Raw genomic sequence first — 56,419 nt, 5'->3', positions numbered from 1 at the left:
GACGACACACCGGCCGGTCACCGGGTCGTACACCGCGTACAGGCAGGTGGCCCCGGTGACGGACCCGTTGCCGCCCTCGGCCTCCGTGTCCTGGTCGATCCGGGTGATCAGGTCGTCCAGGTGCGCGAGCAGCTCGTCCGGAGGCAGGTCCAGGGCGGCGAAGTTGTGCACGGCGGTCCTCAGGCGGCCCATCGTCGCGGCGGCGTGCAGACCGTGTCCGACGACGTCGCCGACCACCAGGGCGACCCGGGCACCCGGCAGCGGGATGACGTCGTACCAGTCGCCGCCCACCCCCGCCTGGGCGGGCAGGTACCGGTGCCCGACCTCCAGGGCGGACAGCTCGGGCAGCACGCCGGGGAGCAGGCTGCGCTGGAGGGTGACGGCGGTGATGTGCTCACGGGTGTAGCGGCGTGCGTTGTCGATGCACACGGCCGCCCGGGCGGCGAGCTCCTCGGCGGGGGACAGGTCGTCCGGCTCGAAGGGGTCCTGGTCCGAGCGCCAGAACTCCACGACCCCGAGCAACTGGCCGCGGGCCCGGAGCGGCACCGAGATCATGGAATGGACACCGTATTCGACGACCTGCCGCGCCCGCTCCGGGTTCTGGGACCACCATCCCTCGGCCTGGGAGAGGTCCGTCACCAGGACCGGCCGGCCGGTGGTCATGCCGGTGGCCACGGGGTTGCCGGGCGCGTAGTGCATCCGCGTGCCGACCGGGGAGAGGGGCACGTCGTCCCGGATGCCCTGAGCCGCGACACGGTGCATCTCCGTACTCGCCCCGGTCGGTTCGTCACCCCGCAGCACGGGCTCCAGCAGTTCGATGGTGGCGAAGTCGGCGAAGCGCGGGACCGCCACCTCGGTCAGCTCCTCGGCGGTGCGCCGCACGTCGAGGGTGGTGCCGATCCGCGTACTGGCCTCGTAGAGCAGCTGGAGCCGCACGGCCGCCACGTCCGCCCGGCCCGCGAGGGCGCGCAGTTCCGTGGTGTCCCTCAGGGTGGCCACGCTGCCGCCCGCGGCGACCGGGCGCACGTTGACCGCGAGCAGGATGTCCCCGGCCGGGAAGACCTTGTCCGTGGCCTCCCGGCCCGATGCCAGCAGCGCGGTCAGGGGCGGGCTCAGCCCGAGTCCGGTCACCGCGCTGCCCTCGGCCTCGGGCGGCAGGGCGAGCAGCCGGCGCGCCTCGTCGTTGGCGAGCAGCAGCCGTCCGTCGCCGTCCAGGATGATCACGCCTTCACGCACGGCGTGCAGCACTGCCTCGTGGTGTTCGTACATGCGGGTCATCTCCACCGGGCCCAGGCCCCGGGTCTGGCGTCGCAGACGCCCGCTGACCAGTGCCGACCCGCCCGCGGCGAGCAGCAGCGCGACTCCGCCGGCGGCGAAGATCATCGGCAGTTGGTCCTGGACCACGCCGGACACCTTGTCCACCGTGACGCCCACGGTGATCAGCCCGACGGCGGTGCCCTGCTCGTCGAACACGGCCACCGTCGAGTCGACCGCCTTCCCCAGGCTGCTGTCGAACGTGGTCTGGTGGGGTTCGCCTTCGAGTGCCTGGTCGTAGGAGGTGGAGACGTGCTTCCCGATCTGGTCCGGGTCCGGGTGGGTCCACCGGAAGCCGTAGGGGCTCAGCGCCACGACGTAGTCGACGCCGGTCTTCTTGCGCACCGCCTCGGCGTGGGGCTGGAGTGCGGCCGTCGGGTCCCGGCTCTTCATCGCCGAGGCGGTGCCCGGGGCGTTCGCGAACGCCTCGGCCGCCACCAGCGACCGGTCGCCGGCCTCCTGGAGCGCGCGGTTGCGGTCCTGGACGACGAGCACCACCACGGCCGTGGCGATGAGCAGCAGGACGACCGCCAGCTGGAGCAGGAAGACCTGGCCGGCGACGCTGCGCGGCTTCAGCCACGACCGCAGCCGCCGGCCGGCCGCGCGGTGACGGGCTTCCGGGCCGGCGTCCGGCGGCCCGGCCTCCGGCGGCACACGGTCGCCCCGGCGGATCGCCGCCCCGAATTGCCCAACTTTGCCCATTTTCTCAGTATCAGTGACCGGCCCGCCGGGCGCGGCTCCGGACGGTCCGGTTCCACCGGGTCCGCGCCTCGACAGGCGGGGGGCGCGCCGTTCTCCCGCCGGCAACAGGCCGACCGGCTGACCGAGGGCACCGCCGGAAACGATGAAAGCCGGCGAGTCATCGACTCACCGGCTTCTCGTGTACGTGATGGGGACGATCGCGTGAACGTCTCTGTGTGTCCGAGGGGGGACTTGAACCCCCACGCCCGATAAAGGGCACTAGCACCTCAAGCTAGCGCGTCTGCCATTCCGCCACCCGGACCAGGTGTCTGCCGCCAGGGCGGGGGTGTTCCCCGCGCGGCGACATGGACAACAATACCAAGCTTTCAGGGTGCCTTTCACCTGCGTATCCGGGCCGCCGGAGCGGTCCCGCGGGGCCCTGCCGGGGTGCGCCCACGGTCTCACCAGGGGTGATCGGACGACTACGGCGGACGGGGCGTCGAAGGTCGAGATCGCGTGCTGGGTGTTCCGCTGCCGTGTGGCGCGGGGGCCGGTGCCGCACCAGGCACCGTCCCCCGCGCCGCGTCCCCCCTCGGGACGCCGGCCGGCGTCAGCTCACGGCATCAGGTGGTACTCCGGGAAGTTCCCGGGCAGCCGCTCCCCCGCCGGGCCGTGCGTCACCGCGCGGACCAGCAGTTCGCCGCCGACGAAGGCACCGCTCCAGGACGCGCCGAAACCGCCGAACAGTTCGTCGCGGTCGCCCCGGGAGCGCGGCGTCCCGTGGCCGACCTTGAACGCGCGGATCTGCGGCGCCAGCCGGTCGTACGTGGCCCGGTCGTCCGTGGACAGCGTGGCGACCAGCGCCCCGTTGGACGCGTTCATCGCGGCGAGCAGCTCCGCCTCGGTGTCGACCAGGACGATGGTGTCGACCGGGCCGAAGGGCTCCGCGTGGTGCAGCGGCGAGGACGGCGGCGGATTCAGGATCGTGACCGGCTGGACGTACGCCGACGTGTCCTGTCCGGGCAGGAAGCGCGCGTCCGACAGCTTGCCGCGGTGCAGGGGGACGGCGCCGCGGTCGATGGCCTCGGCGACCTGGTCGTGCAGCTCCTTCGCCTTGGCCGCGTTGATGACGGGCCCGAAGTCCAGCTGCGGGTAGGGGTCGTCGGGGTGCTCGACCGCGAGGGGGTGGCCGACCCGCAGGGTGCGGACCGCCGGGAGGTACGCGGCGAGGAACTCGTCGAACAGCGTGCGCTGGACGACGAAGCGCGGATAGGCCGTGCAGCGCTGCTTGCCGTAGTCGAACAGCTTCGGGATGACGGCCGTCAGCGCGTCCCAGTCCGTGTGGTTCCAGATGCCCCAGGTGTTCAGGCCCTCCTGTTCCAGGACGTGCCGCTTGCCTAGGTCGGCGACGGCCGTGGCCACCGCGGCGCCGGTGTCGCGACCGCCGACGAAGGACACGCAGCCGATCTCGGGTGCCCGCACGAGCGCCTCGGACAGCTGTCCCCCGCTGCCGCTGACGAGGGTGACGGGGATGCCCTCGCGGGCGGCGAGCGCGCAGGCCAGGGTGAGACAGGCGACGCCGCCGTCGGTCGGGGTCTTGGCGATGACCGCGTTGCCCGCCAGCGCCTGCACCAGCACGGCGTGGACGAGCACGCTCATCGGGTAGTTCCAGCTGGCGATGTTGGACACGGGCCCTTCCAGCGGGCTCCGCCCCTCGACCATGGGCTCGATGCCGTCGACGTACCAGCGCACGCCGTCGATCGCCCGGTCGACGTCGGCCTGCGCGAGCCGCCAGGGCTTGCCGATCTCCCAGACGAGCAGCAGGGCGAGCAGCTCACGGTGCCGGGTCAGCGCGTCGAGCGTCGCCGCCACCCGGGCACGGCGCTCGGGGAGGGGGACGTGGCGCCAGGCGCGGTGCTGGTCGAGCGAGGCGCGTACGGCCTGCTGGGCGGTGGCCGCGTCCAGGCGCGGCGGGCCCGCGATGGGGCGGCCGTCGACGGGGCTGGTGGCGGGCAGCGCCCGGCCGTCGGCCCGCCACTCGGCGCCCCAGAGGTTGAGGACGCGGTCGTCGCGGAACGCCTCGGGCGCGACGGCCAGGCAGCGCTGCCAGGCGTCGGTCCAGGACGTCCCCTTCTTCAGGGTGAGGGTGGGGCGACTCTCGTCGGGGGTTGTTGCCATTCGGATGTCTCCGCTCTCGGTGCACAGTCGGGGGCGGGGCTGCGTGGCTCGGACGCCGAGCCGGGTCGCTCGGCGGTCCCTTCCGGCGCGGTGGCCGGATACGGCGATCCGTCCCGAGGGTCGTCGGGTACGGCGATCCGTCCCGAGGGTCGTCGGGTACGGCGATCCGTTCCGGCTCGGTGGCCGGTACTGCGGTCCGTCCCGACGGTGGTCGGGTACGGCGGTCGTCCGGGGACGGTGGTCGTCCGGCGGACGGTGGTGGGGTCGTGGTCGGGCAGGTCGTCCGGGCGTCGGCGTCGGGCGTCGGGCGTCGGGCGTCGCGTTCGGCGTTCGGCGGCTGTCGGGTACGGCGGGCCGTCGGCGCGTACGGCTCGGGTGGGGCGGTGGACGCGGGCGGGTGGCCCGGGGCCGCGGTGCTCACGCGGGGTGGTCGTCCGTCGGTCCGTGCGCACACGTCGTCGCGCACGTGTCCACGAAGGTAGTGCGGCGGTCCGGTCCCGCGACAGTCACCGCGGGTCAACCATGAGTGACATCACGCTCCGCCTCCAGGCGGTCCAGCACCAGCCGTGCCGTCTCGGTCGGGGTGCCGCCCACCCGTACCCCGGCCGCCTCCAGGGCGCGCTTCTTCGCCTGCGCGGTGCCCGAGGAGCCGGAGACGATCGCGCCCGCGTGGCCCATGGTCCTGCCCTCGGGCGCGGTGAAACCGGCGATGTACCCGATGACGGGCTTGGTGACGTGGTCGCGGATGTACGCGGCGGCCCGTTCCTCGGCGTCGCCGCCGATCTCGCCGATGAGCACGACGAGTTCGGTGTCGGGGTCGGCCTCGAAGGCCGCGAGGCAGTCGATGTGGCTCGTGCCGACGACCGGGTCGCCGCCGATGCCCACGCAGGTGGAGAAGCCGATGTCGCGCAGTTCGTGCATGAGCTGGTAGGTGAGCGTGCCGGACTTGGAGACCAGGCCGATCCGGCCCTGTCCGGTGATGTCGGCGGGGATGATGCCGGCGTTCGACTGGCCGGGGCTGATCAGTCCCGGGCAGTTGGGGCCGACGACGCGGGTGCCGCGCTCCGCGGCGTACGCCTGGAAGGCGACGGTGTCGTGGACGGGGACGCCCTCGGTGATGACGACGGCGAGGCCGATCCCGGCGTCGGCGGCCTCCATGACGGCCGCCTTGGTGAAGGCGGGCGGCACGAAGACCACGCTGACGTCGGCTCCGGTGGCCTCGACGCCCTCGCGGACCGAGCCGAAGACGGGCACGGTGACGGTGGCGCCGGCCAGGCCCCCGGGTCCGGCGGCCAGGTCGAACTCGACGCTGCGGCCGGCCTTGCGCGGGTTGACCCCGCCCGCCACGTCGGTGCCGGACGCGAGCATCCGCCGGGTGTGCTTCATGCCCTCGGTCCCGGTCATGCCCTGGACGAGGACCTTGGAGTCCTTGGTGAGGAAGACGGCCATGTCCCGCTCCTTCAGGTGGAGTTGGCGAGTTCGGCGGCACGTCGCGCGGCGCCGTCCATGGTGGTGGCCTGCCGCACCAGCGGGTGCGCGCGGGCGTCGAGGACGGCACGGCCGCGCGCGGCGTTGTTGCCGTCCAGGCGTACGACGAGGGGCTTGGTCGGCCGGACGGTGTCAAGGGCCCGCACGATGCCCTCGGCGACCGTGTCGCAGGCGGTGATGCCGCCGAAGACGTTGACGAGGACCGATCTGACGTCGGGGTCGGAGAGGACGACCGAGAGTCCGTCGGCCATGATCTGGGCGGAGGCGCCGCCGCCGATGTCGAGGAAGTTGGCGGGGCGGGCTCCGCAGCCGGCGACGACGTCGAGGGTCGACATGACGAGTCCCGCGCCGTTGCCGATGACGCCGACCTCGCCGTCGAGCTTGACGTAGTTGAGGCCCCTGGCCGCGGCGGCCGCCTCCAGCGGGTTGTCGTGGACGGACGCCTGCTCACCCCAACGGGCCTGCCGGAAACGGGCGTTGTCGTCCAGGGTGACCTTGCCGTCGAGGGCGACGAGCTGTCCCCGGACGGTGCGGACGAGAGGGTTCACTTCGACGAGGACGGCGTCCTCGCGGGTCAGCACCTCCCACAGCCTGACCAGGACGTCGACGGTCTGCGGGGGCAGTCCCGCCGCCTCGGCGATCTCGGCCGCCTTCGCCGAGGTGACTCCGCGGGCGGGGTCGACGGGGACGCGTGCCACGGCCTCGGGGCGGTTCGCGGCGACCTCCTCGATCTCTGTGCCGCCCTCGGCGGAGGCGATCGCCACGAAGCGCCCGGCGGCGCGGTCGAGGACGTAGCCGACGTAGAACTCGCTCTCGATCTCGACCGGTTGGGCCAGCATCACCTGGTGGACCCGGTGCCCCTTGATGTCCATGCCGAGGATCCGGCGTGCCGTCAGTTCGGCGGCGGCCGGGTCCTCGGCCAGGCGCACACCGCCCGCCTTGCCGCGTCCGCCGGTCCTCACCTGGGCCTTGACGACCACGCGTCCCCCGAGCCGGCGGGCCGACTCGCGTGCTTCCGCAGGGGAGTCGGCGAGCTCGGCCCTGGGCACGACGATGCCGTGTTCCTCGAAGAGTGCCCTCGCCTGATGTTCGTACAGGTCCATCTTCGGCTCCTGTCTTAAAAGTGGCGCACGCCCCCTGGACATCACCCATCGGATGCGGGATAACAATCTTCATACAGTATTCGTCGACTGTATGCAATGTGCCAACAGCCGCTTCCGGGCAGTACGGAAGGACCTTCCGTCCGCCCTTCCCCGAGCCCGCGGAGGCGGCGGACCGGCGCCGATCACCGTCCGGGGCGGACCGGACGCACAGGCCCCCGGAACCCCGAACCTGACGATGCACCAGTGAGGTGACCCGGCATGACCAAAGCCCTCGAAGGCATCCGCGTCCTCGACATGACGCACGTACAGTCCGGTCCTTCCGCGACGCAACTCCTCGCCTGGCTCGGCGCGGACGTCGTCAAACTGGAGGCGCCCGGCGGAGACATCACGCGCAGGCAGCTGCGCGACCTCCCGGACGTCGACTCCCTCTACTTCACGATGCTCAACTGCAACAAGCGCAGCGTCACCCTCAACACCAAGACGGAGCGCGGCAAGGAGATCCTCACCGAGCTGATCCGGCGCTCCGACGTGATGGTCGAGAACTTCGGGCCCGGAGCGGTGGACCGGATGGGCTTCACCTGGGACCGCATCCGCGAGATCAACCCCCGTGTCGTCTACGCCTCCATCAAGGGGTTCGGCGAGGGCCCGTACACCGACTTCAAGGCGTACGAGGTCGTCGCGCAGGCCATGGGCGGCTCCATGTCGACCACCGGGTTCGAGGACGGACCGCCGCTGGCCACCGGGGCGCAGATCGGCGACTCGGGCACGGGCATCCACGCCGTGGCGGGGATCCTCGCGGCGCTGTTCCAGCGGGAGAACACCGGGCGCGGGCAGCGCGTCAACGTCGCCATGCAGCACGCCGTGCTCAACCTCTGCCGGGTGAAGCTGCGCGACCAGCAGCGCCTGGCCCACGGCCCGTTGGCCGAGTACCCCAACGAGGACTTCGCGGACGAGGTCCCCCGGTCCGGGAACGCGTCCGGCGGCGGGCAGCCCGGGTGGGCGGTCAGGTGCGCGCCGGGCGGCCCGAACGACTACGTGTACGTGATCGTGCAGCCCGTCGGCTGGAAGCCCGTCGCCGAACTCATCGGCCGGCCCGAGCTGGCCGAGGACCCCGAGTGGGCCACCCCGGAGGCCCGGCTGCCGAAGCTGACCAAGATGTTCCAGCTCATCGAGGAGTGGACCGGCACCCTCCCCAAGTGGCAGGTGCTGGAGAAGCTCAACGCCCACAACATCCCGTGCGGCCCGATCCTGTCCACCCGGGAGATCATCGAGGACGCGTCACTGGCCGCCAACGAGATGGTCGTGAAGGTGCCCCATCCCGAGCGGGGCGAGTTCGTGACCGTCGGCAGTCCGCTGAAGCTCTCCGACTCCCCCGTGGACGTGACCACCTCACCGCTGCTCGGCGAGCACAACGAAGAGGTGTACGTCGGCGAACTGGGCCTCGGCGACGAGGAACTGCGCCTGCTCAGGACGAGCGGGGTGATCTGACGTGGCGGACCGGGACCCGGCGTCGGACCTGCGCGCGCTCCTCGACGCCGTGCGCGCCGAGGGGCGCACCGTGCTCACCGCGCCGGAGGGCAAGGTGGTCGCCGACGCGTACGGGATCGCCGTACCGGGCGAGGCGCTGGCCGCCGACGCCGACGAGGCGGTGGCGCACGCGGCGCGCTTCGGCGGACCCGTCGTGCTGAAGGTCGTCTCCCCCGACATCACCCACAAGACCGACGCGGGCGGCGTGATCGTCGGCGTCGAGGGCGAGGGCGAGGTGCGTACCGCGTTCGCCGAGATCGTCGCGAACGCGGGGTCGTACGATCCCGAGGCGCGCCTGCTGGGCGTCCAGGTACAGGAGTTGCTGCCCCCGGGGCAGGAGGTCATCGTCGGGGCGGTGACCGACCCGACCTTCGGGAAGGTCGTGGCCTTCGGCCTGGGCGGCGTCCTCGTCGAGGTACTCAAGGACGTCACCTTCCGGCTCGCCCCCGTCGACGGCGGCGAGGCCCTGTCGATGCTGGACTCGATCCGGGCGGCGGAGGTCCTGCGCGGAGTGCGTGGCGCACCCGCCGTGGACCGGTCGGCCCTCGCCGAGCAGATCCGCCGGGTCTCCCGACTCGTCACGGACTTCCCGGAGATCGCGGAGGTGGACCTCAACCCCGTGATCGCCACGCCGAAGGGCGCGGTCGCGGCCGACATCCGCGTGATCCTCGCCGAGAAGGCCCCCGCGGAGCGCCGCACGTACACACGCGAGGAGATCCTGACGTCGATGCGCCGGCTGATGCGGCCGTCCTCGGTGGCGGTGATCGGCGCGTCCAACGAGCAGGGCAAGATCGGCAATGCTGTCATGCGCAACCTCGTGGACGGCGGATTCGCCGGGGAGATCCACCCGGTGAACCCCAAGGGCGGTGACATCGCGGGCCGCAGGGCGTACAAGAGTGTCACGGACGTTCCCGGTGAGGTGGATGTGGCGGTCTTCGCTGTGCCCGCCAAAGCCGTCGCCTCCGTCCTGGAGGAGGTGGGACGCAAGGGGATCCCCAACGCCGTGCTCATCCCCTCCGGATTCGCCGAAACCGGTGAACACGCCCTCCAGGACGAGGTCGTGGCGATCGGCGAGCGCCACGGCGTGCGCCTGCTCGGACCGAACATCTACGGCTACTACGCGACGTGGGAGAACCTGTGCGCCACGTTCTGCACGCCGTACGACGTGAAGGGCGGGGTGGCGCTGACGTCGCAGTCCGGCGGGATCGGGATGGCCGTCCTGGGCTTCGCGCGGACCACGCGGACGGGCGTCTCGGCGATCGTCGGCCTCGGCAACAAGTGCGACCTGGACGAGGACGACCTGCTCACCTGGTTCGGTGAGGACCCCCGCACCGAGTGCGTCGCGATGCACCTGGAGGACCTCAAGGACGGCCGCGCCTTCGTGGCGGCGGCCCGCGCGACGGTGCCGAAGAAGCCGGTGGTGGTCCTGAAGGCGGGGCGCACCGCGGCCGGCGCGAGGGCGGCGGGCTCGCACACGGGCGCGCTCGCCGGGGACGACGCGGTGTACGACGACATCCTCCGGCAGGCCGGTGTCGTCCGGGCGCCGGGCCTCGGCGACATGCTGGAGTACGCGCGCGCGTTGCCGGTGCTTCCCGCTCCCCGGGGCGACAACGTCGTGATCATCACCGGTGCCGGCGGGAGCGGGGTGCTGCTGTCCGACGCGGTGACCGACAACGGCCTGTCCCTGATGGAGATCCCGCCGGATCTGGACGCGTCCTTCCGGGCGTTCATCCCGCCGTTCGGAGCCGCGGGCAACCCGGTGGACATCACCGGGGGCGAACCGCCGTCGACGTACGAGGCGACGATCCGGCTCGGCCTGACGGACCCGCGCGTCCACGCGCTCGTCCTCGGCTACTGGCACACCCTCGTGACCCCTCCCATGGTCTTCGCCGAGCTCACCGCGCGCGTGGTGGCCGAGTTCCGCGAGCGCGGGATCGAGAAGCCCGTGGTCGCGTCGCTCGCGGGTGACGTCGAGGTCGAGGAGGCCTGCCGGTACCTCTTCGAGCGGGGCGTCGTGGCGTACCCGTACACGACCGAGATGCCGGTGGCCGTGCTCGGCGCCAAGTACCGGTGGGCCCGTGCGGCAGGGCTGTTGGGGGGCGGGTCCATGACCTGAGTGCGGACGGGGGCGGCCGACGGTGCGCGTCGGCCGCCCCCGGGACCCGTGGGCGCACGAAAGGCATTTGGCAGGGGGCGCTGTCCAGATCTTTCGACGCAAGGGGTGCTTGAGCACGATGACTACCACCGATTTCCCGACGCCCGTCCCCTACAGAGAGGTGACGGACGTCAACGGCCGCCTGTACCGCATCGGTGAGACCGATCGGGACATCATGGGCCGACCACGCTGGACGATGGTGCTGTTCCCCTGGATGGGGATGCTGGGCATCAGTTCCTCGGAGTACGCGTTCACGTCGGCCGAGGACACACTGCACGAGGCCCACCTGTGGAGCAGTGGGCACATCTTCTGGCTGATGGGTGTCTGGGTGTTCTTCCAGGCCGCCGTCGCCTTCCCGGCCGGGCAGTTGCGGGAGAGCGGGAGGCTGCCCGCGCGCTACGCCATGATGCTCGGCGCGCTCGGCACCATCCTCGGCTACCTCTCCCTCGCGTTCGCGCCGCACGTGATCGTCGCGTACCTCGGGTTCGGGATGTTCAGCGGCATCGGGGCCGGACTCGTCTACGCCACCTGCGTCAACATGGTGGGCAAGTGGTACCCGGAACGCAAGGGCGGCAAGACCGGCCTGGTCAACGGCGGTTTCGCGTACGGTTCCGTGCCGTTCGTCTTCCTGTTCACGTCGTACATGGACCTGAGCAACTACGAGACCGTCCTGGTCGGCGTCGGACTGGTCTGCTGCTCCGTGGTGGCCTTCGCGGGCTGGTTCTTCAAGGACCCGCCCAAGGGCTGGTGGCCTGCGCACGCGGACCCGCTGAAGGTGTCAGACGACCCGAGGGTCCGCCGCGCGCTGGAGAAGAACCCGCCCGCGGTGAAGCAGTACACCCCGAGGGAGGCCGCCCGCACGCCCGTCCTGTGGATGATGTGGTTCTGCCTGCTGTGCACGGCGGGGATCAACATCTTCGGCATCGCCTTCCAGGTGCCGTTCGGCAAGGACATGGGGTTCGCGGGCGGGATCGTGGCGACCGCGATGTCCCTGAAGGCCATCGTCAACGGCACCGGGCGCGGCGTCATCGGCTGGATATCCGACCGTGTCGGGCGCCGTCACACGCTGATCATCGTGTGTCTGGTGCTGGGCACCGCGCAGTTCGGCGTGCTGATCTCCGGCCAGATGGGCAGCATGCCGTTCTTCCTGTTCTGCTCCATGGTCTCCGGCTTCGGCGGGGGCGCGATCTTCCCGCTGTTCGCGGCGATGACGGCGGACTACTTCGGCGAGAACCACAACGCCAGCAACTACGGCATGGTCTACAGCTCGAAGCTCATCTCCGGGCTGGTGGGCTCCGGCATGGGGGCCGTCGTGGTCGGCGCGTGGGACTACGAGGGCGCGTTCGTCATCGCCGGCTCCGTCGGGCTGGCGTCGAGCGTGCTCGCGCTCTTCCTGAAGGCGCCGGGCAGGCCGCGGGCCCGGCACATCGTGCCCAACCCGCACCCGATCGGTGAGGAGACGGCTTGACGGGCTCCACGACGGCGGCACCCGTCGTCGGTGGCGACCAGGGCACCGGCCAGTCGGGAGCCGGGGCCGGGGCACCGCGCCCGCAGCCCGCGGGCTGACGGGACGGCCGGCACTACGCGCCATCACGCATCCGATCGCAGCGCACCGCACCGGGCGGCCCTCTCCGCGACGCACGTCGGGGAGAGGGCCGCCGCGTGTTGTGGGAGGGCCGTCGATACGGCGGGCGGCGGCAAGCGGGTGCGCGTCGGCGCGCAGAGGTGCGGCGGTGGTCCGGCCGCCGCCGCACCACCGCCGCACGAGGCGGGCCGTTCAACCCGTCAGGCGGTGCTCACCGGCCGTGCCTGCGGCGCAGTGCCGCGAGGTTGTCGTAGCCGATCTTGGCGTGGCGCAGCGACTGGCCGGGATCGGTGGAGCTCGGGGCGTTGTCCTGCTCGACCATCGGGTTGTGGTGGTTCCGGGCGCCGACGCGGGAGAAGAACGTGGTGTAGTCGATGACGCCGGTGCCGAACGGCACCATGTCGTACCCCATGCCGTTGGTGGTGTTGACGACGCCGTCCTTGGCGTGGAACAGCGGGTAGCGCTTGTTGTGGCGGGCGACCAGCCCGGCCGGGTCGAAGACCTTCTCCCGTACCGAGCCGTCGTGGGCGGTGTAGGTGTGGAACTTGTACCGGGCGACGTGGGCCCAGAAGATGTCCATCTCCAGCCACACCGCCTTGGGGTCGGTGACCTGGAGGAAGTACTCCAGCTTGCGGATGCCGGAGCTGCGGGTCGGGCGGCCCGCGGCGTCGAGCGGACCACCGTCGAGCAGGAAGCCGTAGGCCGCGTCGTGGTTGTGGGTGTACAGCTTGATGCCCTCGCGGCGGGCGATGGCTCCTAGCGCGTTCCACTTGTCGGCGGCCGTGTCCCAGTCGGCCCGGTAGGCGCTGCCGGTGGGGTCGCCGCCGGTGCCCATGTGGTCCATGCCCAGGATGTTGGCGAGCTCCAGGTGCTTCTTGAAGGTGTCGAGGTCGGGTGCCGTCAACGGCCAGGAACCCGGTATGAAGCCGTGGTTGCCCTGGGCGCGCAGGCCGTGGTCGTCGAGCCAGGACCGCAGCAGCCGGGCGCCCTCGACGGACTCGAGGTTCGCGCCGCCCGGCGCGTTGGCGTGCTGTCCGTAGCCCGCGAACTCCACCTGGCGGTACCCGTGGCGCGAGAGCTGCTTGAAGACCTCCAGGAAACCGGAGGGCAGGTCGGTGGAGAGCGGGTCGCGCCCCACGGCGTCACGGACGGTGTAGAGGATGATGCCCCGCCGGTCCGCGGGGACCAGGACGCCGCCGCCGTGTCCGTGGCCGCTCCCCCGGTCCTGGGCCAGCGCCGGCGAGGCGCCGAGGACGGGCGCGGCGATCGCCGCGGTCGCGGCGGCGGTGCAGGTGCTCAGGAAACGGCGGCGGTTGACGCCGAGGGTGCGGCGCAGGGCGTCGTCGGTTCCGGTTTCGTCGTTGAACGCGGTCACGATGTCTCTCTTTCGGATCGGTGTACGGCTCTGACGGGTGCGGACGTGGCCGGGGCGCGGCCCGCGCGCGTGCCGGACGGAGCCGTGGCGGCCGGTGTGCGTGCCGGTCGGGCTGCTGCCGGGGTACGTGCGGGGCGCGTTGTCAGTGGCGCGTGTTTCACTTTCCGTAGTCGCTCGTCACGCCGTGTCAGGAAGGCCGGCGAGGGCGAGCAGGAGCGATTTCACTTCGGTGGCCGCGACGCGGCCGGGGAACGCGTGGGGGGTGGAGCAGATGATGAGCGGACCTTCGTCGTCGCTCGGGGGCAGGCGGCCGTGGCTGCCGCTGACGGGTGAGGGATCGAGCGGCACGACCGCCATCCGGTACCGCATGCCGAGTTTCTTGCGGGCGAGGGCGCCGGCCGCCTTGACCTTGACGTAGGGGTCGAGGGGGTCCATGAACAGTTCGGCCGGGTCGTAGCCGGGTTTGCGGTGGATCTCGACGAGTTGCGCGAAGTCGGGAGCGCGCGCGTCGTCGAGCCAGTAGTAGTACGTGAACCAGGCGTCGGGCTCCGCGACGGCCACGAGCTCGCCGGAGCGCGGGTGGTCGAGGTGGTGGGCCTTCTTGCCCTCGTCGTCGAGGAGTTGCTCGACGCCGGGCAGCTCGGCGAGGACCGCCCGCACCGCCGCCAGGTCCTCGGGGCGGCGCACGTAGACATGGGCGATCTGGTGGTCGGCGACGGCGAAGGCGCGCGAGGCCATCGTGTCGAGGTACTCCATGCCGTCCTGCGTGTGGACGTCGAGGAAGCCCGCGCGGCGCAGCGCGCGGTTGATGTCGACGGGGCGGTCCGCGCGGGTGATGCCGTACTCGGAGAGCGCGACGACGGTGCGGCCCTCGGCTCTGGCGTCGTCGAGGAGGGGGGCCAGGGCCGCGTCGAGGTCCGCGGCGGCCCGGTGGGAGCGGGGGTCGTCGGGGCCGAAGCGCTGCAGGTCGTAGTCGAGGTGAGGGAGGTAGCAGAGCGTCAGGTCGGGTCCGCGGGTGCGGTTGACGTGCCGGGTCGCGTCGATGATCCACTGGCTGGAGACCAGGTCGGCGCCGGGTCCCCAGAAGTGGAAGAGGGGGAAGGTGCCGAGTGCGTCGGTGAGTTCGTCGTGCAGGGCCGGGGGCCGGGTGTAGCAGTCGGGTTCCTTGCGGCCGTCGGCGTAGTAGACCGGACGGGGGGTGACGGTGATGTCGGTGTCGGCGCCCATGGCGTACCACCAGCAGATGTTGGCGACCGTGTAGCCGGGGTGCGCGCGCCGGGCCGCGTCCCACAGTTTGTCGCCGGCCACCAGACCGTTGTGCTGGCGCCACAGGAGTACGTCGCCCAGCTCGCGGAAGTACCAGCCGTTGCCGACGATGCCGTGCTCGCCGGGGTGGGTGCCGGTGAGGAAGGTGGACTGGGCGGCGCAGGTGACGGCGGGCAGCACGGTGCCGAGCGGGGCGCGGGAGCCGGCCTGGCCGAGCGTCTTGAGGTGGGGCATGTGGTCGAGGAGGCGGGGCGTGAGGCCGACGACGTCCAGGACGAGGAGAGGGATGGGCCGGGGGTGTCCGGGCGGGGCCTGGGTCACGGCAGCTCCTTGAGGCCGAGGTCCGTCAGCAGGTCTCGGGCGAGGGTGAGTTCGGCGGCGATGCCGTCCGCGAGCTGGGCGCGGGCGCGGGGGCGCAGTCGGGGCGGGAGTGCCTGCCAGGTGTAGGTCTCGACTTCCAGGTGGCGGGTGAGGGGGCGGGGGCCGCCGACGAGCCGGGCCAGTGCGGCCTTGAGCACGGGAAGGGTGGAGGTGAGGGGCGCGGCGGGGGCCGCGTGCAGCGGGACGTGGAAGTGGGCGCGCCAGGGTGAGCCGTCGGGCAGGACGTCGCCGCCGAGGGCCTCCCCCAGGTCGTCGGTTCCGCGCAGGCCGGCGGAGGTGCGGGTGCGGGTCTGGTGCAGGAAGCGGGGTTCGTCGAAGGCGGCGAGGGCCGTGCGGACCTCGGGGAGGTGGGGGTGTTCGGCGTGCAGGGCGGCGGAGAGCTGGGACTTGACGACGGGGACACCGGCTCGGGCGAGTGCGTCCAGGGCGGTGTCCGGGTCCTCGAAGGAGGTGGCGAGGTGGCAGGTGTCGACGCAGACGCCGATGCGGGGGTGCCCGATCGCGGCGAGGGGGACGAGGGCGTCATGGGTGGTCTCGACGGTGCAGCCGGGTTCCGGTTCGAGGCCGATCCGGATCGAGCGGCCGGTCGTCTCCGCGAGGGCGTCGAGGCGTTCGGCGAGCGTCGTGAGCGCGGTGTGCGCCCTGGCGGCCCGGCCTTCGTCGCAGGCGGTGCGCCAGGCGAGGGGCAGGGTGGAGATGCTGCCCTCGGTGACGTCGTCGGGGAGGAGCTGGGCGAGGACGCGGGCGAGGGCGGTGGTGTGGTCCAGCCGTTCGGGGTCGGCCCAGTCCGGCCGGTACACGCGGTACTTGACCTCCTCGGCGCCGAAGCCCTCGTAGGGGAAGCCGTTGAGGGTGACGACCTCCAGGCCGCGGCGGTCGAGCTCGGTGCGCAGGCCGCGCAGGGCGGCGGGGTCGGTGACGAGGGCGCGGGCGGCGTCCCTCGCGAGCCACAGGCCGATGCCGAGGCGGTCGCGGCCCAGGCGCCGGCGGACCGGTTCGCAGTGGTCGCGGAGCTGGGCGAGGACGCCGTCGAGGGTCTCGGCCGGGTGCACGTTGGTGCAGTAGGCGAGGTGGACGGTGGAGCCGTCGGGATGGCGGAAGCGCACGGGTCACACCCCCGTCGCGGGGGTGCCGTCGGGTGCCTCCTCGGGACTCCCCGGCTTGGGAGCACCGCGCAGGACGGAGTTGCCCTCGTGGGTGGCCGCCGTGCCGGTGACGTCGAGGTTCAGGCGTCCGCTCAGTCCGTAGAAGGCGACGGGATTGTGCCACAGCACCCGCTCGACCTCGTCCTCGGTGAACCCGGCGGCGAGCATGGCGTCACCGACCTTGCGGGGCTTCAGGGGGTCGCTCCTGCCCCAGTCCGCCGCGGAGTTGACGAGCACCTTCTCCGGTCCGAACTCCTTGAGGACGGCGACCATGCGCTCCTCGTCCATCTTGGTGTCGGGGTAGACGGAGAAGCCGAGCCAGCTGCCGCTGTCCTTGGCCTCCTTGACGGTCGTCTCGTTGAGGTGGTCGAGCAGCACCCGCTCCGGTGGCAGCGCGGAGGCGCGGACGGCGTCGACGGTGCGGCGCAGCCCGGCGAGCTTGTCGCGGTGCGGGGTGTGCACGAGCGCGGGCAGGCCGTGGTCGGCGGCGAGCTGCAACTGGGCGGCGAGGGCGGCGTCCTCGGCGGGGGTCATCGAGTCGTACCCGATCTCGCCCACGGCGACGACCTGGTCCTTGAGGAGGTAGCGCGGGAGTTCGTCCAGGACGGGGAGGCAGCGGGGGTCGTTGGCCTCCTTGGGGTTGAGCGCGAGGGTGCAGTGGTGGGCGATGCCGTACTGGGCGGCGCGGAAGGGTTCCCAGCCGAGGAGGGAGTCGAAGTAGTCGAGGAAGGAGGCGGGCGAGGTGCGGGGCTGGCCCAGCCAGAAGGCCGGTTCGACGACGGCGCGGACACCGGCCGCGTACATCGCCTCGTAGTCGTCGGTGGTCCGTGACGTCATGTGGATGTGGGGGTCGAAGATGCGCATCAGGACTCCTTGCCGGTCGGGCCGCGGCGGCCGGGCGTGGGGGAGGTGCCGGAAGGGGTGCGACGGCCGGGCGTGGGGAAGGTGCCGGTCGGGGCGTCACCCGCCGGCGGGGCGGGCGGGCCGGGATCGGCGTGGCCGTCGGGGCTGCCGGACGCCCCGGCGGTGCGGGGTGTGCCGGGCGGGGCCGCCGCCGTGCCGCCGGTCTCGGTGAGCCCGAGGACGCGGTGCAGGTCCTCGGGTACGGGACGGCCCGCGGCGAGGCGTTCCTCGGCGTAGGCGCCGAGCATCCGGGCGAGTTCGCGGTCGCCGCGGGCGCGCCGGGGCAGGTCGCTCACCTCGTCGACGGGGACGCCGGTGAACAGGCACTTGAGGACGGCGTGACGCCAGTTGTGCGCGTCGAGGTGGCGGGCTGCGTACGGGCCGACGGCCGCCGCGACGAGCCGGGTGTCGTTGGTGCGCAGCGCGTCCTCGACCAGGGGCAGCGCGTCGGGGCCCGGCACGAGGTGCGGCAGGGCCTGGAGGACGGCCCGGCGTTCGGCGGCCGTGCCCTGCCGGTAGACACGGGTCAGCGCGTCGGTGTCGGCCCGTGCCGCGTGCAGGAGCAGGACGCGGACGGCGTCGGCGTGCTCCGGCCCGCACCGGCGGCCCGCCTCGGCGATCCGCAGTTCCCACACCGAGATGGGTCCGTGGGTGCCCGGATGGTCGGCGGCCTCGTCCAGGGCCTGGTCGAGCCAGGCGCGGGCGGTGCCGCCGAGGCGGGCGTCCAGGCGGGCCCGCAGGGCGGCGACGGCGGTGTCGTCCGCTCTGCTGTTCGGGGTGCGGCGCGTGTGGTTCACGGGGTTCTCCCTTCGGGGCCCTCGGGGGTCGCCCGGGCCGCGCGGTGGAGGAACGGGAGGGACCGGCCGGCGAAGTGGGGGCCCGCGTGGGAGTGGCGGGGCAGTTCGACGACGGTGAGCGCCTGGTAGCCGGTGGCGGCCAGGGCGGCGAGTACGGGCGGGAAGTCGATCTCCCCGTCCCCGAACGGGAGGTGCTCGTGGACGCCTCTGCGCATGTCCTCGATCTGGACGTGGCGCAGCCAGGGTGCGGCGGCGCGCACGCAGTCGGCGGGCGGCAGCGGTTCGAGGCACTGGCAGTGGCCGATGTCCAGGGTCAGACCGAGGGCGCCGGGGTCGCCGAGCGCCGCGCGCAGCCGGTGGAAGTCGGCGAGCGTGGCGAGCAGGTGGCCCGGTTCGGGTTCGACGGCGAGGGGGACGCCCGCCTCGGTCGCGGCCTCCACGACCGGGGCGAACGCCTCGGCCAGCCGCTTCCACGCGGTGTCCTCGTCGGTGCCGGGCGGGGTGATCCCGCTGAAGCAGTGCACGGCGTGGGCGCTCAGGTCGGCGGCCACCCGCACGGCCCGGACGAGCAGGTCCACGCGGCGCGCGCGGTCGTCGGGGTCCGGGTCGAGGAGCGACGGTCCGTGCTTGCGGCGCGGGTCGAGCACATAGCGGGCGCCGGTCTCGACGGTGACCTCCAGGCCGAGCGCGTCCAGACGCCGGGCCACCCGCCGGGCGCGGGCGGCGAGACCGGGGGCCAGCGGATCGAGGTGCATGTGGTCGAGGGTCAGGCCGACGCCGTCGTAGCCGAGGTCGGCGAGCAGGCCGAGCGCGTCGTCCAGCCGGAGGTCGGTGAGTCCGTTCGTGCCGTAGCCGAAGCGGAGCGGGTGAGGCGTCGCATCGGGGGGCGCGTACGGGGCCGGGTCGTGGCCGGTGCTCATGTGACACTCACCTTCCTCGCGAACGTGCGGGCCGCCGGGGCCAGGGCCGCCGTCACGAACGCGACGGCGGGTGCGCCCGCGCGGGCGGACAGCGCGGCCTGGAGCGGGATGAGCGCGCGGATGCCGCCGCCGACGGCCCGCTGGGTGAGCGGGGGCGACGGATTGAGCGCGGCGTGCAGGAGGGGGTGGGCGGAGGTCACGGCGTAGACGACGGTGAGGGCGGCCCGCAGCGCGTCCGCCACCGGGTACGGCGAGCGCCCGTCTCCCGGAGCCCACGCCCGGGAGGCGGCGCCCGCCGGACGGGGACCGGCGGGCTTGCCGTACCCGGTGGCGGCCGGGTGGGGGCCGGTGGGCTCGCCCGGCCGAGCGGCGCCCGCCGGGCGGAGACCCGAGATTCCTCCCCGACGACCACCACGCGCCGTGTGGGGACCCGCGCGTCGGATGTCTCCGCGAGCGACGCCCGCGTGGCGGGAACCCGGGCCTCCAGTGGCCCCGCGAGCGACGCCCGCCGTGCGCGAAGCCGGGCCTCGGACGCCGTCGCGAGCAGCGCCCGCCGCGGACGAACCGGGGCTCCGGGCGTCCCCGGGAGCACCACCCGCCGTATGCGTACCCGGGCCTCGGACGCCCCCGCGAGCGACGCCCGTCCAGGCACGCAGGCCGGCGAACCCTCCTCCCCGGCCCGCGTTCCGTCCTGCTGCCGGGCCGCTGTCCCGCGTACCGCCGCGCTCGCCGCTGCCCCGGGTACGTGCGGCGCCGTCGGTCGGTGGGGCGGCCGGGGCTGTGTGCACGCCGGTGCGGGTCCTGGTCAGTTCCCAGGTCAGCGCGGCCGTCGTGGCGAGGGCGGCCAGGGGGGCCAGGTGCGAGCCGCCTCGGGTCTCGCCGCGGGAGACGGTGGTCACCGCGACGGTGTGCGTGCCCAGGGCGAGGGCGGAGGGCAGGGCGCCCCGGATGCCGCCCGCGCCGGCCGCCGCGCCGAGCAGCAGGTCCAGGCCGCGGGCGGCGCCCATGGCCACCGGGCCGGCGGGGGTGTGCTTGAGGCCGAGGTCGTACGCCCACACCGTGGCCGCGAGGGGCACCGCGACCGCCAGGGCGGAGCGGCCCGCACGAGCGGCCAGGGCGAGCCCCGCCGCCGTGAGGACGCCGGCCGCCAGCAGGGCGGAGGCGGGACGGACGCGGCCGGAGGGCAGCGGGCGGTGCGGGCGTTCGACGGCGTCCTCGGCGCGGTCGGCCCAGTCGTTCAAGGCCATGCCGGCCTCGTACAGGCAGACCGAGGAGCCGATGGCCAGCACGGTGCGCGGGCCCGGGCGCGCCCCGGCCGCGGCGGCGCCCGCGAGCGCGTCGCCGGGGACGGTGAACAGGGCGGGCAGGCGCAGCAGTTCGGCCCAGGCCCGCGCCGTCGCCCGGGCGCGCGTACCGAGCCGGGGCCTCATCCGGCCGCCCCCGGGAGTGCGCGCAGTCGTGCGGCGAACCCCGCGAGGGCCGCGTACTGCTCCCCCAGGGCCGCGGGTCCCTCCCCCACGGGGTCCTTGAAGTAGAAGCCGAGTTCGCCGAGGGGACCGGTCAGGCCCGCCTCGTGGGCGCGGGCGACGAGCCGGGCCAGGTCGAGGACCAGGGGTGCGGCGAGCGCGGAGTCGCAGCCCTGCCAGGTGGTCTGCAGGACCATGCGGGTGCCGAGGAAGCCGTCGAAGGCGATGTGGTCCCAGGCGGTCTTCCAGTCACCGAGGGCCGGAACGTCGTCGATGTGCACCTCGCCCTGCGGCACCGTGCCCAGGGTGTCCGCGAGCACGCGTTCCTTGCCCGCGTTCTTCGCCGCCGCGGCGGCCGGGTCGGCGAGCGAGGCGCCGTCGCCGCCGCCCAGGAGGTTGGTGCCGGACCAGGCACGGACCCGCAGCGCGCGCTGCGCGAACATCGGGCCCAGCACCGACCGCAGCAGGGTCTGGCCGGTCTTGCCGTCACGGCCCGCGTAGGGCAGTGGGCAGGTCCCGGCCGCCGTGGCGAGTGCCGGATGGTGCAGGCCCGTCGACGGGGTGAAGTTCACGTACGCGGAGCCCGAGCGCAGGGCCGCCGCCGCGTAGAGCGAACTGGCGGGGAGCGGCCGTCCTGCCCCGGTGTGCTTCCCGGCCCCCGAATCGGCGGGTCCGGCCGGGCCGGGTGCCGCGCCCGGTGGTTCGGGCTCCGTCGACGCGACGTTCACCACCACCGCGCGGGCGAGCCCTCTGCGCCGTACGAAGTCGCGGATGTCGGCGGCGAAGGTGTCGATCAGTTCGTCGGGGGTCCTGGTGTCCCTCGTGACGGGACCGCCCGGCTTGATCTCCCGGTCGGCGTCGAGGAGTTCGGCCGCGACGACGGCGGGCAGCCCGGGTGGCAGCACTCCCCCGGCGGCCAGCGCCTCGGCCCGCTTGGGGAGGGGACAGTCGTCGGTGTCGTGGCCGCCGAAGACGAGGGAGGACAGGGCGGGCAGGCCGCTGCCGGAGAAGAGGTCCGTCTCCGTCACCATGCCCGTCGGTGGATGCAGACCGGCGGTCGTGGCGGCGCAGCCCGCGACGACGGTGGTGGCGACGGAGCCGCGGGCCCCGATCAGCCACACTCCCACCCGGGGGTCGGAGAGGGACGCGGACATGGGCAGCCTCCTTGTCGTGCTTGCCGACTTGCCGTACTTGCTTGCCGTACGTGGCGTGGTGACGCGGGAGTGGCGCGGATGACGCGAGGGGTGCTGGTGAACGACCTCGTGTGCCTGGCCGGTGTGTGCGGCGACCGGCCCGGTGGGGACGGCCGGTGTGGTGCGGTGACCGGCCCTGTACGGGCGGCCGGTGTGGCGTGGTGACCGGCGTGGCCGGCGCCGCCGGTGTGGTGCGCCGGCGGCGGCGGCCGGCCACGCGGGTGACGGGGCGGAGTCAGGGGTGGGACGACGGGCGGGAGTCCGGCGTCTCCCGCCCGCCGTCGTTCAGCGGCCCGGCGCGGCGGAGCGCGCGGGCAGTTCCTCGGCCCGGGTGCCGCGGAGGGACACCCGGTCGTCGGTTCCGTGGTTCCGGATGCGGACCTGGCCGTCCCCCGGGCTCGGGGTGCGGTCGGTCGCGTCGCTCCGGAACCCGTGGCGGTGGTCCCCGGCGGACCGGGGGCCGTCGGGGGCCGGGAGGCCCCCGAGGACAACGGAGTCGTCCGCGCGGACCGACGCCGTGGCGGCCGTCGTCACTGGTGCCGGTGCGCGCATGACACCCGACTCCTTTTCTCAGCTCCTCGTCGTGAACGTGAAGTCGTCCACCTCGTACAGCGCACCGGTGCCGCCGCCCTTGAAGACCAGGTACAGCGTGGTCGTGCCCGAGGGTGCCTTGGACAGTCCGGCACTGACGTCCTGGTAGGTGTCCCAGCCGCCGGTCGCCGGCACCTTCGCGCTGCCCAGCAGCCGTCCGGTCGGCGAGCCCGCGCGGACTTCGAGCGTGCCGCCCGTCCCGCCGGAGGAGACCCGGGCCGTGAGCGTCCTGGCGTTGCTCAGCACGTAGGGCGTGAAGGAGATCCAGTCGCCGTTGTTGACGTCGCCGACCGTCTTGCCGCCGTGCACGGTGTCCCTGGACTGGACCGTGACGCCGGACTGCTTGCCGTAGTGCTCGGCCTGGCGGTGCTTGGGCTGGACGACGCTCTGGTCGTGGGAGGTCAGCGCCTCCTGGCCGCCGCCACCGCCGTCGGTGTACTCGGCGTCGAAGACCCCGAAAATGTTGGCGTCGTCGTCATGACCGCCGTCGGCGCTGGTCTGGATGGTGCCGGAGCAGCCGTTGGCCGAGGTCACGGGGTGGCCGTGGCTGTCGTGCCCGAGGACGAAGGTGACCTTCACCTTGGCGCAGTCGATCGCGCTTCCGTCCTCCGGGTCGGTGACCCGGACCCTGAACGGGATGGCGTCGCCGAAGCTGAACAGCTGCCCGTCCTTGGGGAGTTCGAGGACCACCTGCGGCGCGGTGTTGCCGACGACGATCTGCACGCTCGCGCTTCCGGTGCGGCCGGTCGTGTCCTTGGCGGTCAGTGTCGCGGTGTACGTGCCGTTCGTGCGGTACCTGTGGGTGGGGTTCGCCGCCGTCGAGGTGCCGCCGTCGCCGAAGTCCCAGCTGTAGGTGAGGGCGTCACCGTCGGCGTCGCTCGTGCCGGCGGAGGAGAACCGCACCCGCAGCGGGGCCTGTCCCGAGGTCTGGTCCGCGGCGGCCTGGGCGACGGGAGAGTGCCCGTCGGTGGCGTTCTCGATGCGGTACAGGCCGGAGTGCTCGTCCCCGCCGAACCAGGCGGTGCCGTAGTCGAGGACGTACAGCGCCCCGTCCGGGCCGAACGCCATGTCCATGATCTGGGTGCCGGTCCAGGGCACGTCGTTGACGGACTGCACGGTGCCGTTGTCGTCCGACACGATCCGCTTGATCCAGCGGCGGCCGAACTCGCCCGCGAAGAAGTCGCCGTCGTAGGCCTCGGGGAACTTCACCGGGGAGTCGAGCGAGGCGTCGTAGCGGTAGACCGGGCCGCCCATCGGGGACTCCGAGCCGGTGCCGAACTCCGGTACGGAGCCGCCGTCGTACGGGATCCACGCCGCCTGCGCCGGTGGCAGGTCGGTGAGTCCGGTGTTGTGCGGGGAGTCGTTCCTCGGCGCGGCGCAGTCGAAGGCGGATCCCGACGTCCTGGTGGCGAAGTCGAAGTCGACGTAGGCATCGTTGTCGCCGGTGCAGTAGGGCCACCCGAAGTTGCCCGGCTTGGTGACGCGGGCGAACTCGACCTGGCCCGCGGGACCGCGCGCGGGGTCGGCGGCGCCGGCGTCCGGGCCGTAGTCGCCGACGTAGAGGATGCCCGTCTGCTTGTCGACGCTGAAGCGGAACGGGTTGCGGAAGCCCATGGCGTAGATCTCGGGCCGGGTCCTGTCGGTGCCCGGGGCGAAGAGGTTGCCCTCGGGTATGGAGTACGAGCCGTCCGCGTTCACCTTGACGCGCAGGATCTTGCCGCGCAGGTCGTTGGTGTTGCCAGAGGTCCGCTGGGCGTCGAACGCGGGATTGCGGTCGGAGCGCTCGTCGATGGGGGTGAAGCCGTCCGACTGGAAGGGGTTGGAGTCGTCCCCGGTCGACAGGTAGAGGTTGCCGTCCGCGTCGAAGTCGATGTCGCCGCCGACGTGGCAGCAGATGCCGCGGGAGGTCTTCACGTCGAGGATCTTCTTCTCGCTCGCCGCGTCGAGGGTGCCGTCGGTCCTCAGGACGAACCGGGAGAGCCGGTTGACGCCGTCGAAGGGGGCGAAGTCGGCGGCGGTGCCGGTCTCGGGGGCGTCTCCGGCGGGGGTGTCGAGGGGCGGCGCGTAGTAGAGGTAGATGAAGCGGTTGTCGGCGAAGTCGGGGTCGACGCCGACGCCTTGGAGCCCTTCCTCGTCGTGGGTGTACACGTCGAGCTTGCCGGCGATCCTGGTGTTGCCCGCGGCGTCCGTCAGACGGAGTTCGCCGTCGCGCGAGGTGTGCAGGACGGAGCGGTCGGGCAGGACGGCGAGCGACATGGGCTCGCCGACCTCGGGTTCGCCCTTGGCGAGGGTGACCTGCTGGAAGTCCTCGGCGGCGACGGCCGGGGCGTCTCCGGGGTCGGCGACGGCCGCGCCGGCCGCCGGTGCGGTCAGGGAGAGGGACGCGGTCGCGAGCAGCGCGCCGCTCAGCAGGGCGAGTGCTCTGCGGAGTCTCGGGCGTCGGGGGTGGCTGTCGGTGTTCCTGTTCCTGCCGTTCGGGTGCACGAAATGCCTCCATGACGGGGCTGGTCGTACGGGCGGGTGCGGTGTCGCCGGGGTGCGCCGTCACCCCGGAGGTGTGGTGGGTGGCTCGGAGGAGTCCCGCGGCCGGGCCGTGCCCTGGCCGCGGGCACTCACCGGTCGTGGCCGCCGAAGGCCGCGTCGAAGGAGACCGGCGGCGGCTCGAAGTCGAACACCTTGGCCCTCACCGGTCGTTGCCGCCGAAGGCCGCGTCGAAGGAGGCCGACGGGGGCTCGAAGTCGAACGCCTTGAGGCGGGCCAGGGCCTCGGGTGCGCCCTGGATCCGGTCCATGCCGGCGTCCTCCCATTCGACCGACACCGGACCGGCGTAGCCGATGGAGCGCAGCATCCGGAAGACGTCCTCCCAGGGGACGTCGCCGTGGCCCGCGGAGACGAAGTCCCAGCCGCGCCGCGGGTCGCCCCAGGGCAGGTGGGAGCCGAGGCGGCCGTTGCGGCCGTCGAGCCGCTTGCGGGCCTCTTTGCAGTCGACGTGGTAGACGCGGTCGCGGAAGTCGTAGAGGAACCCGACGGGGTTGAGGTCCTGCCAGACGAAATGGCTCGGGTCGAAGTTGAGGCCGAAGGCGGGACGGTGGTCGACGGCCTCCAGGGCGCGCCGGGTCGTCCAGTAGTCGTAGGCGATCTCGCTGGGGTGGACCTCGTGCGCGAACCGCACGCCCTGCGCGTCGAAGACGTCGAGGATCGGGTGCCAGCGGGTGGCGAAGTCCTCGTAGCCGCGTTCGATCATCGCCTCGGGGACGGGCGGGAACATGGCCACCAGGTGCCAGATCGCGGAGCCGGTGAAGCCGATGACGGTGTCGACGCCGAGGGCGTTCGCGGCACGCGCGGTGTCGGCGATCTCGGCGGCGGCCCGGCGGCGTACGCCCTCGGGTTCGCCGTCGCCCCAGATGCGGGCGGGCAGGATGGCCTGGTGGCGTTCGTCGATGATCGCGTCGCAGACGGCCTGTCCGACCAGGTGGTTGGAGATCGCCCAGCACTTGAGGCCGTACTTGTCGAGGAGTTCGTGGCGGGACGCGACGTACGCGGGGTCGGCGAGGGCCTTGTCGACCTCGAAGTGGTCGCCCCAGCAGGCGAGTTCGAGTCCGTCGTAGCCGAAGTCGCGGGCGAGCCGGCAGACCTCCTCGAGCGGCAGGTCGGCCCACTGGCCGGTGAAGAGGGTGAAGGTGCGGGGCATGCTCGGGTGCCTCCTCGGGGCGCCGGGACGGTCAGGCCGGGACGGTCGTGTAGACGGAGTTCTTCGCGGCGCTCTCCTCGACGGCGGCCAGCACGCGCTGCACCTGGAGTCCGTCGGCGAAGGACGGCACGGGCGGCCGGTCCGCTGCGATCGCCCGCACCAGGTCGCGGGCCTGGTGGGTGAAGGTGTGCTCGTAGCCGAGGCCGTGGCCCGGCGGCCACCAGGCGTCGAGGTAGGGGTGGTCGGGCTCGGTGACGAGGATGCGGCGGAAGCCCGCGTAGGCGCCCGGCTCGGTGTGGTCGTGGAAGGACAGCTCGTTGAGCCGCTCCAGGTCGAACGCGAGCGAGCCGAGTTCGCCGTTGAGTTCGATGCGCAGGGCGTTCTTGCGGCCGGTCGCGAAGCGGGTGGCCTCGAAGGAGGCGAGGGCGCCGGAGGCGAAGCGGCCGGTGAACAGGGCCGCGTCGTCGACGGTGACCGCGCCGAGAGCGGTCGCCGGGCCGTCGGCGCCGGCCTGCGCCCCGGCCGCCGACAGGCCGCTGGAGGCGCCCGCGGGCAACGGCCGCTCGCGCACGAACGTCTCGGTGAGCGCCGACACCCCGACGACCGGCTCCCCCGCCAGGTACTGCGCCAGGTCGACGATGTGCGCGCCGAGGTCGCCGAGCGCGCCCGAGCCGGCCAGTTCCCTGCGCAGCCGCCAGGTGAGCGGGAAGTCGCGGTCCACGAGCCAGTCCTGGAGGTACGTCACCCGCACGTGGCGCAGGGTTCCGAGGCGGCCCTCGGCGACCATCGACCGGGCGAGCGAAGTGGCGGGTACCCGGCGGTAGTTGAAGCCGACCATGGCCACCTGGCCGCGCCCCGCCGCCTCCTCGGCCGCCCGGGTCATCGCCTCCGCCTCCTCGACCGTGTTGGCCAGGGGCTTCTCGCACAGCACGTGCTTGCCCGCGGCCAGCGCGGCGACGGCGATCTCGGCGTGGCTGTCGCCGGGGGTGCAGATGTCGACGAGGTCGACGTCGTCACGGGCGATGAGGGCACGCCAGTCGGTCTCGGTCGCGGCCCAGCCGTGCCGGTCCGCCATCTCCCGCACGGCCCGCCCGTCGCGGCCGCAGACGGCGGCGAGGACCGGGCGGCGCGGCAGATCGAAGACGTGGCCCACGGTGCGCCAGCCCTGGGAGTGGGCGGCGCCCATGAACGCGTAGCCGATCAGGCCCACGCCCAGGGGCGGCTTCGCCGCTTCGGCCCCGGCTTCCTCGCGCTGGTGCGGCTGTCCCATGCCGATCTCCTCCTCGTCGTCGTGGCGCGGTGGGGGGTGGGGCCCGGCCCGGCGGAGCGGGGCCGGGCGGGGCCCGTCACTTGAAGCCGGTGGGCATGTAGCGGTCGACGTTCTCCTTGTCGACGACGGCCGAGTAGAGCGTGAGCGAGGCCGGGATCTCGAACTCGGCGAGGCCGCCCACCCCCTTGCTCTGGCCGAGGGCGCGGGCGAGGTCGATCGCGGACGCCGCCATGGTCGGCGGGTAGAGGACGGTGGCCTTCAGGACGCTGTTGTCGGCCTCGATGGCCTGGAAGGCGGAGAGGGCGCCGGCGCCGCCGACCATCAGGAAGTCGTCGCGTCCGGCCTGCTTGATGGCGCGCAGCGCGCCCACGCCCTGGTCGTCGTCGTGGTTCCACAGGGCGTCGAACTTCGACTGCGCCTGCAGGAGCTGGGACATCTTCGCCTGGCCGGACTCGACGGTGAACTCGGCGGCCTGGCGGGCCACCTTCCTGATGTTGGGGTAGTTCTTCAGGGCCGCGTCGAAGCCCTCGGTGCGCTGCTTGGTCAGCTCCAGGTTGTCCAGCCCGGCGAGTTCGATGACGCGGGCGTTCTTCTTGTCCTTGAGCTTCTCGCCGATGTAGTGGCCGGCGCTCAGGCCCATGCCGTAGTTGTCGCCGCCGATCCAGCAGCGGTACGCCTGCGGGGAGTTGAAGATGCGGTCCAGGTTGATGACCGGGATGCCGGCGCGCATGGCCTTGAGGCCCACCTGGGTGAGCGCCTTGCCGTCGGCGGGCAGCACCACGAGGACGTCGACCTTCTTGTTGATCAGCGTCTCGATCTGGCCGATCTGCGCGGCGGTGTCGTTGGAGCCCTCGGTGATCTCCAGGGTGACGTCCGAGTACTTCTTGGCGCGGTTCTTCGCGTTGTCGTTGATCGCGTTGAGCCAGCCGTGGTCGGCCTGCGGTCCCGCGAAGCCGATGGTGACCTGCTTGCCGGGCTTGTCGTCGGCGGCCGGCTGGTCGTTCGCGGCCGGTTTGTCGTCCTTGGGGTCGTTGCTGGTGCAGGCGGTGAGGAAGGCTCCGGCCGAGACGGCGGCGGTCCCGAAGAGCAGTCCTCTGCGGCTCGTGCGGCTCGTGCTTTCTGGCATGGCGGTGGACCTTTCCTTACGGTGCGGCTCAGGTGGTGTGGGCGGTACGGCGCTGGGCGAGCATGGCGGCGACGATGATCGCGCCCTTGGCGATCTGCTGGACGTCGCTCTGCAGGTTGTTGAGCGCGAAGAGGTTGGTGATCGTCGTGAAGATCAGGACGCCGAGCACGGAGCCGGTGATGGTGCCGCGGCCTCCGCTGAGGAGCGTGCCGCCGATGATGGCGGCCGCGATGGCGTCGAGTTCGTACAGGTTGCCGTTGGTGTTCTGGCCCGAGCCGGACAGGATGATCAGCAGGAAGGCCGCGATGCCGCAGCACAGCCCGGACAGCAGGTAGAGGTACAGCCGCTGCCTGCGGACGTCGATGCCCGCGAGCCGGGCCGCCTCGGCGTTGCCGCCGACGGCGACCGTGCGGCGCCCGAAGGTGGTGCGGTTGAGGACCAGCCAGCCGATGACGGTGACGACGGCGAAGACGAGGACCAGCGGCGGGATGCCCAGCACGTAGGAGTCGCGTTCGCCGAGCTTCAGGACGCCGTCCACGGTGACGATCTGGGTCCTGCCGTCGGTGAGCTGGAGGGCCAGGCCGCGGGCGGAGGCCAGCATGGCGAGGGTCGCGATGAACGGGACCAGCGCCCCGTAGGCGATGAGGAGGCCGTTGACCAGGCCGCAGCCCACGCCGACGATCACCGCGGTGAACAGGATGCCGGCGAAGCCGTACTCCTGGGTGGCGACCGTCGTGGCCCAGACCGAGGCGAGCGCGACGATCGCGCCGACCGACAGGTCGATGCCGCCCGACATGATCACGAAGGTCATGCCGACGGTGACGACGCCGATCACCGACGCCTGGGTGAGGACGAGTTGGAGGTTGCGGGTGTCGAGGAACTCGTCGGGCTTGGTGATGCCCCCGATGAGGATCAGGACGGCCAGCACGCCGAGGAGCGAGAGGGTGCGGACGTCGGCGCGCAGGCCGAGCGTCTGCCAGGGTGTGCGGTCATTGATCGGTGCCGCCTTGCGGGTGTCACCCCGGGGCGGGGATACGGGCTGCGTCATGACGCCGGGCTCCCTTCACTGGCCACCGGGCCGCCTTCCATGACGAGGTCGAGCACACGGTGTTCGTCGAGTTCGCGGGCGGGTGCCGTGTGGACGACCCGGCCTTCGCGCAGTACGAGTACGCGGTCGGCGAGCCCGAGCACCTCGGGCACTTCGCTGGAGACCAGCAGGACGGCGAGGCCCTCGTCGGCGAGCCGGCGGATGACCGCGTACAGCTCGGCGCGGGCGCCGACGTCGACGCCGCGCGTGGGTTCGTCCAGCAGCAGCACCCGGCAGCCGCGCAGCAGCCAGCGTGCGAGGACGGCCTTCTGCTGGTTGCCGCCGGACAGGGTCCGCACCGGCGCGGAGGGGTTGTCGGGGCGCAGCGACAGCTCCCGGGTCGCGGCGCGGGCCGCACCGAGCTCGGCCCGCCGGTCGACCCAGCCGCCGCGCGAGAAGCGGGACATGGAGGAGACGGACACGTTCCGCGTGACGGACTCCAGCATCAGCAGGGCCTGCGCCTTGCGTTCCTCGGGGGCGAGCCCCAGTCCGGCGCGGACGGCGGCGCGGACGCTGCCGGGCCGCAGCGGGGTGCCGCCGACGAGGACCTGGCCGGCGGTCGCCCTGCGCGCGCCGTAGATCGTCTCCAGGATCTCGGAGCGGCCGGAGCCGACCAGTCCCGCGAGGCCGACGATCTCGCCGGGGCGCAGCTCCAGGTCGATCGGCTCGAACTCCCCCTGCCTGGTGAGTCCCTGGACCCGCAGGACCGGCTCGGCCGCGGGTTCCCGCGCGGGACGGTCCGGGAAGACGTACTCGACGTTGCGGCCCGTCATCAGGGCGACCACCTCGCGGGTCGGGGTGGACTTCGCGGGCAGTCCGACCGCCACGGCGCGTCCGTCCTTGAGGACGGTCACGCGGTCCCCGATGCGGCGGATCTCCTCCAGCCGGTGGGAGATGTAGACGACGGCGACGCCGTCCGCGGTGAGGTCGCCGACGATGCGGAAGAGGTTGTCCACCTCGTCGGGGTCGAGTGCCGCGGACGGTTCGTCCATGACGATGAGGCGTACGTCGTGGGAGAGCGCCCGGGCCATGGAGACGATCTGCTGCTGGGCCGCCGAGAGGTCGCCGACGAGCCGTCCCGGGTCGATCTCGGGGTGTCCGAGCCGCTGGAGGAGCGCGCCGGTGGACTCGCGGGCCGCCTTTCCCCGTACGACGAAGCCGGCGGCGGTGGGTTCGTGCCCGAGGTGGACGTTCTCGGCCACCGACAGGCCCTCCACCAGGTCGAGTTCCTGGTAGATGGTGGCGATGCCGAGGCGCATCGCGGCGATCGGGGACCGGAGCGTGACGGGTTCGCCGCGCCAGCCGATCGTGCCGCCGTCGGGCTGGTGGGCGCCGGCCAGGACCTTGATGAGGGTGGACTTGCCGGCGCCGTTCTGGCCGAGGAGACAGTGCACCTCACCGGCCTGGACCTCCAGGTCGACGCCGTCCAGGGCCCGGACTCCGGGGAACGACTTGGTGATGCCGGACATGGTGAGCAGCGGTGGTTCGGGTGCCATGACGGTTCCCCTCGGCGGGCGTGCGGGCCGGTTGCAGGGCAGGGCGCTTGCGGCGAAGTCGGGTTCGGGGCAGGCGTGTTCGGGGTGGGCCTGTTCGGGACGGGCGTGTTCAGGGCAGGGCGAAGCAGCGGGGCGTGCGGGTGAGGTGTTCCGTGGCCTGGCGGCCTGGGGTCCTACGCGGGTGAGAACAGGTGGTCGCTGATGAGGCGGGCCGCGCCGATGACACCGGCGGTGGGGCCCAACTCGCCCAGGACGATGGGGAGGTTGCCGGTCGCCAGGGGAAGCGACTGACGGTAGACCTGGGTGCGGATCGCGGCGAGCAGGGTGTGGCCGAGACCCGTCACCCCGCCGCCGATCACCACCAGGCCCGGGTTGAAGAAGCTGACGAGTGCGGCGAGGACCTGGCCGGTCCTGTTGCCGCCCTCGCGGATCAGGTCGAGGGCGGTCGCGTCGCCCGCGGCGGCCGCGGCGGCGACGTCGACGGCGCTGAGCGCGCCCGCCGCCTCCAGCCGTGCGGCGAGTGTCTGCGAGAGCCCGTGCTGCGCCGCCTCCGTCGCGTCGCGGGCGAGCGCGGCGCCGCTGAAGTGGGCTTCGAGACAGCCGCGGTTGCCGCAGGCGCAGGGGCGGCCGTCGGGCACGGCCTGGATGTGTCCGATGTCGCCCGCGCTGCCCGTCGTACCGCGGTAGACCTCACCGCCGACGACGATCCCGCAACCGATGCCGGTACCGATCTTGACGCAGAGGAAGTCGCCCACGGAGCGCGCGACGCCCGCGTGCTGCTCCCCCATGGCCATCAGGTTCACGTCGTTGTCGACCATCACCGGGCAGCCGAGGTCCTGGCTGAGGGCCTCGCGGACCGGGAAGCCGTCCCAGCCCGGCATGATCGGCGGGGCGACCGGGACGCCCTCGGGGAAGCGGACCGGCCCCGGGACGCCGATGCCGGCGCCGTCGAAGCCCTCCGCGAGTCCGGACGCCCTCAGTTTCGCCGCCATCGCCAGGACCTGCTCGAAGACCGCGACGGGCCCTTCGCGCACGTCCATCGGCTGGTTGATGTGTCCGAGGACCTCCAGCTCGGCGTTGGTGACGGCCACGTCGATCGAGGTCGCCCCGATGTCGACGCCGAGGAAGCGCAGTGCGGGCGCCAGCCGGATGTTGTGGGAGCGGCGGCCGCCGCGGGACGCGGCGAGTCCGTCGGCGACCACGAGGCCGGTCTCCAGGAGCCGTTCCACCTCGACGGCCAGCTTCGACCGGGAGAGGTCGATCTGGTCGCCCAGCTGGGCACGGGAGTTGGGGCCGCCGTCCCGCAACAGGCGCAGCAGCCGCGCCTGGTGCGCGTTCGCGGGTCGAGCCGTCATGCGTCTCACGTGCCCCTCCCCGCCTCAATCGGCCGTCTCCGTCGGGCTTTCGAGGTGAACGTAGCAGCGGCTGCCGGGAGTGGGAAGAAGTCGCGCACGAATTGCCGCAGACTTTCTCCACTCACAGGACAAAGCCGGGGGCGGAGGGGGTCGCGACAGGCGAACAGGCCGTGTTCGACGGGGGTTTGAGCACCGGAGGACCTGCGGTGCCACCGGTCGGCGGCACCCCAACGACGGAGCCACGGACGGGAAGAGGGGGGCCTCGGGCGAGGGTTCTGAGCAAGGAGGCCGGCTCAAGCAAGCACCGGGCAACGGAGTCGGAGCCAGGATGCCTCGGCGATGCGACGGAGCCCCGGACGACGCGAGGGAGCCGGGTCGGCGCGATGGGCGCGGGTCGATGCGACGGGCACGGGACGATGCCACAACGGCGTTGTGCTGCGCCAAGGTCGGGGCGACGCGACAGGGCGGTGACCGCGCGGCCACCGCCCTGTTGACTCCCCCCCCGGTCTCCGGTCCCCCGGCCCCCTCCCGGTCTCCGGTCCCCCGGAAGCCCTCGGGCCCCCGGCCCACGGGCCCCGCTCGCCCCGGGCCGCCTCTACCGCTCGCGCTCGTGGTACGTCTTGCGGGTGTGCTCCGTGTGGGCGCGGGACACCGCCGCGGCCCGCTCCTCGTCGTGGTTGGCGATCGCCGCGATCAGCTCGCGGTGCTCCTCCCAGGACCGGTGGCCGCGCTGGCGGGCGACGGGGGTGTAGTACCAGCGGACGCGCCGCTCGACCTGCGCGGCCAGTTCGGCGAGGACCGTGTTGCCCGCGAGTTCCATCACCTTGGTGTGGAAGCGGGCGTTGAGGGCGACCGCGCCGTCCACGTCGTCGGCGGCGACCGCCCGCTCGCCCTCGGCGCACAGCTCCTCCAGGACGGCGATGCCCGCGTCGTCCGCCGACGTGGCCGCGAGCCTGGCCGCCTCGGCCTCCAGGAGCGTACGAACCGTGAGGAGCTGGTCCGCCTCCTGCTCGGTCGGCTCGTGCACGAACGCGCCCTGGGCGGGCCGGAGATCGACCCAGCCCTCGGTGTTGAGCCGCTGGAGTGCCTCGCGCACGGGCTGCCGGGAGACCCCGAGGTGCCCGGCCAGCTCGCTCTCCACCAGGTGCTGCCCCGGCAACAGGGCGCGGGTGATGATGAGTTCGAGCAGGGCCTCGTAGACGCGGTCGCGCAGCGGGCCGGGACGTTCGAGCCTGGGCACCGCCCCCTGCGGCAGTCCGGTGGACAACATCGCGGTCTCCCCTCTGGGCGGCGGCACCGGGCGACCCGTGGTCGCGGCGCGGCTCCGTGAACTCAGTATGGATTGCCTTTCGTCTACAGTCTACGGCGCACAATGGCCAGACCCGACGGGGGTCTGCCTCGTCACACCGCCCCCACGCTCGTCGCACCGCCCCCGGCTGGGCACTGCCCACGGACACCGGACCCTAGGGGCAGCGGACGACCTGTCCCGCGTACGAGAGGTTCCCGCCGAAGCCGAACAGCAGGACGGGGTCGCCCGAGGAGATCTCCCCGCGCTCCACAAGCTTGGACAGGGCGAGCGGGATGCTGGCGGCGGAGGTGTTCCCGGAGTCGACGACGTCGCGCGCCACCACCGCGTTCACGGCGCCGATCTTCTCCGCGAGCGGCTCGATGATGCGCAGGTTCGCCTGGTGCAGGACGACCGCGGCGAGGTCCTCGGGGGCGAGTCCGGCGCGCTCGCACGCCTGCCGGGCGATGGCGGGCAGCCTGGTGGTGGCCCACCGGTAGACGCTCTGGCCCTCCTGCGCGAACCGGGGCGGGGTGCCCTCGATGCGTACGGCGTGGCCCATCTCCGGGACCGAGCCCCACAGCACCGGGCCGATCCCCGGTTCGTCGGACGCCTCGACCACGGCGGCCCCCGCGCCGTCACCGACCAGGACGCACGTGGTGCGGTCGGTCCAGTCGGTCACCTCGGTCATCTTGTCGGCGCCGATCACCAGCGCCCGGGTCGCCGCCCCGGCCCGCAGCGTGTGGTCGGCCAGGGCGAGCGCGTGGGTGAACCCCGCGCACACGACGTTGACGTCCAGCGCGGCCGGCGAGGGGACGCCGAGGCGGGCGGCGACCCGGGCCGCCATGTTCGGCGAGCGGTCGATCGCCGTGGAGGTGGCGACGAGCACCAGGTCGATGTCGCCCGGGCCGAGCCCGGCGGCGGCGAGCGCCTTGGCGGCGGCGTGCCCGGCCAGCTCGTCCACCGGTTCGTCGGGCCCGGCGACGTGGCGGGTGCGGATGCCGACGCGGCTCCTGATCCACTCGTCGCTGGTGTCGACCAGGCCCGCCAGGTCCTCGTTGGTGAGTACCTTGGCGGGCTGGTAGTGACCGACGGCGGCGATCCGTGAGCCGTTCATGGGTGGGTCCCCTCGTTGCCTTGGGTAGCGGGATCCACCAGTCTGATCAGTGACTCGCGGGTACGACGGCAGGTGATGCCACAGGATTGGGGCGCCGCGCTTGTCGGCTTCTGTCAGGCCGTCGGACGCCCGAACACCTTACGTACGCCTGCCCGGCCTCACCCGGTGAACAGCTGCCTGGCCTTCAGCACGAGCTCGTAGAGCCCGTAGCAGAGGGGCGCTCCCACCCAGATCCAGGCGAGCGCCACGAGCCATCGGCGGTCAGGCGGACTCGGACTGCTCTCGCTCGACATCGGCGGCCTCCCTCGGCGCGGGGATGTGGTGACGGGTGTGGACGGGGCGGATCAATTCGTTGGCCGCGAAGCCGACGAGCAGCAGGCCGATCATGATGAGGAGGGAGAGGCCGTAGAGCGAGGCCCCGTGCTTGCCGGCGTCCTCCTGACGGTCCGCGATCCAGTTGACGATCAGCGGGCCGAGGACGCCCGCCGTGGACCAGGCGGTGAGCAGCCTGCCGTGGATCGCGCCGACCTGGTGGGTGCCGAAGAGGTCCTTCAGATAGGCGGGGACCGTCGCGAAGCCGCCGCCGTAGAAGGAGAGGATCACCAGCGCGCAGACGACGAACAGCGGGGTGGAGGAGTCCCCGAACCAGGCGATGAGCGCGTACATCAGGGCGCCCACGCCGAGGTAGACGCGGTACATGTTCTTGCGGCCGATCAGGTCGGACGTCGAGGACCAGCCGATCCGGCCCGCCATGTTCGCCGCCGAGAGCAGCGCGACGAACCCGGCGGCGGCGGAGACGGACACCGGCGTCGAGCTGTCGGCGAAGAAGTCGGTGATCATCGGCGCGGCCTTCTCCAGGATGCCGATGCCCGCGGTCACGTTCGTGCAGAGCACGACCCACAGGCACCAGAACTGGGGCGTGCGCACGGCGCTCCTCGCCGTCACCTGGACGCCGTCGAGGGCGCTCGGCCCGGTCGGGACCGGCCGCTCACCGCGCGGCACCCGCACCAGCAGCACGCCGAGGGACATGAAGACGGCGTACGTCAGCCCGTGCACCAGGAACGCGAGGGCGATGCCGGAGGAGTCGGAGCCGTAGGACTCCAGCATCCGCGCCGACCAGGGCGAGGCGATGAGCGCGCCGCCGCCGAACCCCATGATGGCGATCCCGGTGGCCATGCCGGGCCGGTCCGGGAACCACTTGATCAGGGTCGACACCGGGGAGATGTAGCCGATGCCGAGGCCGGTGCCGCCGACGAAGCCGTAGCCGAGGACGATCAGCCAGAACTGCTCGGTGGCGGCGCCCAGCGAGGCGATGAGGAAGCCGGAGGAGAAGCAGACGAGGGCCACCGTCATGGCCCAGCGCGGCCCCTTGCGTTCCACGAGGGTGCCGCCGAAGGCGGCGGACAGGCCGAGCATGACGATGCCGAGCTGGAAGGGCAGGGCGCTCTGGGTGCCGCTGAGGCCGAGCGCGGACTCCAGCGGGGGCTTGAAGACGCTCCAGGCGTAGGCCTGGCCGATGGCGAGGTGGACCGAGAGGGCGGCCGGCGGGACGAGCCAGCGGCTCCAGCCCGGCGGTGCGACAGGGGGGCTCATGATCCGGAACGATAGGAAGCGGCTGCCCGGTTGGGAACCCGCTCGGCACCGAGGTCCCGGCGGTCTGCGGCGAGCGGTCCCTCTGGCGCGACGAACGGTCGGTGCGGCCGGACGAACGGCTTCCGGATGCCCCTCGCAGGTTCGGGCGAACGACTCCCGGCGGTCCACGCGGGTCGGGGCGAACGGCCTCCGGATGCCCCTCGCGGGTACCGACGAACCGGCCTCCGGAGGCCGTTCGCGGATGCGGACGAACGACTTCCGGGCCCCCTCGCGGGTCCGGACGAAGGGCTTCCAGACCTCCCTCACGGGTTCGCGCGGCGGTCTCGTGCGGCGACAACGCGTCCCCACCGGGCACGGGCCGGCGCCCGCCGGTGCTGCGCGAAGTATTGCCGCCCCGCATTCCATCCTGTAGACAATATTTCGTCGACACAGTGCGACGTTCCTCGGTACCCTCGACCGGACGGAGCTCACCAAGTGAAAGTCGCAGTTCTCGGTGCCGGTGCGATCGGCGCCTACGTCGGTGCAGCGCTGCACCGTGCGGGCGCGGACGTGCATCTCGTCGCCCGTGGACCGCACCTCGCGGCCATGAGGCAGCACGGCGTCCGCGTGCTCAGCCCGCGCGGTGACTTCACCGCGCGCGCCCACGCCACCGACGACCCGGCCGACATCGGCCCGGTCGACTTCGTCTTCCTGGGCCTGAAGGCCAACTCGTACGCGGCGTGCGGGCCGCTGATCGAGCCCCTGCTCCACGACACGACGGCGGTCGTCGCCGCCCAGAACGGCATCCCCTGGTGGTACTTCCACCGGCACGGCGGCCCCCACGACGGCCACCGCGTCGAGAGCGTGGACCCCGGCGGCGCGGTCAGTGCGGTGCTCGCGCCGGAACGGGCCGTCGGCTGCGTGGTGTACGCCGCGACCGAGCTGGCGGGGCCGGGCGTCGTCCGCCACCTCGAAGGCACCCGCTTCTCCGTCGGCGAACCCGACCGCTCGGTGTCGCCGCGCTGCACCGCGTTCAGCGAGGCCATGCAGGAGGGCGGCCTCAAGTGCCCGGTCGAACCCGACCTGCGCAACGACATCTGGCTCAAGCTCCTCGGCAACATCTCCTTCAACCCCATCAGCGCGCTGGCCCGCGCGACGATGCGGCAGATGTGCCTGCACGGCGGCACCCGCAAGGTCATCGAGATCATGATGACCGAGACGCTCGCCGTCGCCGAGGCCCTCGGCTGCGAGGTCGGCGTGTCCATCGAGCGGCGGCTCGCGGGCGCCGAGCGGGTCGGCGACCACCGCACCTCGACGCTCCAGGACCTGGAGCGCGGGAAGCCGCTCGAACTCGACGTGCTGCTGGCCGCCGTCGTCGAACTGGCCGAGATCACCGGCGTCCCGGTGCCCACCCTGCGCACCGTCCACGCCATCTCGGACCTGCTCGCGCTGCGGACGGCCGCCTGAGCGCGCCGGGCGGACCGGTGCCGCGTTCCGCCGGTGCGGGACAATGGGACGCCGGGGTCACCTCTCCGCACGACGGCCGGTGACCCGCGGGCCACCTCCGCAGCAAGGGCCGCTCTCGGCCACCAGCACGTACAGAACCGGGGCTGATCAGGACATGGGACGAGTCACGGAACGACGCAGGGTGATCCGCGTCCGGGACGGCGCGGTGAGCACCCGCCCCGACACGCTGGTGGCCGAGGAGCCGCTGGAGATCAGGCTCAACGGCAAGCCGCTCGCCATCACCATGCGCACCCCGGGTGACGACTTCGCGCTGGCGGCGGGCTTCCTGGTCAGTGAGGGGGTGCTGGGCGCGGCGGAGGAGCTGCAGAACATCGCGTACTGCGCCGGCGCGACCGTGGACGGCGCGAACACGTACAACATCGTCGACGTGCGGACCGCTCCCGGCGTGGTCGTCCCTGACATCACGCTGGAACGCAACGTGTACACGACCTCGTCCTGCGGCCTGTGCGGCAAGGCGAGCCTGGACGCGGTCCGTACGACGGCCCGCTGGACGATCGACGACACTCCCCCGGTGCGGCTGGAACCCGCGCTCCTCGCGGCTCTCCCCGACCGGCTCCGCGAGGCGCAGCGGGTCTTCGACCGGACCGGGGGTCTGCACGCGGCTGCCCTGTTCGACGAGGACGGCGAACTGCTCGACATCCGGGAGGACGTGGGCCGGCACAACGCCGTCGACAAACTCGTCGGCCGGGCCCTGCAGAGCGGCGCGCTGCCGCTGTCGCGGGCGGTGCTGCTGGTCTCGGGCCGGGCCTCCTTCGAGCTGGTGCAGAAGGCGGTGATGGCGGGCATCCCGGTGCTGGCGGCGGTCTCGGCCCCGTCGTCGCTGGCTGTGGATCTGGCCGCCGAGACGGGACTGACGCTGGTGGGCTTCCTGCGCGGCGCCTCCATGAACGTGTACGCGGGTGAGCACCGGATCGCCCTGGAGGCCGCGGCCGCCCAGGGCTGACCGGCTCCCCCGCGACACGGCGGCGGGGCCCCGACCGGCGGGGAGCGCCCCCTGCGCCGGAGGGGTCCCGCCCGTACCCGTCCCGCCGGTCCCTCTCCCCGGGCGTCAGCCGGTGATGAAGCGGACCTCCGAGGAGTGCACGACCGTGCCCAGGCGCGGGAAGTCCAGACCGACGGAGGCCTCGTGCTCGGGGGCCGTCAGCGCGGCCATGGCGTCCTCCACGAACACCAGGTCGTAGCCGAGGTCACCGGCGGCGCGGGCGCTCGACTCGACCCCGAGGTTGGTCGCGATGCCGCCGAACACGATGGTGGTCACCCCCCGCTCGCGCAGGCGCTCGTCGAGACCGGTGCCCTGGAAGGCGCCGATCGTCCGCTTCACGATCTCGATGTCGCCGTCCACCGCGAGCCCGGCGACCAGACCGCTGCCGGGCGGCTGCTCGGGGACGCCCGCCCGCTCGACCCGCACCAGGACGACCGGCGCTCCGACGGCGCGGAAGGCGTCGGCCACCCGCTCGGCCGCCGAGAGGACCTCGGGACCCTTGCGCGGCTCCAGGGGCAGCCCGACGACGCGGTCCATCAGATCGACGAGGACCAGCGCGGAGCGTGCGGGGTCGAGGGCGAGACGGGGCTCGGCTTCAGGTGCGGTCATGACGGAACGTTAGCCCGCGTCCGCCGTCCGTACCGGAAATCCGGATCGACGGCTGCGTGAACTGCTCCCGTTCGGCGGCCGGGACGGGGCCATCCGGGTGCAGTGCGGACACCGTGCCCGGGGGTGGTCCGGCCGCGCAGCAAGCGATCGGGGGCGCGGGCCGTGCGCCGCCGCGCCGATCCCCGGCCGCACGGTTCTTGTGGGGTTCCGAGGGCCCAAGTAGCGTCTGTGCCGCGAACGTTGGACGTGGGATGTCCAGAATGTCCAGACGACTGAAGGGCAGGGCCGCACCATGCCGTCGAGTCTCCGCACCCGTCTGAGATCCACTCTCACCGCCGTCCTCACGACCGCCGCGCTGCTGGCGTTACCCGGCCCCGCGAGCGCCGAACAGGCGCCCGCGGCGGGCGAGTTCGAACAGCAGGTCCTCTTCCGGGCCTCCCAGGACCCCGGCTACGCCTGCTTCCGCATCCCGGCCGTCGTCCGGACCACCAAGGGCACCCTGCTGGCCTTCGCCGAGGGCCGCGTCCTCAACTGCGGCGACTCCGCCGACATAGACATCGTGGTCAAGCGCTCCACGGACGGCGGCCGCACCTGGGGCCCGCTTCAGGTCGTCACCGAGGGCGGCGGCGACACGCACGGGAACCCGGCCCCCGTCGTGGACCGCCGGACCGGCCGCATCCTGCTGGCCGAGACCTGGAACACCGGCCGCACGGACAGCGGCGGCTGCGCGGTCCCCTGCGACCGGACCCCGCATCTGCAGTACAGCGACGACGACGGCCTGACCTGGTCGCGCCCCCGCGACCTGAGCGGCGAGCTCCTGCCCGCCCACTGGAACTCCTGGTACGCCACCGGTCCCGTGCACGGCGTCCAGCTCACCCGCGGCAAGCACGCCGGGCGTCTGGTCCTCACCGTCAACACCGAGACCTGGAACGGCAGCCGCGTCACCGCCAACCACGCCGCGCTCGTCACCAGCGACGACGGCGGCGACCACTGGGCCGTCGGCGCGACGGACTCGTGGCCGGTCGCCGACGACGGCACCTTCCGCCAGAAGCCCTCCGAGATGACCCTCACCGAGCGCGCCGACGGAACCCTCCTGGTCAGTGGACGCGAACAGGACGGCACCGACCTCGGCCACCGCGCCCAGACCCTCAGCCGGGACGGCGGCGACACCTTCGCGGCGCCCTTCAGCGACCTCCCCGACCTCTACACCCCCCAGGTCCAGGGCTCCGTGCTGCGCCTCGGCGACCGGCTGCTGCTGGCCTGCCCGGGCGACCCGGACCGCCGGCGCACCATGATGATCCGCTCCTCCTACGACGGCGGACGCACCTGGGAGAGCGTGGACCGCGGGACGGTCGTCACCACCGACTGGTCCGGCTACTCCGACATGGTGGGGATCGACGGCGGGCGCGTGGGGCTCCTGTACGAGGGCGGCGCGGTCGACGCCCGCGACGAGATCCGCTTCGCCCGGTTCACCGAGACCTGGCTCGCTCCCCGCCGCGGCCCCGACCCGACCACGGCCGACAACGCTCCGCACGCCCGGCGCGCCCTGGTCCTCGGCGGCGCCCGCACCACGGCGCGCGGCAGCGGGAACGCCCTCCTGTTCGACGGCACCGACGACGCCGTACGGCTGCCGTACAGCGACCGGCTGCCGCTCGGGGCCAAGGACTTCACGGCCTCCCTGTGGTTCCGCTACACCGCCACCACCGGGGAGCAGCCGCTGCTGTGGATGGGCGGCATCGGCACCTCGCAGCCCCAGGTGTGGCTGCGGGGCGAGCCCGCCTCCCACCGGATCACCGGGCTGATGACCGCGCGGAACGGCGCGGCGCCCCCGGCCACCGCCTCGGTGCGCACCGCGGACGCGTACAACGACGGCGAGTGGCACCATCTCGCCCTGCGCCGCGGCGGCGGACGGCTCACCCTCCTCATCGACGGAGCGGCGCTCGGCACGGCGGACGTGCCGGGGTCGGTGAGCCGCAACTCGCCGTTCGGGGTGCACGTCGGGCAGCGCATGGACGGCCGCGCCCACTTCACCGGCGCGATCGACGAGGTCAGGGTCCACGACCGGGCGCTGAGCGACGAGGAACTGGCCGCCGTCCGCGCGGGCGAGCCCGCCGGGACCCGGGACACCGTCCTGTGGCTGCCCATGGACCGGGTGACCGCGGGCCACTAACGTCCCGTCCGTGCCCGACGACCCCCGAGCACGACGGCGGACGAGAACCGGCCTCGGTGTCCTGCTGGCCCTGGTCTGCGCGGCCGTGCTGCTCACCGCCCTCCCGGACCACGACCGGGAGGGCGGCGGAGCGTGCGCGGCCCGCACGTTCACGTCCTGGCGGACGGACCGGGGCCTGACGGACGAGTTCGCGCGGTACGGCGACGACCCGGCGCGCACCGACGACTGGACCGGCGGCGACGGCACCCACTCGCTGCGGCTGCCGGACGGCCGGATGCTGTGGCTGTTCTCCGACACCTACCTCGGCCGGGTGCACGGGCCTCCCAACCCCGCCGGCGAGTCCTACGCCTGGCGCGACGCGACCGCGCCGCTGGTGCGCAACTCGGCCGTGCTGATGTCCCGGTCGGGCCGCCTGGAGCGCACGCTGCCCGCGCCGCTGTTCCCCGACCCCGGGGCCGGGCAGTGGCGCTGGCCGGTGGCGGCCCGGGTCGAGCCCCGCTCCCCCGGCTCCGCGGACCGGGTGGTCCGCGTGCTGCTGTGGACCCGCACGGCGGGCGCGGCGCCGTGGATCTACGGCGTGCCCACGGCCACCGAGGTGGCCACCCTCTCGCTGCCGGCCCTGCGGCTCGAAGGCGTCCGGACGGTCCTCGACCAGCGCTCCGTCGCGGACGCCTCCCGGCGCGTGCTGTTCGGCACCACCGCGCTCGACGAGGGCGGCTGGACGTACGTCTTCGGCGGCACCGACGCGCAGGCGACGGCACGCCCGACCTCGACGGCGTACGTGGCACGGGTACCGCGCGGCCGGCTCGGCGAGCCGGGTGCCTGGGAGTACTGGGACGGCTCGCAGTGGGAGGCGCGGGCCCGCCCGGCCCCGGTGCTCGGGGACGGCCGGCGCCGGGGCGTGGGCAGCGCGTTCACGGTGGTGCGCGACGGCGGCACGTACGTCCTGTTCACCATGGCCGCCGGCCCGCGGGGCCTGACCACGGTCACGTCGTACTGGGCGTGCTCGCCGACCGGGCCCTGGCGCGGGCCCGCCCGGGGTTTCCGCCCCCCGCTGCCCGCCGGGGAGGTGGCCGCGTACAACCCGCAGGCGCATCCGGCGCTCGGCGCCGACGGCCGCCTGGTCCTCAGCTACGACGTCAACTGGCTGGATCCGACGGGGGTTTCCGCGCAGGCGAACCTGAGCCGGAACGTGTCCCTGTACCGACCGCGATTCGTGACCCTGCGGCTGGGGCCGCCCCGCTGACCGGCAGCGGGTCGTGGGAGCGGCGCTTGGCGATCACCGCGCACACCATGAGCTGCATCTGGTGGAAGAGCATCAGCGGCAGCACGGCGAGCGAGGCGTGGGCGCCGAACAGGACGCTGGCCATGGGCAGCCCCGAGGCGAGGGACTTCTTGGAACCGGCGAACTGGATCGCGATCCGGTCCTCGCGGCCGAAGCGCAGCGCCTTCGAGCCGTACCAGGTGAGGGCCAGCATCACGGCGAGCAGGACGGCCTCGACGACCAGCAGTCCGGCGAGCCGTCCGGCACTGACCTGGTGCCAGATGCCCTGCACCATGCCCTCGCTGAACGCGGTGTAGACGACGAGGAGGATCGAGCCGCGGTCGACGTACCCGAGGACCTTCTTGTGACGGGTGACGAACCCGCCGATCCAGCGGCGGAGCAGCTGCCCGGCGAGGAACGGGACGAGCAGTTGCAGCACGATCTCGACCAGCGAGTCGGCGGAGAACCCGCCGCCGCTGTCGCCGATGAGCGCCGCCGCGAGCAGCGGGGTGAGCACGATGCCGGCGAGGGAGGAGAAGGAGCCCGCGCAGATCGCCGCGGGCACGTTGCCGCGCGCTATGGAGGTGAAGGCGATCGACGACTGGATGGTCGACGGGACGAGCGTCAGGAACAGCAGGCCCTGGTAGAGCGGGTCCGTCAGGAACACCGGCACGAAGCCGCGGGCGGCCAGGCCGAGCAGCGGGAACACGACGAACGTGCAGGCCAGTACGGTGATGTGGAGCCGCCAGTGGCGCAGTCCGTCCAACGCCTCGCGGGTGGAGAGGCGCGCTCCGTAGAGGAAGAACAGGAACGCGATCGCGGCGGTGGAAGCGCCCGACGCCACGTCGGCCGCCGTGCCGCGCGCGGGGAGCAGGGCCGCGAGGCCCACCGTCCCGAGCAACAGCAGGATGTAGGGGTCGATCGGCAGCCGGCGCGGCCACTGCAGGCGTTTCACGGTGCTCCACTGCTTCGTTCGGTGCGTCGTTCGTCTCGGTCGGGGCGTGCCCTCTCCATCGTCCTCCTCCGGGTCATGATCGGGAATCCGTCATACCGCTCTTACTGTCATCGCGTACCGCGATAGCGTGGGAGCCGTGTACGACCCCTCCCAGCTGCGTACCTTCCTGGCCGTGGCCCAGACACTGAGTTTCACCCAGGCCGCCCGGCGGCTCGGGCTGCGCCAGTCCACCGTGAGCCAGCACGTACGCCGCCTGGAGGACGCCGCCGGCCGCAGGCTGTTCACGCGGGACACGCACTCCGTGGAGCTGACGGAGGACGGCGAGGCGATGCTCGGCTTCGCGCGGCGGATTCTGGAGGTGCACGAGCAGGCGAGCGCGTTCTTCGCCGGGACGCGGCTGCGCGGGCGGCTGCGCTTCGGCGCGTCGGAGGACTTCGTGCTCACCCGGCTGCCGGAGATCCTCGAAGGGTTCCGTCATGACCATCCCGAGGTCGACCTGGAACTGACGGTGGAGCTGTCGGGCACCCTCCACGAGCGGCTGGCCGCGGGGAAGCTCGATCTGGTGCTGGCGAAGCGCCGCCCCGAGGACCCGCGCGGCGAGCTGGTCTGGCACGACGAGCTGGTCTGGGTCGGCGCGGAGCGGCTGCGGCTGGAGCCGGACCGCCCGGTCCCGCTCATCGTGTACCCACCGCCGGGCATCACGCGCGCCCTCGCCTTCGAGGCGCTGGAGCGCCAGGGCCGGCCGTGGCGCGTCGTCTGCACGAGCGGCAGCCTGAACGGCCTCATCGCGGCGGCCCGCGCCGGACTCGGCGTGATGGCCCACTCCCGGGGCCTCGTCCCGCCGGGCCTGGTCCGGATGCCCGAGCGGGCGGGGCTCCCGGAGCTGGGCGAGGTCGACTTCGTCCTGGTGCACGGCCGTCGCCGTCCCGCGGCCCAGGACGCGGCGGACGCGCTGGCGGCGGCGATCCTGAGCGGCGGCGACCGGCTGCAACGGGGGCGCGGGTAGCGGGGCGATACCGAGGCCGGCTGCATCGGGGGCGCGGAGCACGGGGCGGCACCACGGTCGGCTCCACCGGGCAGGCGGGTAGCAGGCGGCACCACGGCCGGCCGAACCGGGGACGCGGACAGCGGGCCGGCACCACAACCGACTGCAACCGGGTGGTGGGGCTGCACCGGGGCCGGCCGGGCGGTGCGCGCATACCGGGCGCTCGTGCCGGGCCGGCAGGGCCGGCCCGGCGGGGGTCAGCGGGTGGTGAGCATGCCCTCGCGGAGACGAGCCAGCGTGCGGGTGAGCAGCCGCGAGACGTGCATCTGCGAGACGCCCAGGCGCTCACCGATCTGCGACTGGGTCAGTTCCTCGACGAACCGCATGTGGATGATCTGCCGGTCCCGCTCCCCCAGTTCGGCGATCAGCGGCGCGAGCGCGTGGAAGTCCTCCACCAGCTCCAGCGCGGCGTCGTCGGCGCCGATGAAGTCCGACAGCGCGCTCTCGCCGTCCTCGCCGCCCGCGATCGCGGCGTCCAGCGAAGCGGAGTTGTAGCCGTTCGACGCGAGCCGCGCCTCGATGACCTCTTCCTCGGACAGGCACATCAGCTCGGCGAGTTCCTTCACGGTGGGCGCGCGGTCCAGGCGTCCACGGAGCTCCTCGGTGGCGCGGGCCAGGTGGACCCGGGCCTCCTGAAGCCGCCGCGGCACGTGCACGGCCCACGAGGTGTCCCGGAAGAACCGCTTCATCTCGCCCACGATGTAGGGGATCGCGAAGGTGGTGAACTCCACCTCGCGGGACAGCTCGAACCGGTCGATCGCCTTGATCAGGCCGATCATGCCGACCTGGACGATGTCCTCCATCTCCTGCGGCCCGCGGCTGCGGAAGCGTCCCGCCGCGAAGCGGACCATGGACATGTTCATCTCGATCAGCGTGTTGCGCGCGTAGCTGTACTCGGGTGTCCCCTCCTCCAGACGCGCCAGCTGGTCGAAGAAGAGACGGGACAGTTCGCGGGCGTCCTTCGGAGCCACCTTGCAGGGATCCGTGACCTCCGGCAGCTCGGCTATGTGCGTGTCCGCCGTCACCGTGCTCGTGAGCGCCATGATGTTCCCCTCCAGTAGCCGATCAGCCGCTTCCGTCCTCTGTGAAGCAGCCGACGGGGGCTCGCCTACCCCGGCATCCCTCATGCATGCCTGCCGTCCGCTCACCGAAATGCCGTCCGCGTGGCGCGGACCCCGCGAGGCCGTGACGCGGTCCGGGCGCGCCCAGTCGTTGCCCGGCCCCGGGCCGCCAGCCGTTGTCCGGTCCCGGCGCGCCGCCGGCTGCGCGTATTCAACCAACTGGTTGACAACGAAAAGGGGCAGCCATACGGTTATTCAACCGACTGGTTGAGGATGAGAGGTGCGAGGTGGGCGACGACCGGCTGTCCCGGGTCTTCTCCGCTCTGGCCGACCCGACCCGGCGCGACATCGTGGCGAGGCTGGCCTCCGGGGATGCCACGGTCAACGAACTGGCCGAGCCGTACGACGTGACCGTGCAGGCCGTGTCCAAGCACATCAGGGTGCTGGAGGACGCCGGACTGGTCAGTCGCGGCAGGGACGCCCAGCGGCGCCCCTGCCGCCTGGAGGCGGACGTCTTCGACCTGATGACGAAGTGGATCGAGCGCTACCGGCGTGAGGCCGAGGACCGTTTCCGTCGGCTCGACGCCGTCCTGGAGCAGACCGCGCGGCAGCCGGAGACAGGCACCGTCAATACCGCGAACACCGTGAACAAGGAGGCGGCATCATGAGCGCCGCGACGGCGAACGGCCGGCACGAGACGCGAATCGTGGCCGATCCGGCTCTGCCCACCATCCTCCTCGTCCGCGAGTTCGACGCCTCGCCGGACCGCGTGTTCCGGGCGTACACGGACCCGGACCTGGTCGTCCAGTGGCTCGGCCCGCGTCGGCTCACGATGCGGATCGACGAGTACGACGCACGCAGCGGCGGGTCGTACCGCTATGTGCACAGCGAGGACGACGGGACGCAGTACGGCTTCCGCGGCGTCTTCCACGAGGTGCGCCCCGACGAGCGCATCGTGCAGACGTTCGCCTACGACGGGTTCCCGGACGGCGTCAGCCTGGAGACCACCACCTTCGAGGACCTGGACGGCCGCACGCGCGTCACCACGAAGTCCCTCATGGACTCCGTCGAGGCCCGCGACTCGATGATCAAAGGCGGTATGCGGCGCGGCGTCCGGGAAGGCCACGAGCGCCTGGACGAACTGCTCGCCCGCCAGAACGGCGGCGCCGACCGGCGCAGCGAAACGAAAGGCCCGAGATCATGACGAGTGCAGCCGACGAACACCGCGCCGTCGCGGGGGCGTTCACCGAGCGCGTGCGCGCGGCGGACCCCACCTTCTGGGACAACCCGGCGCCGTGCGAGGGGTGGGTCGCCCGGGACGTGGTGCGCCATCTCGTCGAGTGGTTCCCGGCGTTCCTGAAGTCGGGTGCCGGGGTGGAGCTGCCCACGGGGCCGTCGGTCGACGACGACCCGGTGGCGGCGTGGACCGTGCACAGCGACGGCGTGCAGGCCCTCCTCGACGATCCGGCCACGGCGCACAAGGTGCTGTCGAACCCGCACATCGGCGAGGTCCCGCTGGATCAGGCGGTCGACCGGTTCTACACCGCCGACGTCTTCATGCACACGTGGGACCTGGCACGGGCGACCGGGCAGGACGAACGCCTCGACCCCGGCAAGTGCGCGCAGTTGCTCGACGGGATGCTCCCGCTCGACGACGTGCTCCGCACCAGCGGCCAGTACGGGCCGCGGGTGGAGGTGGCCGAAGGCGCCGACGTGCAGACCCGCCTGCTCGCCTTCATCGGCCGTACGCCCTGACCACCGGCGGCCACGTCCTGACCGCCGGTGGCCGCGTCCTGAACACCGGCGGCCCTGTCCTGACCGCCGGCTGCCCGTCCTGACCGCCGGCTGCGGCGTCGACGGTGAGGCCGGAGACGTCGCTCGATCGCACGCCGACGCGTAGCACCGCCGCCCGCCGCCCGCCGACAAACGGCGACGGGCGGCGGCTGTACCGCTACTTCCGCATGCCCCCGTGGTGGGAGCCGTGCTGAGAGCCGTGCTGGCTTCCGTGGTGGGAGCCGTGCTGGGAGCCGTTGACGCATGCGTTGCCGAAGGCCGGGTTGAGCAGCCCGATGACGTTGACCGTGTTGCCGCAGACGTTGACCGGCACATGGACGGGGATCTGCACGACGTTGCCGGACAGGACACCGGGCGAGTTCGCCGCGACCGCCTGCGCGTCGCTGTCGGCCGCCGCGACGGCGGAGCCGCCCAGGACGGCGCCGCCGACAGCGGCCAGCAGGGAAAGGCTCTTGATCACACGAAGCATGGAACTACCTCACAGACAGGTGCGTTGGGCTGCCGCCGATCACGGCTGCCCGGGCCGCACGGTTCGCGACCCTCGTACGCTGGTCCGTCCGCCGGACCCCCACGGATTGCCTCGGCACCCCTTCACCACCCGGATGGACCAAGTCTTCATATGGGCGCCGGCCCTCATCGCTCATGACCGTGGCGAAAACGAACGGACCCGACCCCTTACGGACACCGGAACGGCGCACCTGGGACTTGTCCGGCGATCATGGCTGTGAGCAGTCGGGCATCATGCCCGGGTGAGCATCATCGTGAAGTTCTTCGTGGCGCCGGACGACACGTCAGCGGGTCTGGCCCTCGCGTCCGGGCCGGGACGGGCGTTCGAGTCGCTCACCTTCGGTAACTTCGCCCCCGAAGAGGCCGTGGTCGAGTGGGAATGCCTTCTGGCCGGCGGCACCTTCGAGGACCTCGTCGAAGCCGGTGAGCCCCGCGTCGTCGCCGGTCAGGGCGATGACGGATGCATCGTCTTCGCGATGTCGCCTCGCCTGTCCACCGCACTCGCGGACGCGGGGCACGCCAGGCTCCGAGACGTCGCCGTCTTGTGGACCCGACTGCGTGCGGAGGACGACGAGGTCATCGGCACGGAAGTCTCCGACGCGATCGTGGGTGGTCTGGCCGCCCTCGTCAGCAGCGCCCGGCGCCGGAACCAAGGCGTCTACTGCTGGGTCGCGTAGCAGTCCATGTCCGGAGTTGTGCTCATTCGACCCATTTGGACCCTTCTGCCAACAGGCACCAGCAGGCCCTCATACACATCCCTGATCCAAGCGACACAGGCCTGCCGCAGCCGACCGCGTCTACGGGTGCGTGTCCGTGATCGCGATGACCTCGTCCAGGTGGTCCAGGGTCGCCTGGAGGTCGGCGATCTTGGCCTGGATGCGTTCGCGTTCGGCTCGCAGCATGGTTCGTTGCTGGGCGTCGGTGTGCCCGGAGTCCCAGCACGGCAGGAGTTCGCCGATCCTTCGGCTGGTGAGGCCGGCGGCGTACATCTGCTGGAAGAAGCGGATCAGGGGGATGGCGTCCCGCCGGTACAGGCGCTGGCCGGACGGGCTGCGCTCCGCGATGAGCAGCCCCTGCTCCTCGTAGTAGCGCACGGCGCGCACGGAGACGCCGGCACCTCGTGCCACTTCGCCGATGCGGATCAACCGCTCGGACGCGGTCACCGTCTCCGTCATGGTGTTTCCTCTCGCCCCCGGCCCTGACGAACAGCACTTGCCTCTGACGTTGGCGTCAGGTTTTAGCGTACCGGCCATGGACATCAACAACTCCGTCGCCCTTGTCACCGGAGCCAACCGCGGCCTGGGCCGCGCCTTCTCCCAGCGCCTGCTCGAACGGGGCGCCCGCAAGGTCTACGCGACCGCCCGCCGACCCGAGACCGTGGACCTGCCCGGGGTCGAGGTGCTGCCCCTCGACATCACGGATCCCGCATCCGTGAGGGCCGCCGCCGAGGCGGCCCCGGACGTCTCGCTCCTCATCAACAACGCGGGGATCAATACGGGGACCGACCTGGTGACCGGTTCGCTGGACGCGGTGCGGTACGAGCTGGAGACCAACATGTTCGGCCACCTCGGCATGATCCGGGAGTTCGCGCCGGCGCTCGCCAGGAACGGCGGGGGCGCGATCGTCAACGTCCTCTCCGCCATGTCGTGGTTCGGGGGTGCGGGTGCCAACGCCTACCACCTGACCAAGGCCGCCGCCTGGGCCATGACCAACGGCGTCCGCCTGGAGCTCGCCGAGCAGGACACGCTCGTCACCGCGGTGCACCTCGGCCTGGCCGACACCGACATGGCGGCGGGCTGGCCCGTGGCCAAGATTTCTCCGTCGGACCTGGCCGACGCGGCGCTCGACGGTGTCGAGGCGGGCTCCGCCGAGGTCCTCGCCGACCAGTGGAGCCGGGACATCAAGTCCCGTCTGCCGCTGACGCCGGAAGAGTTCAACGCCGCGATGGACCGTGCCCTGGCGGCGCTGATGGCGGCCTGAGGGCCCCTCGGGCGGCACGCAGTTCGGTCGGTTGCTTCCCATCGGCCGCTCGTCCTGCCGACTTGAGGCCGAACTCATGGTGTCGTGTCGCTGATCAGGCGGTTCGATACCGCCATGGTGAGGGTGATCTCCCTCAGGTGAGACACCGCTCCGGGCGCGCATGGGCCCGGAGTGATGCCCCACTCGGGCCGGTGGGGGGGAACGAAATGTCGGGGAGCCCAGGGCCGGTGCGGCCGGTGGCGCCTCCCGCCACCGATTCCGGCGAATGGCATCACACACTCTGGAACCGCTGGGAAACCATTCGCATCGGGGGACACTTGACGTCTCAGCGTCCTGAGGTGCCGCAGGGCGGTGACCGGCTTGGCGCCCGATGCGAGAGGGCACCGCGACTTTCCTGCCGTGTGCTGCGACAGCGGGCAGCCCCCACCCGCACGGAGTCTCGGGGAGGGGCTGCTCAGGAAGGCGTGGCCTGAATGGTGGTCACCTACGCGACTGACGCGACGGCGTGACGGCCACGGCGGGAATCGAGGCTTCGGTGACTTAGGCGCACCGCCCCGCTCACGCCGACCGCTTTCCCGTCAGGTGCAGTTGCCGTTGTCAGAGTTGTAGTAGATGTCGAACGTACCGCTCCACGTCAGGCACTGGCCGTCGTCGGGGACGTCCTTGTAGACCGGGCCCGCGTAACTGCCGTACGAGCCGGAGTCCTTGGCCTCGCCGCTGCTGTAGGGCCAGGTGTCCAGCGTGACCTCCATGAAGACCCGGGCACCGGGGTTCGTGCGCACGGTGACCGCGCAGACCTTGCCGGCGCCGCTGTTGTAGGTGACGAACGTGGTGGCCGGGATGGTGGACTGCGACGAGCGGATCGGCGTCGCCCTGATGACGTCGTAGCCGGTGCCGCAGGCACCGTTGTACCGGGTGGGCGTGGCGGCCGAGGCCGGTGCGGTCGCCACGAGCGTGCCGCCCAGCGCGAGAGCGGCCAGGACGCCGGCGGTGACTGCCTTGCGGCGGGTCGACTTCATGATGTGGTCCCCCTGTTGTGGTGTGCGCCGATGCGCTGCGAACGGCCGGTCGTTGCCGTCCACGGATGATGAGACCCGGGAGGCCCCCCGACAGTTGTGGGGCGTGTCGTCACTGTTCCGTCACCAGTGTCACGACCGCGCACGTCAACTAAGCAGCTGGAAAGGGAAGTTGCTTCCCGTGGGTCGCGGTGCTGCGTACGGCCTCCGGCCGGCCCCGGTACCTTCACCGATCCCCGTCGACGATCCCCGCCCCTCCCCCGCACACCTCGGCCACGTCGGCTCCACCGTCCCGCGAGTGCGGGTCGAGTGGTGCCTGGAACGCTTTCGGTTCGTGAGCTCCGATGCAGCCGGTCATCAACCTCCGCGGAGCGCCGAACCGTCCGCTGGTGCCCCCACCATCCCCCGAGGGCACCGGCGGGCTCTGCTGCGTGTGCGCACGCTTCAGCCGACGCGACGCCTCCCGTACGACGTGGTGCCGTGGGTGGGGCCACGGTGTGCCACTCGCCCACCCTGGCGCCCCCGACACGGCCTCGCGTGTCTCCATCGGACGTCACGGATGAAGAAATGTCGCCACCATGGCACCGGCGCCACATGCGCCCCTACCTGCACTTTCTCCAGGATGAGGCGCGCGTCGACCAATCGGATGCGCAAGTGGCGCCAAACATGGCTCCCACTGGCGCCAAATGTGTGCCATTATGGAGTCACGGAAACGGAGCGACGCCGGGAACGGCGTACGACGTACTAAGGAGCCCCCCATGTCTGTCACCTTCAGCAACGAGGACAAGGTCACCCTGCGCAACGCCGCCTACGGGGCCGTCACGCTGATGGCCGCCGCCGCCGGGGCCGATTCCCCGCACAAGGTGGCCACCCAGGGCAGCATCGCGCTGACCTCGGCGACCGGACCGGTCGGGCATGTGCTGTCGGAGAAGTCCTCGGTGGGTGACCTGGGCGGCAAGTCGGCGGCCGAGATCGCCGACCGTGTCCTGCCCGCCCTCACCCGGGCCATGGACCTGCTGAAGAAGCAGGCGCCCGAGGAGGCCGGCAACTTCCGCGACACCGTCCTGATCGCCGTCGAGGCCGGCGCCCGTACCGCCAAGGGCGGAACCGCCAGCCCCACCCTGGCCGCCATGACCCGCAAGATCACCGACGCCCTCGACGCCGCCTGACCCACCGCCCGCGCCTCGGCACGACCGGCGCCGTGGCCGCGACGCGACCGGGGCCACCGCTCGCCATCACCGCGAGCCGGGCCCGCCGTCGGCGCGCGGGCGGCCACGCATCCCCCCACGAAAGGACGACCGATGAGTCAGTCACCTCCGACCCCGCAGGGCCTCCCGACGCAGCGCGACGCGGGCCCCTTCAACCCGCCCCGCGCCCTCACCCGGCTGCGCGAGGCCCGCCCCGTCAGCCCGATGGTGTTCCCCGACGGCCACAAGGGCTGGCTGGTCACCGGCCACGAAGCGGTCCGCACGCTCCTGGCCGACACCCGCTTCAGCTCCCGCCAGGACATCGGCGCCCTCCACATCCCCTACGACGTGCCCGGCATGCCCGCGGTCACCGAACCGTCCCCCCAGGTGCCGGGCCTGTTCATCAGCATGGACCCGCCGGACCACACGAGGCTGCGGCGGCTGCTCACCGGTGCCTTCACGGTCAAACGCCTGAAGGAACTCGAACAGCACATCGTCGACATCGCCGAACGGCAGCTGGACGCGATGGCACGCCTGACGCCGCCCGTCGACCTGGTCAAGGAGTTCGCGCTGCCCGTGCCGGTGCAGGTCATCTGCGAACTGCTCGGCGTCCCCTTCGCGGACCGCGAGAGGTTCCAGGCCGACACCGCCACCTTCCTCGAACGGGACGTGGCACTCGACGAGAAGATCGCCGCGTACACCGGCCTGACCACCTACCTCGCGGAACTGGTCACCGGCAAACGCGCCGCCCCGGGCCAGGACATCCTGTCCGACCTGGCCGCCCGGGACGACCTCACCGTCGAGGAACTGACCGGCATCGGCTTCCTGCTGCTCCTCGCGGGCCACGAGACGACCGCCAACATGCTGGGACTCGGAGCCTTCGCACTCCTGGAGCACCCGGACCAGGCGGCCGAACTCCGCGCCGACCCGAGCCTGCTCCCCGACGCCGTGGAGGAGCTCATGCGCTACCTCTCCGTCGCCGACATCTTCTACCGCTACGCCACGCAGGACCTCGAACTCGGCGGCGAGACGATCGCCGAGGGGTCGACCGTCGTCGTCTCCCTGCTGGCCGCCAACCACGACCCGGCGCGGTTCGAGAACCCCGACACCCTCGACGTCCACCGCACGGCCCGCGGCCACCTGACCTTCGGCCACGGCCTGCACCAGTGCCTCGGCGCGCAACTGGCCCGTATCGAGCTGCGCGCCGGATTCGGCGGCCTGCTGCGCCGCTTCCCGACCCTCGCACTCGCCGTTCCCGCCGACGAGGTGCGACTCAGGACCGACATGAACATCTACGGCGTCCACGAACTGCCCGTGACCTGGACGGAAACGGCTCCCTAGAGCCGCTGCGGCACGGGGCGGACCGGGCTCCGACGCCGGCCGCGTGGACCCGCGCACGTTTGGCGCCCGCCCATGGGGTACTTGCGGCCCGGTACGACACACAAGCTGCCGGGAGGTACGACATGGGCAAGCTGGGTGACATGGCGAACAAGGCCAAGAACATGGCCAAGGGCCACCCCGACCAGGCCGACAAGGGGGTGGAAGCAGCGGAGCGGGCGGTCGATCGGCGTACGGGCGACAAGTACGACGCCCAGACCGACAAGGCCGCCGACGCGGCCCGCCGCTCCTACGGAAGCGACGGCACACCGCAGCGCTGACCCCCTCACCGGACCTGCCCCCGGCGCACCGCGCCGGGGGCAGGCGCGCTGTCCGCGCCCGGGCCGCGCGGAGCCGCGTGAGGCCGGCTTCGTCCCCGTGCCCGCTGAGGCGGGCTGCGTCAGACTTGCGGAGCCGTCACTCGACCGGAGGGTCCCGACATGAGCAGTAAGTTCACCGAGCTGGCCGTCGACTGTGCCGATCCGGGCGCGCTGGCCCGTTTCTGGTGCGCGGTCCTGGACTACGAGGTGCAGGACGAGGAGGAGGGGGTCGTCAGCATCGGCTCGCCCGCGCTGCCCGAGGGCAAGAGCCGGCCCGGCCCGGTGCCACCGGTGCTGACCTTCGCGCGCGTACCGGAGGGCAAGACGGTCAAGAACAGGCTGCACATCGACGTCAACCCCACCGACCGGGAGCAGGACGAGGAGGTCCGTCGTCTGCTCGGCCTGGGGGCCCGCCACGCCGACGTCGGACAGAAGGGCGACGAGAGCTGGGTCACGCTCGCCGACCCGGAGGGCAACGAGTTCTGCGTCCTGGCGAGCCGCCAGCCCTGATGGCGCCGGGTGCGACTGCCTTCAGGAGACGCACCCCGCCCCTCGGCCCGACGGCCCGCCCTCGTCACAGCACGTCGTACGTCAAATGGGTGGCGGTCGACGTCGAGACCACGCCTCGCTGAACCAGCGTGCGGGGCGTGCCACCGGTGAACAGGGGCGTCCCTGAGCCGAGCACGACCGGGGCCAGGTGCAGGATCAGCGTGTCGACCAGCCCCGCGTCGAACGCCGAGCGGATCGTGGCGCCGCCGCCCATGAGGACGACGTCGAGATCCTCGCCGCGCGCCGCCGACGCCGCCTCGGCGCGCTCCCGCGCGGTGGCGACGGCGTCGGCCGGTCCGGTCGTCACGAAGGTCCAGTCCAGGTGCGCCGTCCGCACCGACTTCGGCGGTGAGCCGGTGACGACGACGAAGGCGGGCCGGCCGACCTCGCCTGCGCCGTAGCCGACGTTGTCGTCCCAGCCTCCCGGACCGTCCACCACCTCGAAGAGCCGGCGCCCGAGGACGACGGCGCCGGAGCGCGCGGTGCCCTCGCTGAGGAGCCGGCGGTCATCGGGGTCGTCGGAGAAGGCCCAGGTGTGCAGGGCCTCCCCGCCTGTGCCCAGGCCGTTGTCCGGTCCGGGGCCGGGCCCGGTGACGAAGCCGTCGAGCGATACGGAGATGTCGGCGATGATGCGTGTCATACAGGGCAGACCGGCTCCGCCGCCCCAACTCATCGCCCAGGCCGGCCCCGCCTACCCAGGGGACGGGCGGCCCGTGTGGTCGTCCGGGTGAAACGGCGGGTCTCCGGGCCCGGCCGGCTCAGGGCGGTGTGCCGCGCACGGACGTGCCGAGGGCCGCGGCGGCCGCGGCGAAGGACACCGCGGCGAGCAGCGGGAACAGGGCCGGGTAGCCGCCGACGGAGCCGGCGACAGCCGCCCCGGCGAACGGGGCGAGGGCCGCCGCGGTATGGCTGGGAGCGGCGAGGATCCCGGAGAGGCGGCCGTAACGCGTGGTGCCCCACCGGTCGATGACCGCCGTCGCCTGGAGGAGGGTGAGGTTGCCGCGGACCGCTCCCGCCAGCACCGACAGCACGACCAGGAGCACGTACGGGCCGGGGACCACGGCGAACGCCGCGGTGGTGAGGCCGCCGAGCCCGACCAGGGCGGCGGTGCGGGCGGTGGCGCCGGTGCGGCGGGCGAGTGCCGAGTACGCGGTACGGCCGAGCGTCTGCCCGGCACCGCCGAGCCCGAGGGCCCAGGCCGCCTGGGACGTCGAGCAGCCCCGCGCGAGGAGGAGCGGCACGAGAGCGATGACGACGGCGTACATCGCGAAGGCCGACAACGTGAAGGTCGTGGCCAGCATCCAGAAGGGCCGGCTGCCCAGCACCGGGTCCCGGCCGGCGGCCGTGCCCGCGGGAGTGCCGGGTGCCGCCGGCCAGGGAGCCCGGAGCGCGAGGGCGTGGGCGGGGACGGTCAGGACGGCGAGCGTCCCGGCGAGCACCGCGTAGGTGGCACGCCAGGAGAGATGGTCGGCCAGGGCGGCGGTCACGGGGGCGAAGACGGTGGAGGCGAGGCCGCCCGCGAGGGTGACGACGGTGAGTGCGCGAACGCGGTCCTCACCCCACCAGCGGGTGAGGGCGGCGAAGGCGGGCTGGTAGAACGTGGCGGCCATCGCCACCCCGATGACCAGCCATCCGGCGGTGAACACGACCGGGTCGGGGGCGCTCGCCACGACCAGGAGGCCGAGGACGGCGAGGACCGACCCGGCCGTCATGACGAGGCGGGGACCGCGCTGGTCCAGCACCCGCCCGACGCCGATGCCGGCGAGGGCGGAGACGACGAGCGCGGCGGAGAACGCGCCGGTGGTCGCCGTACCGGACCAGCCGGTGTCGGCGGTGATCGCCGGGTTGAGGACGGGGAAGGCGTAGTAGAGGACGCCCCAGCTCGTCACCTGGGTGACGCACAGCGCGGGCAGCGCGGCGCGGGGGGGGGGCCCGGCGGCCCCCGCCGGCGGGGGCCCGCGGGGGGGGGGGGGGGGGCCGGCGGGGGGGCGGCCCCCGGCGGGCCCGCG

48 protein-coding genes, 1 tRNA gene and 1 pseudogene (1 of these 50 cut by a window edge) are annotated in these 56,419 nt (G+C 72.7%); 17 read left to right on the top strand and 33 right to left on the bottom strand.

The window, feature by feature from the left end:
- The 5 genes from ACWGIS_RS27235 to sucC all read right to left on the bottom strand — a co-directional run.
- Window positions 1–2,016, bottom strand: the 5' portion of a protein-coding gene (locus ACWGIS_RS27235; RefSeq protein ID WP_453365089.1) for a SpoIIE family protein phosphatase. Its footprint begins 762 nt before the window's first position; 2,016 of the gene's 2,778 nt are visible here — the first part of the coding sequence; it begins with the start codon at window positions 2,014–2,016; the stop codon falls past the left edge of the window.
- A 216-nt stretch (window positions 2,017–2,232) separates the two neighbouring features.
- A tRNA-Leu gene (locus ACWGIS_RS27230) sits at window positions 2,233–2,317 on the bottom strand.
- 293 nt (window positions 2,318–2,610) lie between these two features.
- A complete protein-coding gene (locus ACWGIS_RS27225) occupies window positions 2,611–4,173 on the bottom strand; it encodes an aldehyde dehydrogenase family protein (protein WP_453365088.1) in 1,563 nt (520 codons plus the stop codon).
- 516 nt (window positions 4,174–4,689) lie between these two features.
- Entirely contained in the window at window positions 4,690–5,622 is a 933-nt protein-coding gene (sucD, locus tag ACWGIS_RS27220; RefSeq protein ID WP_453365087.1) for a succinate--CoA ligase subunit alpha, read from the bottom strand.
- Between the two features lie 11 nt (window positions 5,623–5,633).
- The gene (sucC, locus tag ACWGIS_RS27215; RefSeq protein ID WP_453365086.1) at window positions 5,634–6,764 is read right to left on the bottom strand and encodes an ADP-forming succinate--CoA ligase subunit beta; all 1,131 of its coding nucleotides are present in this window, start codon (window positions 6,762–6,764) and stop codon (window positions 5,634–5,636) included.
- Window positions 6,765–7,022: 258 nt separating this feature from the next.
- Here sucC and frc point away from each other — a divergent pair, with 258 nt between their 5' ends.
- The 3 genes from frc to ACWGIS_RS27200 all read left to right on the top strand — a co-directional run bounded on the left by frc (window position 7,023) and on the right by ACWGIS_RS27200 (window position 11,914).
- Window positions 7,023–8,252, top strand: coding sequence for a formyl-CoA transferase (gene frc, locus ACWGIS_RS27210; protein WP_453365085.1), 1,230 nt, complete (start codon window positions 7,023–7,025; stop codon window positions 8,250–8,252).
- Between the two features lies 1 nt (window position 8,253).
- Complete coding sequence (locus tag ACWGIS_RS27205; protein WP_453365084.1) at window positions 8,254–10,407, top strand: acetate--CoA ligase family protein; 2,154 nt, start codon at window positions 8,254–8,256, stop codon at window positions 10,405–10,407.
- 118 nt (window positions 10,408–10,525) lie between these two features.
- A complete protein-coding gene (locus ACWGIS_RS27200; RefSeq protein WP_453365083.1) occupies window positions 10,526–11,914 on the top strand; it encodes an OFA family MFS transporter in 1,389 nt (462 codons plus the stop codon).
- A gap of 328 nt (window positions 11,915–12,242) precedes the next feature.
- Here ACWGIS_RS27200 and ACWGIS_RS27195 read toward each other — a convergent pair whose 3' ends face one another.
- The 20 genes and pseudogenes from ACWGIS_RS27195 to ACWGIS_RS27100 form a co-directional block, all read right to left on the bottom strand.
- Window positions 12,243–13,406, bottom strand: a complete 1,164-nt coding sequence (locus ACWGIS_RS27195) for a sugar phosphate isomerase/epimerase family protein (protein ID WP_453365082.1) — start codon at window positions 13,404–13,406, stop codon at window positions 12,243–12,245.
- 177 nt (window positions 13,407–13,583) lie between these two features.
- Entirely contained in the window at window positions 13,584–14,993 is a 1,410-nt protein-coding gene (locus ACWGIS_RS27190) for an alkaline phosphatase family protein (protein WP_453365081.1), read from the bottom strand.
- Window positions 14,990–16,159: a metabolite traffic protein EboE gene (gene eboE / locus ACWGIS_RS27185; RefSeq protein WP_453365080.1), complete on the bottom strand. Its 1,170-nt coding sequence runs from the start codon at window positions 16,157–16,159 to the stop codon at window positions 14,990–14,992. Before eboE ends, ACWGIS_RS27190 begins: the two co-directional genes overlap by 4 nt.
- A 3-nt stretch (window positions 16,160–16,162) precedes the next feature.
- Window positions 16,163–17,062 (bottom strand): TatD family hydrolase, encoded by a 900-nt coding sequence (locus ACWGIS_RS27180; RefSeq protein ID WP_453365079.1) that lies wholly within the window; start codon window positions 17,060–17,062, stop codon window positions 16,163–16,165.
- Entirely contained in the window at window positions 17,062–17,841 is a 780-nt protein-coding gene (locus tag ACWGIS_RS27175; RefSeq protein WP_453365106.1) for an EboA domain-containing protein, read from the bottom strand. The genes ACWGIS_RS27180 and ACWGIS_RS27175 overlap by 1 nt, the downstream gene beginning before the upstream one ends.
- Before the next feature lie 53 nt (window positions 17,842–17,894).
- Window positions 17,895–18,818 carry a sugar phosphate isomerase/epimerase family protein gene (locus ACWGIS_RS27170; RefSeq protein ID WP_453365078.1) on the bottom strand — a complete coding sequence of 308 codons (924 nt, stop codon included), beginning with the start codon at window positions 18,816–18,818 and terminating at the stop codon, window positions 17,895–17,897.
- A 668-nt stretch (window positions 18,819–19,486) separates the two neighbouring features.
- A pseudogene (locus ACWGIS_RS27165) lies at window positions 19,487–20,248 on the bottom strand (SCO3242 family prenyltransferase); the annotation flags it as partial.
- The gene (locus ACWGIS_RS27160; RefSeq protein WP_453365077.1) at window positions 20,245–21,438 is read right to left on the bottom strand and encodes an inositol-3-phosphate synthase; all 1,194 of its coding nucleotides are present in this window, start codon (window positions 21,436–21,438) and stop codon (window positions 20,245–20,247) included. The pseudogene ACWGIS_RS27165 and the gene ACWGIS_RS27160, both read right to left, overlap by 4 nt.
- A 324-nt stretch (window positions 21,439–21,762) precedes the next feature.
- Entirely contained in the window at window positions 21,763–22,029 is a 267-nt protein-coding gene (locus ACWGIS_RS27155; protein WP_453365076.1) for a hypothetical protein, read from the bottom strand.
- Window positions 22,030–22,047: 18 nt separating this feature from the next.
- On the bottom strand, window positions 22,048–24,552 hold the full coding sequence (locus ACWGIS_RS27150) for a PQQ-dependent sugar dehydrogenase (RefSeq protein WP_453365075.1): 2,505 nt from the start codon (window positions 24,550–24,552) through the stop codon (window positions 22,048–22,050).
- Window positions 24,553–24,751: 199 nt separating this feature from the next.
- Complete coding sequence (locus ACWGIS_RS27145) at window positions 24,752–25,759, bottom strand: sugar phosphate isomerase/epimerase family protein (RefSeq protein WP_453365074.1); 1,008 nt, start codon at window positions 25,757–25,759, stop codon at window positions 24,752–24,754.
- 31 nt (window positions 25,760–25,790) lie between these two features.
- Window positions 25,791–27,029, bottom strand: a complete 1,239-nt coding sequence (locus ACWGIS_RS27140; RefSeq protein ID WP_453365073.1) for a Gfo/Idh/MocA family protein — start codon at window positions 27,027–27,029, stop codon at window positions 25,791–25,793.
- A 76-nt stretch (window positions 27,030–27,105) separates the two neighbouring features.
- Window positions 27,106–28,155: a substrate-binding domain-containing protein gene (locus tag ACWGIS_RS27135; protein ID WP_453365072.1), complete on the bottom strand. Its 1,050-nt coding sequence runs from the start codon at window positions 28,153–28,155 to the stop codon at window positions 27,106–27,108.
- Window positions 28,156–28,183: 28 nt separating this feature from the next.
- Window positions 28,184–29,203, bottom strand: coding sequence for an ABC transporter permease (locus ACWGIS_RS27130; protein ID WP_453365071.1), 1,020 nt, complete (start codon window positions 29,201–29,203; stop codon window positions 28,184–28,186).
- Window positions 29,200–30,738, bottom strand: coding sequence for a sugar ABC transporter ATP-binding protein (locus tag ACWGIS_RS27125; RefSeq protein WP_453365070.1), 1,539 nt, complete (start codon window positions 30,736–30,738; stop codon window positions 29,200–29,202). Before ACWGIS_RS27125 ends, ACWGIS_RS27130 begins: the two co-directional genes overlap by 4 nt.
- 173 nt (window positions 30,739–30,911) lie before the next feature.
- Window positions 30,912–32,093 (bottom strand): ROK family protein, encoded by a 1,182-nt coding sequence (locus ACWGIS_RS27120; RefSeq protein WP_453365069.1) that lies wholly within the window; start codon window positions 32,091–32,093, stop codon window positions 30,912–30,914.
- A gap of 595 nt (window positions 32,094–32,688) precedes the next feature.
- Window positions 32,689–33,363 (bottom strand): GntR family transcriptional regulator, encoded by a 675-nt coding sequence (locus ACWGIS_RS27115; protein ID WP_453365068.1) that lies wholly within the window; start codon window positions 33,361–33,363, stop codon window positions 32,689–32,691.
- Between the two features lie 193 nt (window positions 33,364–33,556).
- Window positions 33,557–34,495: a beta-ketoacyl-ACP synthase III gene (locus tag ACWGIS_RS27110; protein WP_453365067.1), complete on the bottom strand. Its 939-nt coding sequence runs from the start codon at window positions 34,493–34,495 to the stop codon at window positions 33,557–33,559.
- A gap of 158 nt (window positions 34,496–34,653) precedes the next feature.
- Window positions 34,654–34,788 (bottom strand): MFS transporter small subunit, encoded by a 135-nt coding sequence (locus ACWGIS_RS27105; RefSeq protein WP_453365066.1) that lies wholly within the window; start codon window positions 34,786–34,788, stop codon window positions 34,654–34,656.
- The gene (locus ACWGIS_RS27100) at window positions 34,757–36,088 is read right to left on the bottom strand and encodes an OFA family MFS transporter (RefSeq protein WP_453365065.1); all 1,332 of its coding nucleotides are present in this window, start codon (window positions 36,086–36,088) and stop codon (window positions 34,757–34,759) included. Before ACWGIS_RS27100 ends, ACWGIS_RS27105 begins: the two co-directional genes overlap by 32 nt.
- A gap of 474 nt (window positions 36,089–36,562) precedes the next feature.
- Between ACWGIS_RS27100 and ACWGIS_RS27095 the strand changes: the two genes are divergently transcribed.
- Window positions 36,563–37,534, top strand: a complete 972-nt coding sequence (locus ACWGIS_RS27095; protein ID WP_453365064.1) for a 2-dehydropantoate 2-reductase — start codon at window positions 36,563–36,565, stop codon at window positions 37,532–37,534.
- A 154-nt stretch (window positions 37,535–37,688) separates the two neighbouring features.
- Entirely contained in the window at window positions 37,689–38,537 is an 849-nt protein-coding gene (gene fdhD / locus ACWGIS_RS27090) for a formate dehydrogenase accessory sulfurtransferase FdhD (protein WP_453365063.1), read from the top strand.
- Window positions 38,538–38,642: 105 nt separating this feature from the next.
- Here the strand turns inward: fdhD and ACWGIS_RS27085 are convergent, their stop codons facing one another.
- Entirely contained in the window at window positions 38,643–39,185 is a 543-nt protein-coding gene (locus ACWGIS_RS27085; RefSeq protein ID WP_453365062.1) for an isochorismatase family protein, read from the bottom strand.
- A 292-nt stretch (window positions 39,186–39,477) separates the two neighbouring features.
- Here ACWGIS_RS27085 and ACWGIS_RS27080 point away from each other — a divergent pair, with 292 nt between their 5' ends.
- A complete protein-coding gene (locus tag ACWGIS_RS27080; protein WP_453365061.1) occupies window positions 39,478–41,355 on the top strand; it encodes an exo-alpha-sialidase in 1,878 nt (625 codons plus the stop codon).
- A 10-nt stretch (window positions 41,356–41,365) separates the two neighbouring features.
- Window positions 41,366–42,601, top strand: a complete 1,236-nt coding sequence (locus tag ACWGIS_RS27075; RefSeq protein ID WP_453365060.1) for a hypothetical protein — start codon at window positions 41,366–41,368, stop codon at window positions 42,599–42,601.
- On the opposite strand, the gene ACWGIS_RS27070 is transcribed toward ACWGIS_RS27075, so the two are convergent.
- Window positions 42,495–43,574: a bile acid:sodium symporter family protein gene (locus tag ACWGIS_RS27070; RefSeq protein ID WP_453365059.1), complete on the bottom strand. Its 1,080-nt coding sequence runs from the start codon at window positions 43,572–43,574 to the stop codon at window positions 42,495–42,497. The two genes, ACWGIS_RS27075 and ACWGIS_RS27070, sit on opposite strands and share 107 nt — an antisense overlap.
- Before the next feature lie 136 nt (window positions 43,575–43,710).
- Here ACWGIS_RS27070 and ACWGIS_RS27065 point away from each other — a divergent pair, with 136 nt between their 5' ends.
- Window positions 43,711–44,580 (top strand): LysR substrate-binding domain-containing protein, encoded by an 870-nt coding sequence (locus ACWGIS_RS27065; RefSeq protein WP_453365058.1) that lies wholly within the window; start codon window positions 43,711–43,713, stop codon window positions 44,578–44,580.
- A 236-nt stretch (window positions 44,581–44,816) separates the two neighbouring features.
- Here the strand turns inward: ACWGIS_RS27065 and ACWGIS_RS27060 are convergent, their stop codons facing one another.
- Window positions 44,817–45,662, bottom strand: coding sequence for an RNA polymerase sigma factor SigF (locus ACWGIS_RS27060; protein WP_453365057.1), 846 nt, complete (start codon window positions 45,660–45,662; stop codon window positions 44,817–44,819).
- A 305-nt stretch (window positions 45,663–45,967) separates the two neighbouring features.
- On the opposite strand from ACWGIS_RS27060, the gene ACWGIS_RS27055 reads away from it, so the two are divergent.
- Genes ACWGIS_RS27055 through ACWGIS_RS27045 form a run of 3 tightly spaced genes read left to right on the top strand, consistent with a single transcriptional unit; the run spans window position 45,968 to window position 47,435 of the window.
- Window positions 45,968–46,348 (top strand): ArsR/SmtB family transcription factor, encoded by a 381-nt coding sequence (locus ACWGIS_RS27055; protein ID WP_453365056.1) that lies wholly within the window; start codon window positions 45,968–45,970, stop codon window positions 46,346–46,348.
- A complete protein-coding gene (locus ACWGIS_RS27050; protein ID WP_453365055.1) occupies window positions 46,345–46,884 on the top strand; it encodes an SRPBCC family protein in 540 nt (179 codons plus the stop codon). Before ACWGIS_RS27055 ends, ACWGIS_RS27050 begins: the two co-directional genes overlap by 4 nt.
- Entirely contained in the window at window positions 46,881–47,435 is a 555-nt protein-coding gene (locus tag ACWGIS_RS27045) for a TIGR03086 family metal-binding protein (RefSeq protein ID WP_453365054.1), read from the top strand. Before ACWGIS_RS27050 ends, ACWGIS_RS27045 begins: the two co-directional genes overlap by 4 nt.
- 196 nt (window positions 47,436–47,631) lie before the next feature.
- On the opposite strand, the gene ACWGIS_RS27040 is transcribed toward ACWGIS_RS27045, so the two are convergent.
- Complete coding sequence (locus tag ACWGIS_RS27040) at window positions 47,632–47,943, bottom strand: chaplin (RefSeq protein WP_453365053.1); 312 nt, start codon at window positions 47,941–47,943, stop codon at window positions 47,632–47,634.
- 280 nt (window positions 47,944–48,223) lie between these two features.
- On the opposite strand from ACWGIS_RS27040, the gene ACWGIS_RS27035 reads away from it, so the two are divergent.
- Window positions 48,224–48,658 carry a hypothetical protein gene (locus ACWGIS_RS27035; protein WP_453365052.1) on the top strand — a complete coding sequence of 145 codons (435 nt, stop codon included), beginning with the start codon at window positions 48,224–48,226 and terminating at the stop codon, window positions 48,656–48,658.
- A 120-nt stretch (window positions 48,659–48,778) separates the two neighbouring features.
- On the opposite strand, the gene ACWGIS_RS27030 is transcribed toward ACWGIS_RS27035, so the two are convergent.
- A complete protein-coding gene (locus ACWGIS_RS27030) occupies window positions 48,779–49,156 on the bottom strand; it encodes a MerR family DNA-binding transcriptional regulator (RefSeq protein WP_453365051.1) in 378 nt (125 codons plus the stop codon).
- A 76-nt stretch (window positions 49,157–49,232) separates the two neighbouring features.
- On the opposite strand from ACWGIS_RS27030, the gene ACWGIS_RS27025 reads away from it, so the two are divergent.
- Window positions 49,233–49,961 (top strand): SDR family oxidoreductase, encoded by a 729-nt coding sequence (locus ACWGIS_RS27025; protein ID WP_453365050.1) that lies wholly within the window; start codon window positions 49,233–49,235, stop codon window positions 49,959–49,961.
- A 578-nt stretch (window positions 49,962–50,539) separates the two neighbouring features.
- Here ACWGIS_RS27025 and ACWGIS_RS27020 read toward each other — a convergent pair.
- Window positions 50,540–50,980 carry a hypothetical protein gene (locus ACWGIS_RS27020; protein WP_453365049.1) on the bottom strand — a complete coding sequence of 147 codons (441 nt, stop codon included), beginning with the start codon at window positions 50,978–50,980 and terminating at the stop codon, window positions 50,540–50,542.
- A gap of 755 nt (window positions 50,981–51,735) precedes the next feature.
- On the opposite strand from ACWGIS_RS27020, the gene ACWGIS_RS27015 reads away from it, so the two are divergent.
- From ACWGIS_RS27015 to ACWGIS_RS27000, 4 genes are all read left to right on the top strand, one after another.
- Entirely contained in the window at window positions 51,736–52,146 is a 411-nt protein-coding gene (locus ACWGIS_RS27015) for a hypothetical protein (protein ID WP_453365048.1), read from the top strand.
- A 132-nt stretch (window positions 52,147–52,278) separates the two neighbouring features.
- The gene (locus ACWGIS_RS27010; RefSeq protein WP_453365047.1) at window positions 52,279–53,505 is read left to right on the top strand and encodes a cytochrome P450; all 1,227 of its coding nucleotides are present in this window, start codon (window positions 52,279–52,281) and stop codon (window positions 53,503–53,505) included.
- Window positions 53,506–53,627: 122 nt separating this feature from the next.
- Entirely contained in the window at window positions 53,628–53,822 is a 195-nt protein-coding gene (locus tag ACWGIS_RS27005; RefSeq protein WP_453365046.1) for an antitoxin, read from the top strand.
- A gap of 159 nt (window positions 53,823–53,981) precedes the next feature.
- The gene (locus ACWGIS_RS27000; protein WP_453365045.1) at window positions 53,982–54,371 is read left to right on the top strand and encodes a VOC family protein; all 390 of its coding nucleotides are present in this window, start codon (window positions 53,982–53,984) and stop codon (window positions 54,369–54,371) included.
- A 64-nt stretch (window positions 54,372–54,435) separates the two neighbouring features.
- Here ACWGIS_RS27000 and ACWGIS_RS26995 read toward each other — a convergent pair whose 3' ends face one another.
- Both ACWGIS_RS26995 and ACWGIS_RS26990 read right to left on the bottom strand, forming a co-directional pair.
- Complete coding sequence (locus ACWGIS_RS26995; RefSeq protein WP_453365044.1) at window positions 54,436–55,050, bottom strand: dihydrofolate reductase family protein; 615 nt, start codon at window positions 55,048–55,050, stop codon at window positions 54,436–54,438.
- 118 nt (window positions 55,051–55,168) lie between these two features.
- Window positions 55,169–56,323, bottom strand: a complete 1,155-nt coding sequence (locus ACWGIS_RS26990) for an MFS transporter (RefSeq protein ID WP_453365105.1) — start codon at window positions 56,321–56,323, stop codon at window positions 55,169–55,171.
- Between the last annotated feature and the right edge of the window lie 96 nt (window positions 56,324–56,419).

Source organism: Streptomyces sp. NPDC054842, assembly GCF_053611025.1.
This window is presented reverse-complemented; position numbering and strand designations above follow the sequence as displayed.

What these genes read in the sequence shown, in the direction of transcription:
- ACWGIS_RS27225 (WP_453365088.1), bottom strand. Translation starts at nt 4,173, where the DNA reads ATGGCAACAACCCCCGACGAGAGTCGCCCCACCCTCACCCTGAAGAAG.
- sucD (WP_453365087.1), bottom strand. Translation starts at nt 5,622, where the DNA reads ATGGCCGTCTTCCTCACCAAGGACTCCAAGGTCCTCGTCCAGGGCATG.
- sucC (WP_453365086.1), bottom strand. Translation starts at nt 6,764, where the DNA reads ATGGACCTGTACGAACATCAGGCGAGGGCACTCTTCGAGGAACACGGC.
- frc (WP_453365085.1), top strand. Translation starts at nt 7,023, where the DNA reads ATGACCAAAGCCCTCGAAGGCATCCGCGTCCTCGACATGACGCACGTA.
- ACWGIS_RS27200 (WP_453365083.1), top strand. Translation starts at nt 10,526, where the DNA reads ATGACTACCACCGATTTCCCGACGCCCGTCCCCTACAGAGAGGTGACG.
- ACWGIS_RS27180 (WP_453365079.1), bottom strand. Translation starts at nt 17,062, where the DNA reads ATGCGCATCTTCGACCCCCACATCCACATGACGTCACGGACCACCGAC.
- ACWGIS_RS27170 (WP_453365078.1), bottom strand. Translation starts at nt 18,818, where the DNA reads ATGAGCACCGGCCACGACCCGGCCCCGTACGCGCCCCCCGATGCGACG.
- ACWGIS_RS27160 (WP_453365077.1), bottom strand. Translation starts at nt 21,438, where the DNA reads ATGTCCGCGTCCCTCTCCGACCCCCGGGTGGGAGTGTGGCTGATCGGG.
- ACWGIS_RS27155 (WP_453365076.1), bottom strand. Translation starts at nt 22,029, where the DNA reads ATGCGCGCACCGGCACCAGTGACGACGGCCGCCACGGCGTCGGTCCGC.
- ACWGIS_RS27145 (WP_453365074.1), bottom strand. Translation starts at nt 25,759, where the DNA reads ATGCCCCGCACCTTCACCCTCTTCACCGGCCAGTGGGCCGACCTGCCG.
- ACWGIS_RS27140 (WP_453365073.1), bottom strand. Translation starts at nt 27,029, where the DNA reads ATGGGACAGCCGCACCAGCGCGAGGAAGCCGGGGCCGAAGCGGCGAAG.
- ACWGIS_RS27135 (WP_453365072.1), bottom strand. Translation starts at nt 28,155, where the DNA reads ATGCCAGAAAGCACGAGCCGCACGAGCCGCAGAGGACTGCTCTTCGGG.
- ACWGIS_RS27130 (WP_453365071.1), bottom strand. Translation starts at nt 29,203, where the DNA reads ATGACGCAGCCCGTATCCCCGCCCCGGGGTGACACCCGCAAGGCGGCA.
- ACWGIS_RS27125 (WP_453365070.1), bottom strand. Translation starts at nt 30,738, where the DNA reads ATGGCACCCGAACCACCGCTGCTCACCATGTCCGGCATCACCAAGTCG.
- ACWGIS_RS27120 (WP_453365069.1), bottom strand. Translation starts at nt 32,093, where the DNA reads ATGACGGCTCGACCCGCGAACGCGCACCAGGCGCGGCTGCTGCGCCTG.
- ACWGIS_RS27115 (WP_453365068.1), bottom strand. Translation starts at nt 33,363, where the DNA reads ATGTTGTCCACCGGACTGCCGCAGGGGGCGGTGCCCAGGCTCGAACGT.
- ACWGIS_RS27110 (WP_453365067.1), bottom strand. Translation starts at nt 34,495, where the DNA reads ATGAACGGCTCACGGATCGCCGCCGTCGGTCACTACCAGCCCGCCAAG.
- ACWGIS_RS27105 (WP_453365066.1), bottom strand. Translation starts at nt 34,788, where the DNA reads ATGTCGAGCGAGAGCAGTCCGAGTCCGCCTGACCGCCGATGGCTCGTG.
- ACWGIS_RS27100 (WP_453365065.1), bottom strand. Translation starts at nt 36,088, where the DNA reads ATGAGCCCCCCTGTCGCACCGCCGGGCTGGAGCCGCTGGCTCGTCCCG.
- fdhD (WP_453365063.1), top strand. Translation starts at nt 37,689, where the DNA reads ATGGGACGAGTCACGGAACGACGCAGGGTGATCCGCGTCCGGGACGGC.
- ACWGIS_RS27085 (WP_453365062.1), bottom strand. Translation starts at nt 39,185, where the DNA reads ATGACCGCACCTGAAGCCGAGCCCCGTCTCGCCCTCGACCCCGCACGC.
- ACWGIS_RS27080 (WP_453365061.1), top strand. Translation starts at nt 39,478, where the DNA reads ATGCCGTCGAGTCTCCGCACCCGTCTGAGATCCACTCTCACCGCCGTC.
- ACWGIS_RS27060 (WP_453365057.1), bottom strand. Translation starts at nt 45,662, where the DNA reads ATGGCGCTCACGAGCACGGTGACGGCGGACACGCACATAGCCGAGCTG.
- ACWGIS_RS27050 (WP_453365055.1), top strand. Translation starts at nt 46,345, where the DNA reads ATGAGCGCCGCGACGGCGAACGGCCGGCACGAGACGCGAATCGTGGCC.
- ACWGIS_RS27045 (WP_453365054.1), top strand. Translation starts at nt 46,881, where the DNA reads ATGACGAGTGCAGCCGACGAACACCGCGCCGTCGCGGGGGCGTTCACC.
- ACWGIS_RS27040 (WP_453365053.1), bottom strand. Translation starts at nt 47,943, where the DNA reads ATGCTTCGTGTGATCAAGAGCCTTTCCCTGCTGGCCGCTGTCGGCGGC.
- ACWGIS_RS27030 (WP_453365051.1), bottom strand. Translation starts at nt 49,156, where the DNA reads ATGACGGAGACGGTGACCGCGTCCGAGCGGTTGATCCGCATCGGCGAA.
- ACWGIS_RS27025 (WP_453365050.1), top strand. Translation starts at nt 49,233, where the DNA reads ATGGACATCAACAACTCCGTCGCCCTTGTCACCGGAGCCAACCGCGGC.
- ACWGIS_RS27020 (WP_453365049.1), bottom strand. Translation starts at nt 50,980, where the DNA reads ATGAAGTCGACCCGCCGCAAGGCAGTCACCGCCGGCGTCCTGGCCGCT.
- ACWGIS_RS27015 (WP_453365048.1), top strand. Translation starts at nt 51,736, where the DNA reads ATGTCTGTCACCTTCAGCAACGAGGACAAGGTCACCCTGCGCAACGCC.
- ACWGIS_RS27010 (WP_453365047.1), top strand. Translation starts at nt 52,279, where the DNA reads ATGAGTCAGTCACCTCCGACCCCGCAGGGCCTCCCGACGCAGCGCGAC.
- ACWGIS_RS27005 (WP_453365046.1), top strand. Translation starts at nt 53,628, where the DNA reads ATGGGCAAGCTGGGTGACATGGCGAACAAGGCCAAGAACATGGCCAAG.
- ACWGIS_RS27000 (WP_453365045.1), top strand. Translation starts at nt 53,982, where the DNA reads ATGAGCAGTAAGTTCACCGAGCTGGCCGTCGACTGTGCCGATCCGGGC.
- ACWGIS_RS26995 (WP_453365044.1), bottom strand. Translation starts at nt 55,050, where the DNA reads ATGACACGCATCATCGCCGACATCTCCGTATCGCTCGACGGCTTCGTC.